The sequence below is a fragment of the Micromonospora sp. NPDC005806 genome, from assembly GCF_042871425.1.
Taxonomy (GTDB): domain Bacteria; phylum Actinomycetota; class Actinomycetes; order Mycobacteriales; family Micromonosporaceae; genus Micromonospora.
In genome coordinates this window covers 55688-110315 of the sequence record NZ_JBIAIL010000023.1, presented here as the reverse complement: position 1 = coordinate 110315, position 54628 = coordinate 55688, and the positions used below count along the sequence as shown (strand labels likewise).

At 73.2% G+C, this 54628-nt stretch carries 55 protein-coding genes and 1 riboswitch (1 of these 56 only partly in view); of the genes, 24 read left to right on the top strand and 31 right to left on the bottom strand.

Features of this window, described 5'->3' with window-relative positions; translation table 11 throughout:
- Window positions 1–229 precede the first annotated feature (229 nt).
- Both ACFYOS_RS22970 and ACFYOS_RS22965 read left to right on the top strand, forming a co-directional pair.
- Window positions 230–1117: a redoxin gene (locus ACFYOS_RS22970; protein ID WP_387145073.1), complete on the top strand. Its 888-nt coding sequence runs from the start codon at window positions 230–232 to the stop codon at window positions 1115–1117.
- A gap of 259 nt (window positions 1118–1376) precedes the next feature.
- Window positions 1377–2552 carry an MFS transporter gene (locus tag ACFYOS_RS22965; protein ID WP_387145071.1) on the top strand — a complete coding sequence of 392 codons (1176 nt, stop codon included), beginning with the start codon at window positions 1377–1379 and terminating at the stop codon, window positions 2550–2552.
- On the opposite strand, the gene corA is transcribed toward ACFYOS_RS22965, so the two are convergent.
- Window positions 2530–3645, bottom strand: coding sequence for a magnesium/cobalt transporter CorA (corA, locus tag ACFYOS_RS22960; RefSeq protein ID WP_387145069.1), 1116 nt, complete (start codon window positions 3643–3645; stop codon window positions 2530–2532). The two genes, ACFYOS_RS22965 and corA, sit on opposite strands and share 23 nt — an antisense overlap.
- 354 nt (window positions 3646–3999) lie before the next feature.
- Between corA and ACFYOS_RS22955 the strand changes: the two genes are divergently transcribed.
- Window positions 4000–5961, top strand: coding sequence for an amino acid transporter (locus ACFYOS_RS22955; RefSeq protein WP_387145066.1), 1962 nt, complete (start codon window positions 4000–4002; stop codon window positions 5959–5961).
- 20 nt (window positions 5962–5981) lie between these two features.
- Here the strand turns inward: ACFYOS_RS22955 and ACFYOS_RS22950 are convergent, their stop codons facing one another.
- From ACFYOS_RS22950 to ACFYOS_RS22905, 10 genes are all read right to left on the bottom strand, one after another.
- Window positions 5982–6680, bottom strand: a complete 699-nt coding sequence (locus ACFYOS_RS22950) for a response regulator (protein WP_387145064.1) — start codon at window positions 6678–6680, stop codon at window positions 5982–5984.
- Window positions 6677–9232, bottom strand: a complete 2556-nt coding sequence (locus tag ACFYOS_RS22945) for a DUF4118 domain-containing protein (RefSeq protein WP_387145061.1) — start codon at window positions 9230–9232, stop codon at window positions 6677–6679. Before ACFYOS_RS22945 ends, ACFYOS_RS22950 begins: the two co-directional genes overlap by 4 nt.
- Window positions 9233–9329: 97 nt before the next feature.
- A complete protein-coding gene (locus ACFYOS_RS22940) occupies window positions 9330–10211 on the bottom strand; it encodes a potassium-transporting ATPase subunit C (RefSeq protein WP_387145058.1) in 882 nt (293 codons plus the stop codon).
- On the bottom strand, window positions 10211–12421 hold the full coding sequence (gene kdpB, locus ACFYOS_RS22935) for a potassium-transporting ATPase subunit KdpB (protein ID WP_387145055.1): 2211 nt from the start codon (window positions 12419–12421) through the stop codon (window positions 10211–10213). Before kdpB ends, ACFYOS_RS22940 begins: the two co-directional genes overlap by 1 nt.
- A 20-nt stretch (window positions 12422–12441) precedes the next feature.
- The gene (gene kdpA / locus ACFYOS_RS22930; RefSeq protein ID WP_387145052.1) at window positions 12442–14097 is read right to left on the bottom strand and encodes a potassium-transporting ATPase subunit KdpA; all 1656 of its coding nucleotides are present in this window, start codon (window positions 14095–14097) and stop codon (window positions 12442–12444) included.
- Window positions 14097–14186 (bottom strand): K(+)-transporting ATPase subunit F, encoded by a 90-nt coding sequence (gene kdpF / locus ACFYOS_RS22925; protein WP_387145049.1) that lies wholly within the window; start codon window positions 14184–14186, stop codon window positions 14097–14099. The genes kdpA and kdpF overlap by 1 nt, the downstream gene beginning before the upstream one ends.
- Before the next feature lie 295 nt (window positions 14187–14481).
- Window positions 14482–14943 (bottom strand): hypothetical protein, encoded by a 462-nt coding sequence (locus ACFYOS_RS22920; RefSeq protein WP_387145046.1) that lies wholly within the window; start codon window positions 14941–14943, stop codon window positions 14482–14484.
- A 99-nt stretch (window positions 14944–15042) separates the two neighbouring features.
- A complete protein-coding gene (locus ACFYOS_RS22915; RefSeq protein ID WP_387145043.1) occupies window positions 15043–15246 on the bottom strand; it encodes a hypothetical protein in 204 nt (67 codons plus the stop codon).
- A gap of 138 nt (window positions 15247–15384) precedes the next feature.
- Entirely contained in the window at window positions 15385–16419 is a 1035-nt protein-coding gene (locus ACFYOS_RS22910; RefSeq protein ID WP_387145040.1) for a poly(3-hydroxybutyrate) depolymerase, read from the bottom strand.
- Between the two features lie 150 nt (window positions 16420–16569).
- Window positions 16570–17169, bottom strand: a complete 600-nt coding sequence (locus ACFYOS_RS22905; RefSeq protein ID WP_387145037.1) for an FIMAH domain-containing protein — start codon at window positions 17167–17169, stop codon at window positions 16570–16572.
- Window positions 17170–17375: 206 nt separating this feature from the next.
- Between ACFYOS_RS22905 and ACFYOS_RS22900 the strand changes: the two genes are divergently transcribed.
- Together ACFYOS_RS22900 and ACFYOS_RS22895 are read left to right on the top strand one after the other, a co-directional pair.
- Window positions 17376–18131 (top strand): SAM-dependent methyltransferase, encoded by a 756-nt coding sequence (locus ACFYOS_RS22900; protein ID WP_387145034.1) that lies wholly within the window; start codon window positions 17376–17378, stop codon window positions 18129–18131.
- A 102-nt stretch (window positions 18132–18233) separates the two neighbouring features.
- Window positions 18234–18698 (top strand): ATP-binding protein, encoded by a 465-nt coding sequence (locus ACFYOS_RS22895; RefSeq protein ID WP_387145031.1) that lies wholly within the window; start codon window positions 18234–18236, stop codon window positions 18696–18698.
- Here ACFYOS_RS22895 and ACFYOS_RS22890 read toward each other — a convergent pair.
- The 4 genes from ACFYOS_RS22890 to ACFYOS_RS22875 form a co-directional block, all read right to left on the bottom strand.
- On the bottom strand, window positions 18695–19672 hold the full coding sequence (locus tag ACFYOS_RS22890) for an aldo/keto reductase (RefSeq protein WP_387145084.1): 978 nt from the start codon (window positions 19670–19672) through the stop codon (window positions 18695–18697). The genes ACFYOS_RS22895 and ACFYOS_RS22890 overlap by 4 nt on opposite strands.
- Before the next feature lie 82 nt (window positions 19673–19754).
- Window positions 19755–20270: a DUF2231 domain-containing protein gene (locus ACFYOS_RS22885; protein WP_387145028.1), complete on the bottom strand. Its 516-nt coding sequence runs from the start codon at window positions 20268–20270 to the stop codon at window positions 19755–19757.
- A 106-nt stretch (window positions 20271–20376) separates the two neighbouring features.
- The gene (locus ACFYOS_RS22880; protein WP_387145025.1) at window positions 20377–21567 is read right to left on the bottom strand and encodes a sensor histidine kinase; all 1191 of its coding nucleotides are present in this window, start codon (window positions 21565–21567) and stop codon (window positions 20377–20379) included.
- 12 nt (window positions 21568–21579) lie between these two features.
- On the bottom strand, window positions 21580–22245 hold the full coding sequence (locus ACFYOS_RS22875; RefSeq protein ID WP_387145022.1) for a response regulator transcription factor: 666 nt from the start codon (window positions 22243–22245) through the stop codon (window positions 21580–21582).
- A gap of 180 nt (window positions 22246–22425) precedes the next feature.
- Between ACFYOS_RS22875 and ACFYOS_RS22870 the strand changes: the two genes are divergently transcribed.
- From ACFYOS_RS22870 to ACFYOS_RS22855, 4 genes are all read left to right on the top strand, one after another.
- Complete coding sequence (locus ACFYOS_RS22870) at window positions 22426–23619, top strand: DUF2786 domain-containing protein (protein ID WP_387145019.1); 1194 nt, start codon at window positions 22426–22428, stop codon at window positions 23617–23619.
- A gap of 102 nt (window positions 23620–23721) precedes the next feature.
- Window positions 23722–24087, top strand: a complete 366-nt coding sequence (locus ACFYOS_RS22865) for a YciI family protein (RefSeq protein ID WP_387145082.1) — start codon at window positions 23722–23724, stop codon at window positions 24085–24087.
- Window positions 24084–25328: an RNA polymerase sigma factor gene (locus tag ACFYOS_RS22860; protein WP_387145017.1), complete on the top strand. Its 1245-nt coding sequence runs from the start codon at window positions 24084–24086 to the stop codon at window positions 25326–25328. Before ACFYOS_RS22865 ends, ACFYOS_RS22860 begins: the two co-directional genes overlap by 4 nt.
- Window positions 25329–25357: 29 nt before the next feature.
- Window positions 25358–26038, top strand: coding sequence for a dihydrofolate reductase family protein (locus tag ACFYOS_RS22855; protein ID WP_387145015.1), 681 nt, complete (start codon window positions 25358–25360; stop codon window positions 26036–26038).
- On the opposite strand, the gene ACFYOS_RS22850 is transcribed toward ACFYOS_RS22855, so the two are convergent.
- From ACFYOS_RS22850 to ACFYOS_RS22830, 5 genes are all read right to left on the bottom strand, one after another.
- A complete protein-coding gene (locus tag ACFYOS_RS22850) occupies window positions 25983–26477 on the bottom strand; it encodes a hypothetical protein (protein WP_387145012.1) in 495 nt (164 codons plus the stop codon). The two genes, ACFYOS_RS22855 and ACFYOS_RS22850, sit on opposite strands and share 56 nt — an antisense overlap.
- Window positions 26478–26666: 189 nt before the next feature.
- Window positions 26667–26840 (bottom strand): CsbD family protein, encoded by a 174-nt coding sequence (locus ACFYOS_RS22845; RefSeq protein ID WP_387145009.1) that lies wholly within the window; start codon window positions 26838–26840, stop codon window positions 26667–26669.
- A 142-nt stretch (window positions 26841–26982) separates the two neighbouring features.
- Window positions 26983–29238 carry a heavy metal translocating P-type ATPase gene (locus tag ACFYOS_RS22840; protein ID WP_387145006.1) on the bottom strand — a complete coding sequence of 752 codons (2256 nt, stop codon included), beginning with the start codon at window positions 29236–29238 and terminating at the stop codon, window positions 26983–26985.
- A 14-nt stretch (window positions 29239–29252) separates the two neighbouring features.
- Window positions 29253–30203: a hypothetical protein gene (locus tag ACFYOS_RS22835; RefSeq protein ID WP_387145003.1), complete on the bottom strand. Its 951-nt coding sequence runs from the start codon at window positions 30201–30203 to the stop codon at window positions 29253–29255.
- A 35-nt stretch (window positions 30204–30238) separates the two neighbouring features.
- A complete protein-coding gene (locus ACFYOS_RS22830; protein WP_387145000.1) occupies window positions 30239–30448 on the bottom strand; it encodes a heavy-metal-associated domain-containing protein in 210 nt (69 codons plus the stop codon).
- A 154-nt stretch (window positions 30449–30602) separates the two neighbouring features.
- Between ACFYOS_RS22830 and ACFYOS_RS22825 the strand changes: the two genes are divergently transcribed.
- Window positions 30603–30902: a metal-sensitive transcriptional regulator gene (locus tag ACFYOS_RS22825; RefSeq protein ID WP_046568942.1), complete on the top strand. Its 300-nt coding sequence runs from the start codon at window positions 30603–30605 to the stop codon at window positions 30900–30902.
- Window positions 30903–30974: 72 nt separating this feature from the next.
- The gene (locus ACFYOS_RS22820; protein ID WP_387144997.1) at window positions 30975–31262 is read left to right on the top strand and encodes an SHOCT domain-containing protein; all 288 of its coding nucleotides are present in this window, start codon (window positions 30975–30977) and stop codon (window positions 31260–31262) included.
- 95 nt (window positions 31263–31357) lie between these two features.
- Here the strand turns inward: ACFYOS_RS22820 and ACFYOS_RS22815 are convergent, their stop codons facing one another.
- Both ACFYOS_RS22815 and ACFYOS_RS22810 read right to left on the bottom strand, forming a co-directional pair.
- The gene (locus ACFYOS_RS22815; RefSeq protein ID WP_387144994.1) at window positions 31358–31987 is read right to left on the bottom strand and encodes a DUF305 domain-containing protein; all 630 of its coding nucleotides are present in this window, start codon (window positions 31985–31987) and stop codon (window positions 31358–31360) included.
- An 83-nt stretch (window positions 31988–32070) separates the two neighbouring features.
- Window positions 32071–32499, bottom strand: coding sequence for a DUF6153 family protein (locus tag ACFYOS_RS22810; RefSeq protein ID WP_387144991.1), 429 nt, complete (start codon window positions 32497–32499; stop codon window positions 32071–32073).
- Between the two features lie 209 nt (window positions 32500–32708).
- On the opposite strand from ACFYOS_RS22810, the gene ACFYOS_RS22805 reads away from it, so the two are divergent.
- Window positions 32709–34016, top strand: a complete 1308-nt coding sequence (locus ACFYOS_RS22805) for a YibE/F family protein (RefSeq protein ID WP_387144988.1) — start codon at window positions 32709–32711, stop codon at window positions 34014–34016.
- Window positions 34017–34170: 154 nt separating this feature from the next.
- Window positions 34171–34301: riboswitch (cyclic di-AMP (ydaO/yuaA leader) on the top strand.
- A gap of 4 nt (window positions 34302–34305) precedes the next feature.
- Window positions 34306–35328 carry a coiled-coil domain-containing protein gene (locus tag ACFYOS_RS22800; RefSeq protein WP_387144986.1) on the top strand — a complete coding sequence of 341 codons (1023 nt, stop codon included), beginning with the start codon at window positions 34306–34308 and terminating at the stop codon, window positions 35326–35328.
- A gap of 67 nt (window positions 35329–35395) precedes the next feature.
- Here ACFYOS_RS22800 and ACFYOS_RS22795 read toward each other — a convergent pair whose 3' ends face one another.
- A complete protein-coding gene (locus ACFYOS_RS22795) occupies window positions 35396–36073 on the bottom strand; it encodes a carbonic anhydrase (protein WP_387144984.1) in 678 nt (225 codons plus the stop codon).
- A gap of 229 nt (window positions 36074–36302) precedes the next feature.
- Here ACFYOS_RS22795 and ACFYOS_RS22790 point away from each other — a divergent pair, with 229 nt between their 5' ends.
- Together ACFYOS_RS22790 and mycP are read left to right on the top strand one after the other, a co-directional pair.
- On the top strand, window positions 36303–36641 hold the full coding sequence (locus ACFYOS_RS22790) for a helix-turn-helix transcriptional regulator (protein WP_387145079.1): 339 nt from the start codon (window positions 36303–36305) through the stop codon (window positions 36639–36641).
- Between the two features lie 53 nt (window positions 36642–36694).
- A complete protein-coding gene (mycP, locus tag ACFYOS_RS22785) occupies window positions 36695–37930 on the top strand; it encodes a type VII secretion-associated serine protease mycosin (RefSeq protein WP_387144981.1) in 1236 nt (411 codons plus the stop codon).
- Window positions 37931–38000: 70 nt separating this feature from the next.
- Here the strand turns inward: mycP and ACFYOS_RS22780 are convergent, their stop codons facing one another.
- The 7 genes from ACFYOS_RS22780 to eccCa form a co-directional block, all read right to left on the bottom strand.
- Window positions 38001–38279 carry a WXG100 family type VII secretion target gene (locus ACFYOS_RS22780; RefSeq protein ID WP_387144978.1) on the bottom strand — a complete coding sequence of 93 codons (279 nt, stop codon included), beginning with the start codon at window positions 38277–38279 and terminating at the stop codon, window positions 38001–38003.
- A gap of 28 nt (window positions 38280–38307) precedes the next feature.
- Window positions 38308–38616 carry a WXG100 family type VII secretion target gene (locus tag ACFYOS_RS22775; RefSeq protein WP_302769191.1) on the bottom strand — a complete coding sequence of 103 codons (309 nt, stop codon included), beginning with the start codon at window positions 38614–38616 and terminating at the stop codon, window positions 38308–38310.
- Between the two features lie 233 nt (window positions 38617–38849).
- The gene (locus tag ACFYOS_RS22770; RefSeq protein WP_387144975.1) at window positions 38850–39119 is read right to left on the bottom strand and encodes a hypothetical protein; all 270 of its coding nucleotides are present in this window, start codon (window positions 39117–39119) and stop codon (window positions 38850–38852) included.
- 16 nt (window positions 39120–39135) lie between these two features.
- Window positions 39136–39861 carry a hypothetical protein gene (locus ACFYOS_RS22765; RefSeq protein WP_387144972.1) on the bottom strand — a complete coding sequence of 242 codons (726 nt, stop codon included), beginning with the start codon at window positions 39859–39861 and terminating at the stop codon, window positions 39136–39138.
- A gap of 31 nt (window positions 39862–39892) precedes the next feature.
- Complete coding sequence (locus ACFYOS_RS22760; protein ID WP_387144969.1) at window positions 39893–40186, bottom strand: hypothetical protein; 294 nt, start codon at window positions 40184–40186, stop codon at window positions 39893–39895.
- Between the two features lie 16 nt (window positions 40187–40202).
- Window positions 40203–40622, bottom strand: coding sequence for a YbaB/EbfC family nucleoid-associated protein (locus ACFYOS_RS22755; RefSeq protein ID WP_387144966.1), 420 nt, complete (start codon window positions 40620–40622; stop codon window positions 40203–40205).
- 67 nt (window positions 40623–40689) lie between these two features.
- Window positions 40690–44655, bottom strand: coding sequence for a type VII secretion protein EccCa (gene eccCa, locus ACFYOS_RS22750; protein WP_387144963.1), 3966 nt, complete (start codon window positions 44653–44655; stop codon window positions 40690–40692).
- 337 nt (window positions 44656–44992) lie between these two features.
- Here eccCa and ACFYOS_RS22745 point away from each other — a divergent pair, with 337 nt between their 5' ends.
- Window positions 44993–46408 carry an RNA-guided endonuclease TnpB family protein gene (locus ACFYOS_RS22745; protein WP_387144960.1) on the top strand — a complete coding sequence of 472 codons (1416 nt, stop codon included), beginning with the start codon at window positions 44993–44995 and terminating at the stop codon, window positions 46406–46408.
- 16 nt (window positions 46409–46424) lie between these two features.
- Complete coding sequence (gene eccD / locus ACFYOS_RS22740; RefSeq protein ID WP_387144957.1) at window positions 46425–47822, top strand: type VII secretion integral membrane protein EccD; 1398 nt, start codon at window positions 46425–46427, stop codon at window positions 47820–47822.
- On the opposite strand, the gene ACFYOS_RS22735 is transcribed toward eccD, so the two are convergent.
- Window positions 47806–48978: a type VII secretion protein EccE gene (locus ACFYOS_RS22735; RefSeq protein WP_387144954.1), complete on the bottom strand. Its 1173-nt coding sequence runs from the start codon at window positions 48976–48978 to the stop codon at window positions 47806–47808. The genes eccD and ACFYOS_RS22735 overlap by 17 nt on opposite strands.
- A gap of 163 nt (window positions 48979–49141) precedes the next feature.
- Here ACFYOS_RS22735 and eccB point away from each other — a divergent pair, with 163 nt between their 5' ends.
- The 7 genes from eccB to ACFYOS_RS22700 form a co-directional block, all read left to right on the top strand.
- Complete coding sequence (eccB, locus tag ACFYOS_RS22730; protein ID WP_387144951.1) at window positions 49142–50629, top strand: type VII secretion protein EccB; 1488 nt, start codon at window positions 49142–49144, stop codon at window positions 50627–50629.
- A 116-nt stretch (window positions 50630–50745) separates the two neighbouring features.
- The gene (locus ACFYOS_RS22725) at window positions 50746–51120 is read left to right on the top strand and encodes a hypothetical protein (protein WP_387144948.1); all 375 of its coding nucleotides are present in this window, start codon (window positions 50746–50748) and stop codon (window positions 51118–51120) included.
- Entirely contained in the window at window positions 51113–52282 is a 1170-nt protein-coding gene (locus ACFYOS_RS22720; protein ID WP_387144945.1) for a WXG100 family type VII secretion target, read from the top strand. The genes ACFYOS_RS22725 and ACFYOS_RS22720 overlap by 8 nt, the downstream gene beginning before the upstream one ends.
- Before the next feature lie 191 nt (window positions 52283–52473).
- Window positions 52474–52941 carry a hypothetical protein gene (locus tag ACFYOS_RS22715; RefSeq protein ID WP_387144942.1) on the top strand — a complete coding sequence of 156 codons (468 nt, stop codon included), beginning with the start codon at window positions 52474–52476 and terminating at the stop codon, window positions 52939–52941.
- 131 nt (window positions 52942–53072) lie between these two features.
- A complete protein-coding gene (locus ACFYOS_RS22710) occupies window positions 53073–53879 on the top strand; it encodes a hypothetical protein (protein WP_387144939.1) in 807 nt (268 codons plus the stop codon).
- 41 nt (window positions 53880–53920) lie between these two features.
- The gene (locus tag ACFYOS_RS22705) at window positions 53921–54262 is read left to right on the top strand and encodes a hypothetical protein (RefSeq protein ID WP_387144936.1); all 342 of its coding nucleotides are present in this window, start codon (window positions 53921–53923) and stop codon (window positions 54260–54262) included.
- Window positions 54263–54312: 50 nt separating this feature from the next.
- On the top strand, window positions 54313–54628 hold the 5' portion of the coding sequence (locus ACFYOS_RS22700) for a pyridoxamine 5'-phosphate oxidase family protein (RefSeq protein ID WP_387144933.1). It continues 104 nt past the right edge of the window; 316 of the gene's 420 nt are visible here — the first part of the coding sequence; it begins with the start codon at window positions 54313–54315; its stop codon lies off the right edge, out of view.

Here is a 54628-nt window from a genome sequence, read left to right as displayed (position 1 = left end):
GATCGACCAACTCCACCAACTCGGCTACCAAGTCACGGTCCAACGCACACAAACAGCCTGACCTGATCACCACGACCGCCCGATTTTCGTATCAGGCGGTTTCGGCGCTCACGGCTGGCGAGCCGTGTCAGGCTGGCGGCATGGCTCGTGACGTCCCGCCGAATCCGACCGAGGGAATCCTGCTCCTGTCCGGCGGAGCACGACGGGGCGTGACCAGGACTCGGAAGCGATGACCATGCGGCTTCCCGATATCACCGTCGAGCGGTGGGTGAACTCGCCGCCGCTGACCGCGGATGCGCTGCACGGCAAGGTGGTCCTGGTCGACATCTGGGAATACACCTGCATCAACTGGATCCGTACGTCGCCCTACGTGAAGGCCTGGCACCGCGACTACGCCGACCTGGGCCTGGTCGTCGTCGGCGTGCACGCGCCCGAGTTCGAGTTCGGCAAGCGCCCGGAGAACATCGACCGGGGAATCCGCGACCACGGACTCACCTATCCCGTCGCGCTCGACAACGACTTCACCTTCTGGCGAGCCCTCCGCAACAACGCCTGGCCGGCGAAGTATCTCTTCGACGCGGAAGGAAGACTCGTCGATCAATGGATCGGCGAAGGCAGCTACGAGCGGGTGGAGTCGGAGATCCGCCGACTTCTCGTCGCCGGGGCGCCCGGAACCCAGTTGCCGCCGGTCAGCCCGGAAGCGATGGCGTTCGCCACGGCCGGCCAGCCCTCCTACCTCGACGTCACGCCGGAGACGTACGTCGGCGCCGACCGGGGAGAACCGGGCAGTTTCGCCCTGACCGGCGACTGGCGAAGCAGCGGTGAGTACGTCGAACTCGCCAGCGGCACCGGCGAACTCGCCCTTCCCTTCAACGCCGGCGAGGTGAACCTCGTCGTGGACCCCGGATCGTCCGGCGCGGCTGCGGTCCGGGTCCTGCTCGACGGGCAACCCATCGGCGACGAGCGCGGCGCCGACGTCGGCCCGGACGCGGTGGCGCACCTCGACCGGGCGGCAATGTTCCGGCTGGTCAACGGTGCGTCACGGGACGACCATCTGCTGACCCTCGTCGCCGACCAACCCGGCCTACGCGCCTACGTCTTCACCTTCGGCCAGTAGGTCGCGAAGGTCATCCCCGGCGGCATCTCGTCGGCCTCGAGCCCGCTGCCTCCACCGGCACGGGCGACACCAGCGCCGGCCGGTGGGTTACCGTCGACCCGTGATCCCGGTGGAGGCCGTGGCGGCCGCGTACGCCCAGTGGATCCCGCCCGCCCTGCCGCTCTACGGCAACGACCACGAGCGGGCCGACTTCGCTCCCTGAGCCGCTCCCGGCACCCGACGCCTCCTTCCTTCCACGTCGCACCGGGAGCGATGCCTCATGTCCGGGGACAGTTCCGGAATCCGGTCGGTGCTGCGCGCACCGCAGGTCCGCCGAGTCCTCCTCAGCAGCCAGGTCGGTCGGCTGCCCACCGCCAGCGGCCCGCTGGCCCTGCTGCTCTTCGCCCGGCAGTCGCTGAGTCTGGCCACCGCCGGCCTGCTGGTCGCCGCGTACACCGCCGGGATGGCGGCGGGGACACCGATGCTCGCCCGCGCGGTGGACCGCTGGCGGCAGCCGCCGGTGCTGTGGGGCGCGGCGGTGCTCTCCGGCCTCGGGTTCGGCGTGGTGGCGCTGACCGGCGGTGAGGTGACCGGCGCCGTGCTCGGCGCGGCGGTGGCCGGGTTCGGCACACCGCCGCTGGAGGCGTGCCTGCGTACCCTCTGGCCCAGCCTGCTGCCACCGACCGCCGTGCCGACGGCGTACGCGCTGGACATCGCCGTCCAGGAGGTGATCTTCGTGGTGGGGCCGCTGGTCACGCTCCTCGCGGTGACGCTGGCCGGCCCGCCCGCCGGGCTGGTCGCCGCCGGGGTGCTGCAGCTCGCCGGCACCGCGGCCTACGCCTCGGCCCCTGCCGTCCGCACGTGGCGAGGGGTGGCGGCGGTACGGCACTGGGCGGGCCCGCTGCGCGTACCCCGCTTCACGGCGATGCTGGCCGGGGTGGTCGGCGTCGGCGCGGCGGTCGGGAGCATCGCGGTGGCGGTCACCGGCTACGCGGAGACGGTCGGCGACCGGCGGCTCACCGGCTGGCTGCTCGCGGCGCAGGCGGCCGGCGCGCTCGCCGGCGGCCTGCTCTACACCCGGGCCCGGCCGGGCGGCCCGGGTCGCCTGCCGCTGCTGGCCGCCGGTCTCGCCGCCGGCTACCTGCCGTTGCTGCTCGCTCCCGGGCCGGTCCCGATGGCCGGCCTGCTCGTGGTCAGCGGCCTGGCGCTGCCGCCGGTACTGACCGCGATCTTCCTGGCCGCAGAGCGGCTGGCGGAGCCGGGGACGGTGGCCGAGGCGTTCGCCTGGGTGAGCACGGCGTTCGTGGTGGGCAGCGCCGCCGGCTCGGCGCTCGCCGGCCCGCTGGTGTCGACCGGCCTCCGGTACGGGCTGGCCCTCGCGCCGGCCGCGGCGCTGTTCGGCACGCTGGTGCTCGGCGCGGTGAGATGGCCGGTCACAGCCAGCCGCGGCGCTTGAAGAGCAGGTAGAGCGCGCCGCAGACCAGGCCCATCAGGGCGAGAGCGAACAGGTATCCGTAGCGCCAGCCGAGCTCCGGCATGTGGGTGAAGTTCATCCCGTAGACGGTGCCGATGAGGGTGGGCGCGAACAGGATCGCCGCCCACCCGGACACCCTCTTGATCTCCTCGTTCTGCTCGAAACTGGCCGCGGTGAGACTGCGCATCTCCTCGTTCTGGGCCTGCGAGACGAGGGTGGCGTTGACGGTGAGGATGTTCTGCAGCAGGTGCCGGAACCCGTCGACCCGCTCCACGACCTGGGTGAGGTGGTCGGCGACGTCCCGCAACCGGCGGCGCAGTTCCTCGTCCGTGCCGTACCGCTCGAAGCCGGCGGAGAGGGCGTCCACCACCTTCAACAACGGGCGGGCGGCGCGTTGGAACTGGATGACCTCCCGGCTGAGTTCGTAGATGCGGCGGCTGGCCCTCGGGTCGCCGCCGAACACTTCGGTCTCGATCTCGTCGATGTCGTTCTCCAGACCGGCCACGACCGGGGCGTAGCCGTCGACGACCTGGTCGAGCACCGCGTACAGGACGGCCTCGGCACCGCGGGCGAGGGCCTGGGGATCGGCCTCCATCCTGCGCCGCACGGCGGCCAGGTCGGGCGTCTCACCGCGCCGGACGGTGATCACGAACCCCGGCCCGAGGAACAGATGCAGCTCCGCGAACTCGACCTCCTCGCGGTCGTCGAGGTAGCGGGCGGCGCGCAGCACCACGAACAGGGTGTCACCGTAGCGGTCCAGCTTGGGCCGCTGGTGGGCGTTGATGGCGTCCTCGACGGCGAGTTCGTGGAGCTGGAACTCGTCGGCGAGGGAATGGATCTGCTCCTGATTCGGCCGGTACAGCCCGATCCAGGCGATGGCCTGGTCGAGTTCCTGCAGGCATCGGTAGGTGTCGGCGAGGGTGGCCGGGGAGGCGCGCCGGCGGCCGTCGACGTAGACGGCGCTGTCGACCAGCCCACCGGCCCGCGGTGTCTCCTCCGCGTCGTGTTCGTGCCCGTGCTCGTCGAGGCGCCGGCCGAACCCGCCGGACGGCGATGTCAACCGGTGGTCACCCATCAGCCTCCCCCGCTCGTCGGCCGGGCACGGCGGCGTCCGCCGAGTCCCCGGCGCGGCGGCGGTGAAACCCGGACTTGACGGCCGCGCGCCGGCTCCGGCGCCCCGGGCACCCCCATGCGTCAAAAGGGCGTTAAAAATCCGACCGTACGCGTTAAATCCGCGTAGCGAGGGGCGTGCCGACCCGAGTGCGAGGCGATCATGGCCGACGGGACGTCGAGGTCGACCGGGTCGGCGGCTCCGGGCGCGTGCGCCCGGGTGGGACCGGCCGGAACCCCCGCTCGACAGATGGCGTCGGCAGGTGCCCGCCGTCACGTCCGTACGCCCGGCGACCGTGTGGAGAGCCGGGGAGGCACGATGAGCGTGGACATGCGGGAGCGGGTACGGGAACGCCGGAAACGCCCGCTACGCGACTGGCTGCTGGCGGACACGGCGGCGCGGCCGGCCCAGACGGAGGGCCCGTACGGCCGCCCGCCGGAGCGGCACCACCACAGCTGGTGGAAGGTCATGTGCCTCACCGGAGTGGACTACTTCTCCACCCTCGGCTACCAGCCGGGCATCGCCGCGCTCGCTGCCGGCGTGCTGTCCCCGATCGCCACCCTGGTGCTGGTGCTGGTGACCTTGCTGGGCGCGCTGCCGGTCTACCGGCGGGTCGCGCAGGACAGCCCGCACGGCGAGGGTTCCATTGCCATGCTGGTGAAGCTGCTGACGTACTGGCAGGGCAAGCTCTTCGTGCTCGTGCTGCTCGGCTTCGCGGCCACCGACTTCATCATCACGATCACCCTCTCCGCGGCCGACGCCACGGCCCACATCGACGAGAACCCGTTCTGGCCAGCCGGCCTGCGCGGCCACGAGGTGATCATCACCCTGCTGCTGGTCGCGCTGCTGGGGGCGGTGTTCCTGAAGGGTTTCACCGAGGCGATCGGCATCGCCGTCGGCCTGGTCGGGGTCTACCTGGCGCTCAACGCCGTGGTGGTGGTCGACGCGCTCTGGCGGGTGGTCACCCATCCCGCCCGGGTGACGGACTGGACCGCCGCCCTGACCGCCCAGCACGGCGACCCGCTCCTGATGATCGGCATCGCCCTGCTGGTCTTCCCCAAGCTCGCGCTGGGCCTCTCCGGCTTCGAGACCGGGGTGGCGGTGATGCCGCACATCCAGGGCGACTCCGCCGACACCGAGGAGAAGCCGGCCGGCCGGATCCGGGGCGCGCGCCGGTTGCTCACCACCGCCGCCGTGATCATGAGCATCTTCCTGGTCACCAGCAGCATCGTCACCACCGTGCTCATTCCGGCGGAGGCGTACAAGCCGGGTGGCGCGGCGAACGGGCGGGCGCTGGCGTACCTGGCGCACCAGCACCTCGGCGAGGTGTTCGGCACGGTCTACGACCTGTCGACCATCGCCATCCTGTGGTTCGCGGGCGCCTCGGCGATGGCCGGCCTGCTCAACCTGGTTCCCCGCTACCTGCCCCGCTACGGCATGGCCCCCACCTGGGCCCGGGCCGTCCGGCCGCTGGTGCTGGTGTTCACCGTGGTGGCGTTCGTCATCACGATCGCCTTCGAGGCCAGCGTCGACGCCCAGGGCGGCGCGTACGCCACCGGCGTGCTGGTGCTGATCACCTCGGCGGCCACCGCGGTGACGCTCTCTGCCCGGCACCGCCGGCAGCACGGCCGTACGGTGGCCTTCGGGATCATCGCGGTGATCTTCGTGTACACCACCATCGCGAACATCGTCGAGCGCCCGGACGGCGTGAAGATCGCCGCCTGCTTCATCGCCGGGATCATCGCCGTATCGCTGCTGTCCCGGCTGTTCCGCGCGTTCGAGCTTCGGGTCAACCGGGTCGAGTTGGACCCGGTGGCCCGGCAGTTCATCACCGAGGGTGCCCGCCGGCGGATCCGGCTGATCGCCCACGAGTCGGCCAGCCGGGACGCCGCCGAGTACCGTGACAAGCTGGCGCAGATCGTCGCCGACAACGACTTCCCCGCCGACGCCGACGTCGTCTTCGTCGAGGTGACCGTGACCGACCCGTCGGACTTCGAGACCGAGTTGCACGTCACCGGCGCGGTGGTGCACGGGAAGTACCGGGTGCTGCGGCTGGCCAGCTCGTCGGTGCCGAACGCGCTCGCCGCGCTGCTGCTGCACGTCCGCGACCTCACCCACCGCCGGCCGCACATCTACTTCGAGTGGACCGAAGGCAATCCCGCCGGCAACTTCCTGCGCTACCTGATCTTCGGCCAGGGCGAGATCGCCCCGGTCACCCGGGAGATCCTGCGGCAGCAGGAGCCGGACCGGTCCCGGCGGCCGCACGTACACGCCGGCTGACCCGGCGGCCGGCGACGGCGTCAGGGGCGGTAGCGGTAGCCCATCCCCGGCTCGGTGATCAGGTGCCGGGGTCGGGCCGGGTCGTCCTCCAACTTGCGGCGTAACTGGGCCATGTACTGCCGCAGGTAGTTGGTCTCGTTGTGGTACTCCGGGCCCCACACCTCGTGCAGGAGCTGGCGCTGGCTGACCAGCTTGCCCGGGTGGCGCAGCAGCTTCTCCAGCATGGCCCACTGGGTGGGGGTGAGTTTGACCTCGACGCCGTCGTCGCGGGTGACCACGCGATCGGCGAGGTCGACGGTGTGCCGCCCGATCCGCTGGATGGCGGTGGCCGCTGACGTCGTCGCGTCGGCTGGGGTAGCCGCGAGGCGGCGGGTGACCGCGCGGATGCGGGCGAGCAGCTCGTCCACCCCGAACGGCTTGGTCACGTAGTCGTCGGCGCCCGCGTCGAGGGCGGCCACCTTGTCCTCGCTGCCGGCCCGGCCGGAGAGCACGATGATCGGCACGCCGGTCCAGCCGCGCAGGCCGCGGATGACGTCCGCGCCGTCCAGGTCGGGCAGGCCGAGGTCCAGCACCACCAGGTCGGGCGGGTGGCTGGCGGCGGCCTTGAGCGCAGCCGCGCCGCTGTCGGCGACGTCGACGTCGTACCCCCGCGCCCGCAGGTTGATGCGGAGGGCCCGCAGGATCTGCGGTTCGTCGTCGACGACCAGGATCCGGGTCATTCCTGCGGCCCTTCCGACTCGATCCCTCCGGGGGCCGCCGGCAGGCGTACCACCATGGTGAGACCACCCCCCGGGGTGGTCTCGGGGATGATGCTGCCACCCATCGCCTCGGCGAGCCCCCGGGACAGCGCGAGGCCGAGCCCCACCCCGGTCTGGTTGTCCCGGTCGCCGAGCCGCTGGAACGGCAGGAAGACGTGCTCCCACTGGTCCTCGGGAATCCCCGGGCCGGTGTCGATCACCCGCAGCTCCACCTGGCCCGCGTGCGCGCTGGCGGTGATCGTCGGCGGCTGCAAGGGCGGGCTGTAGCGCAGGGCGTTGGCGACGATGTTGACCAGCACCCGCTCCAGCAGGCCGGGGTCGGCGAGCGCCGCCGGCAGGTCGGCGGGGATGTCCGTGGCGACGTCCAGGGCGGCCGGCCCGAGCTCGTCCAGGGCCAGGGGTACGGCATCCTCCAGCCCGATCGCGGTGGCGCTGACGCCCAGCACCCCGGCCTGAAGCCGGCTCATGTCGAGCAGGTTCGCCACCAGCCGGCCAAGCCGGTCGAGTGACTCGTCCGCCGTGGCCAGCAGTTCCTCCCGGTCGTCGGCGTCAAACTCGACGTCGTGGCTGCGCAGGCTGGACACGGCGGCCTTGGCCGAGGCGAGCGGCGTACGCAGGTCGTGGCTGACCGCGGCGAGCAACGCGGTGCGCATCCGGTCGGCCTCGGCGAGGGGCCGGACGGCGGCGGCCTCCTCGGCGAGCCGCTCCTGGCGCAGCGCGACGGCGGCCTGGGCGGCGAACGCCTCAACCACCCGCCGGTCGGCGGCCTCCAGCCGCCGTCCGGAGAGCACGACGCTGAGCCGCTCGTCGACCGGGACCACCGTCTCCCCGGCGCTCGGGCTGCACGCCGGCGCCTCGCCGACGCTGGCCACCACCCGCCAGGCGTCTTCCTCGCGGGCCCGGCCCGGCCGGCCCTCCGCCTCGGCGGCGAGTTCCAGCACGCTGACTGCGCGCAGCGCGAAGGTCTCGCGGAGCCGGTCCAGCAGGGCGGGCAGCGGACGCTCGCCGCGCAGCACGCTGCCCGCGACGGTGGCGAGGGTCTGGGCGTCGGCGGAGGCCCGCGCCGCTTCCCGGGTACGCCGGGCGGCGACGTCGACCACCCAGCTCACCGCGATGGCGACGCCGACGAAGACGCCGAGCGCGAGGAGGTTGTCCGCCTCAGCGATGGTCAGGGTGTGGAAAGGCGGGGTGAAGAACCAGTTCAGCAGCAGTGAGCCGCCGAGCGCCGCGACCAGCGCCGGCCACAGCCCGCCGACCAGCGCCACCCCGACCACGCCGGCGAGGAAGAGCAGGATGTCATTGGTGAGGCTGAGGTCGGGCAGCGTCGACAGCACGAAGGTCAGCAGCGGCATGCCGAGCAGCGCGAGGGCGAAGCCGAGCAGCCGGCGCCGTCGGGACAGCGCCGCCGGCACCTCGCCCGCCCGCCGGCCCCGCCCGGCCTGCGGGTGGGTGACGAGGTGTACGTCGATCGGGCCGGACAGCGAGGTGGTGGTGACCCCGACCCCCCGCGACAGGACCTGCGCGAACCGTCCCCGCCGGCTCGCGCCCAGCACGAGCTGGGTGGCGTTGACGCCACGGGCGAAGTCCAGCAGCGCGGCCGCGATGTCGGTGCCGAGCACCTGGTGGTACGTGCCGCCGAGGCTCTCCACCAGGACCCGCTGCCGGGCCAGCTGGGCCGGGTCGGCGCCGGCCAGTCCGTCGCTGCGGGCCACGTGCACCGCCAGCAGGTCGGCACCCTTGCTCCGGGCGGCGATCCGAGCCGCCCGCCGGATCAGCGTCTCGCCCTCCGGCCCACCGGTCAGGGCGACGACGACCCGTTCCCGCGCTTCCCAGGTCTCGGAGATGCCCTGCTGAGCCCGGTACGCGTCGAGCTGGTCGTCGACCTTGTCGGCCAGCCAGAGCAGGGCCAGTTCGCGCAGCGCGGTGAGGTTGCCGACCCGGAAGTAGTTGCCCAGTGCGGCGTCGATCTTGTCGGGCCGGTAGATGTTGCCGTGCGCCATCCGGCGGCGCAGCGCCTCGGGCGTCATGTCGACCAGCTCGACCTGCTCGGCGGCGCGGACCACCTGGTCGGGGAGGGTCTCCCGTTGGGTGGTGCCGGTGATCTGCGCGACGACGTCGTTGAGCGACTCCAGGTGCTGGATGTTGACCGTGGACAGCACGCTGATCCCGGCGTCGAGCAGCTCCTGGACGTCCTGCCAGCGCTTCTCGTGGCTGGAGCCGGGCACGTTGGTGTGTGCCAGCTCGTCCACCACGACGACCTCGGGGCGGCGGGCCAGCACGGCGTCGAGATCCATCTCGGTGAACTCGACGCCCCGGTAGGTCATGGCGCGGCGTGGCACCTGCTCCAGATCACCGAGCATCGCCGCCGTGTGCGGCCGGCCGTGGGTCTCCACCAGGCCAATGACCACGTCGGTGCCCCGCTCGGCGCGCCGCTGGGCCTCTTCGAGCAAGGCGTACGTCTTGCCGACGCCGGGTGCGGCCCCGAGATAGATGCGCAGTTCGCCCCTGGGCACGGGAACATCCTCTCTGATTTCCGGAGCCCCGGTCATCAGACGGTAGGCGCTGGCGGGGCCACCCCGTCGGTGGCCCCGCCAGCTCTGGTCGGTCGGATCAGCGCGCGGGGAACTTCGCGTCCAGCGCGAGGTTGAGTTCGAGCACGTTCACCGCGGGCTCGCCCATGAAGCCGAGCGACCGGCCGGTGGTGTGCTCCTCGACCAGCTTCCGGACCGCCGCCGGGTCCGCGCCGCGCTCGCGCGCGACCCGGGCCACCTGGATCTCGGCGTACGCCGGGGAGATGTGCGGGTCGAGGCCGCTGCCGCTGGCGGTGACCGCGTCGGCGGGCACGGCGGGCTTGGCCGGCGCATCGCCGCGGATCGGGGTGATGACCCCGCCCTCGGCGACGTAGTCGTGGTCCGGCTGGGCCAGCTCCACCGGTACGCCCTGCCAACTGCCGACGAACGGCGTCGCCGGGGCGACCTGGTTGACGCTCACCACCCGGGTGACCGGGCCGGTGAGCCCGTCGCGGTGGAACACGGCCAGCACCGCGCCCACCCCGTCGGCCGTGCAGTACGGCCGGCGGCCGTCGACGCCGTCGAGTTCGCCGATCGCCTTGCTCCGCGAGCAGACCTGGGTGAGCAGGCTCTGCGTGGAGTCGTCAGGGTTGGCGGCGATGGTGTCGACCACGCTCTCCGGGCCCAGGTTGCTGGCTGCGGTGGAGGTGGGGTCGTAGCCGTCGCCGGCTGCCGATGGCCGGGACTGGAAGTAGCGCGCGATGGGGTTGCCGTCCTTGTCGGTGAAGGACTGGCCGATCAGCGAGCTGCCGACGGTCGTGCCGTGCACGCTCACCAGCGAGCCGTCGGCCTTGCCGTCGAGGCCGGGGAGCCGGCCGACGGCCACCAGGGCCAGCGGGTACGCGAGGCCGAGCAGGACGGTGAAGACAAGCAGCGCGCGCAGCGCGGCCAGATGTTGGGCGAGCCAGGTTGGGAGGCGCATCACGAGATCCCCGGGATGAACTGGATGAGCAGGTCGATGAGCTTGATGCCGATGAACGGCACGATGATGCCGCCGAGGCCGTAGAGCCACAGGTTGCGGCTGAGCAGCTTCGACGCGCTCGCCGGCCGGTACCGCACGCCTCGCAGGGCGAGCGGGATCAGCACGACGATGATGATCGCGTTGAAGATGACCGCGGACAGGATCGCCGACTCCGGACTGGCCAGCCGCATGATGTTCAGCGCGTCCAGCGACGGGATCATCCCGGCGAACATCGCCGGGATGATCGCGAAGTACTTGGCGATGTCGTTGGCGATCGAGAAGGTGGTCAGGGCACCGCGGGTGATCAGCAACTGCTTGCCGATCTCGACGATCTCGATCAGCTTGGTCGGGTCGGAGTCGAGGTCGATCATGTTGCCGGCCTCCTTGGCGGCCGACGTGCCGGTGTTCATCGCCACGCCGACGTCGGCCTGGGCCAGCGCCGGCGCGTCGTTCGTGCCGTCGCCGGTCATCGCGACCAGCCGGCCGCCCTCCTGCTCCTTCTTGATCAGGGCGAGCTTGTCCTCCGGCGTGGCCTCCGCGAGGAAGTCGTCCACACCCGCTTCCTCGGCGATCGCCCGCGCTGTACGCGGGTTGTCACCGGTGATCATCACGGTCCGGATGCCCATCCGGCGCATCTCGTCGAACCGCTCCTTCATCCCCGTCTTGATGATGTCCTTCAGGTGGATGACGCCGAGCGTGCGGGCCGGCTGGCCCTCGATGTGCTCGGCGACGACGAGCGGGGTGCCACCGATGCCGCTGATCTCATCGACCAGCTGCCCGACCTGCTCGGTGGGGTGGCCGCCGTTCTCCCGGACCCACTTCATCACCGCTGCGGCGGCGCCCTTGCGGATGCGTCGAGCCGGCCCGATGGCACCGCCGTCGACGGTGCTGTCGGGGCTGAGGTCGACGCCGCTCATCCGGGTCTGTGCGGTGAACGGCACGAAGGTGGCGTGCGGGATAAGGCCGGGCTCGCGCTCACGCAGCCCGAACTCGTTCTTCGCGAGCACCACGATGGACCGGCCCTCGGGGGTCTCGTCGGCCAGGCTCGACAGCTGGGCCGCGTCGGCCACCGTGGCGGCGTCCACCCCCTCGACCGGAAGGAACTCGTCCGCCTGCCGGTTGCCGAGGGTGATCGTGCCGGTCTTGTCCAGCAGCAGCGTGTTCACGTCGCCGGCCGCCTCGACCGCCCGGCCGCTCATGGCCAGGACGTTGCGCTGGACCAGGCGGTCCATGCCGGCGATGCCGATCGCCGAGAGCAACGCCCCGATGGTGGTGGGGATCAGGCAGACCAGCAGCGATACCAGTACCACGCCGGTGACGCCGGCATTGGTGATCGCGCCCGTGTCGGGGGCGGCCGCCTGGTAGCCCTTGGAGAAAATCGCCAACGGCTGGAGGGTGACCACGGCCAGCAGGAAGATGATCGTGAGCGCGGCGAGCAGGATGTTCAGCGCGATCTCGTTCGGGGTCTTCTGCCGGTTCGCCCCTTCGACCAGGGCGATCATCCGGTCGATGAAGCTCTCGCCCGGCTTCTGGGTGATCTTGACAACGATCCGGTCGGAGAGCACCTTCGTGCCGCCGGTGACCGCGCTGCGGTCGCCGCCGGACTCCCGGATGACCGGCGCGGACTCGCCGGTGATCGCCGACTCGTCGACGCTGGCGATGCCCTCCACCACGTCCCCGTCGCCGGGGATGATCTGGCCGGCCTCGACCAGGACGATGTCGCCCTGCTTGAGCTGGGGCGCCGGCACCGCCTCGTCGCGGTAGGCGTTCGCCGCCGCGCCGGGCGTCCAGCCGATGAGGCGGGTGGCGATGGTGTCCTGCTTCGCCTGCCGCAGGGCGGCGGCCTGGGCCTTGCCCCGGCCCTCGGCGACCGCCTCGGCCAGGTTCGCGAAGACCACGGTGAGCCAGAGCCAGACCGTGATTGCCCAGGCGAAGACCGACGGGTCGGCCACCGCCAGCACGGTGGTGAAGATGGCGCCGATCTCCACGATGAACATCACCGGGTTGCGCCAGAGCGTGCGGGGGTCGAGCTTGCGCAGCGCGTCCGGCAGGGACCGGATGAGCTGCTTCGGGTCGAGCAGACCGGCACCGACCCGGTCGCCGTGGATGGCGGGGGTGCCGGCGACCCGCTGTTCGCCGGTGCCGCCGGATGTCACGGGTGTGACGGACATGTCCTCGTTCCTCATGATGGTCACAGCCCCTCAGCGAGGGGGCCGAGCGCGAGCGCGGGCAGGAAGGTCAGCGCGACCAGGATCACCGTGACGCCGACGACCATGCCGATGAAGAGCGGCCGGTGGGTCGGCAGCGTGCCCTCGGACGCGGGGGTGGGTTTCTGGCGGGCCAGCGAGCCGGCCAGGGCGAGCACGAAGATGATCGGCAGAAAGCGGCCGAGCAGCATGCAGAGGCCCAGGGCGGTGTTCCACCACTGCGTGTTCACCGTGATGCCGGCGAACGCGGAGCCGTTGTTGTTGGCCGCCGAGGTGAACGCGTAGAGCACCTCGGACAGGCCGTGCGGGCCGACGTTCAACGCGGTGGAGTTGTTGCCGGTGGCGAAGGCCGCCGCCGTACCGGCCAGCACCAGGGCCGGCGTGACCAGGAAGTACAGCGACGCGAGCTTGATCTCGCGGGCGCCGATCTTCTTGCCCAGGTACTCCGGGGTGCGGCCGACCATCAAACCGGCGACGAAGACCGTGATCACCGCGAGGATCAGCAGGCCGTAGAGGCCGGAGCCGGTACCGCCGGGCGCGACCTCGCCGAGCATCATGTTGAACATGGTCATCATGCCGCCGAGCGAGGTGAACGAGTCGTGGAACGAGTTCACCGCGCCGGTCGACGTCAACGTCGTGGCCGCGGCGAAGGTCGCCGAGTTCGACACGTCGAACCGGACGTCCTTGCCCTCCATCGCGGCGGCGACCGCCTGCGGGACCGTGCCGTGCCCGGTCAGCTCGAAGACGTTGGTCAGGGTGATGCTGGCCAGGGCGAGGATCGCCATGACCGCGGCGATGGCGTAGCCCTGCCGGTTCTGGCCGACCATCCGGCCGAAGACCCGGGGCAGGCTGAACGGGATGAGCAGGATCAGGAAGATCTGCAGCCAGTTCGTCCAGGTCGTGGGGTTCTCGAACGGGTGGGCGCTGTTGGTGTTGTAGAAGCCACCCCCGTTCGTGCCCAGCTCCTTGATCACTTCCTGGCTGGCCACCGGCCCGCCGGTGATGTGCTGGGTGCCGCCGGTCAGCGTGGTGACGTCGGTGCCGCCGGAGAGGTTCTGCACGGCGCCGCCGATCATCAGCGCAAGCGCGCCGAGCACCGCGATCGGCAGCAGGATCCGCAGCGTGATCCGGGTCAGGTCGACCCAGAAGTTGCCCAGTTCACCGGTCCGGCTACGGGCGAACCCGCGCACCAGCGCGACCACCACCGCGACACCGACGGCGGCGGAGACGAAGTTCTGCACCGCCAGGCCAGCCATCTGCACCAGGTGGCCCATGGTCGACTCACCCGAGTACCACTGCCAGTTCGTGTTGGTCACGAACGAGACGGCGGTGTTCCACGCGCCGTGGGTCATCACCGGGTCGAAGCCCAGGCTCAGCCACAGGTGGTTCTGCAGCCGCATGAACGCGTACAGGAACAGGATCGACACCACGGAGAAGGCCAGCACGCTGCGGGCGTACACGCCCCAGGACTGCTCGGCCGCCGGGTTGACGCCCATCACGCGGTAAAGCCCGCGCTCCGCGCGGGAGTGCCGGGTGCCGGACACCACCCGGTACATGTAGTCGCCGAACGGCTTGTAGACGGCGACCAGCGCCGCCACCAGCGACAGAATGAAGATGACGCCGGCTGTTGTCATGCTCATCAGAAACGCTCCGGGAACAGCAGGGCGAGGACCAGGAACACACCCAGGCCGATCGCCAGCACCAGGCCGACGGCGTTGACGGCGTTCACAGCTTCTCCACGCCCCTCACCACGAGGGCGAGAGCCGCGAACAGCCCCACCGTTATCAACACGAACAGCACGTCAGACACGGCTGACTCCTCTTACCGGACTCGTTCGTCGCGACCGCCTCCCGGTCGCGCCGGGCAATCAAAACGCCGGACCCGTCCGACGGACAGGGGCTATAACGCGACCATGACGGCGGATTGCCTTTTCTTGACGCGCTTTTCACGGCGTCCCCGTTGCAAGTGAAGGGGGTCACAGCGGGGCCGGTATGCCTGAAACCGCCCTGCCGGTGACGACCGGGTCAGGCCGCACGGGGCCCCCTCGGCGCGTCGTCCGGGGCGACGACGGAGGAGCCGGGGACAGGCTGCCGGACCAGCGGAACGGCTTCGTCGTGGTCCGCGTTGATCGACCTGACGTACCGGTAGCCCCTGCCGAGGGCTGCCGCCAGACCGATCAGCACCGCGTACGACCAGGCGTTCCCGCCGCCGGTCAGGTCGCCGTACCGATAGGCGAGGAAGCCGACGAAGGTCGCTGCCGCCAGCGCGGCCACCGCCGCGACCGCCCGCAGGTCGACCACGACCGCCGCGTACGCGCCGACGACGACGGCCATCAGCAGGATCCGGCCGGCCAGTTCGGTCGGGGCGAAGGCCGCCGCCGCCAGCAGCGCCGCCCCGACCACCAGTGCCGCGCCACGCGCGACGCTGAATCCGATGGGGGTCGGCTCCGCGACCGCCGGAATTCCCTGATCTCGATCGACAACCACAGCACGCCTCCGGGCGACAGCGGGGCCGCACGCTCAGGCCCGCCTTGAGGCCATACCAGTCACACCGGCCGTGCACCGTCGACAGCTTTCACAGATCTGCTACGCGGGCCTGCCGATTTTTGACGCCGCTTTCACGTGCCGAACCGGCGGTGCGACCTCGTGGAAACGTCGCCGAGGGCGAGGTCGAATCCGACGAACGGCCTGCCGGATCAGCGCGCCGATGTCGTCGAACATCCGCACCATCGCCGGCTCGCCGGCCAGCTTCGCCGCTCCGGCGCCGAACATGGCCAGCGCCAGCGCCACCTGTGGTAGCCACCACAAGTGGCGGAGGCGGTGTGTCGTACGGTTGGACGGGCTGCCGGTCATCGGGCTCCCCTTTCGCCGAGGTTGGCACTTTCCCGGAACGTCGGAGCCGGGGCGGGAAACCGGACCGGCGGTCCGTCAGCCGTCCAGGCGGCGGACCATGTTCATGATCGTCTCGACCTGGTAGCCACCCTTGATCGGATAGTTGGTGGCGCCGAGGTAGCCCCACCAGTCCCAGCAGCCGTTCGGGTTCACCCCGGTCGCGATCGCCTGCGGGTAGAGCACGATGAGCCGGTTGGTGTCGGCGTACTGGTTGAGGTTGGCCTGGTCGACGAAGGCGGTGCCGATCCTGGCGTACCCCTGGGCGCAGCCGTGCAGGGCGACCAGCAGGCGGCAGGTCTGCCCGGCGGCGCAGGCGCTCGGCACGTACGCGAAGCCGTTGGCGTCCATGCTCAGCCCGTTGGCCCAGCCGTTGGTGGCGAACGTGTCCTGGCTGAATCGGATCAGCGTGCCGCCGAGCGGGCCGGTGTTCGGCGCGGAGACCGAGCCGAGCAGCTTGCCGAGGAAACTGCCCTCCGGGTCGGTGCCGCAGTCGTTGAGGTACGGCGAGGCGGTCGCCGTGCAGCCCACCGTGCCGTACGGGGTGACCCAGGAGTGGCCGGCGGCGCTGCCGGAGTCGTAGCGGACGCTGGCCCCGAAGTCCTGGTAGTAGCGGACCAGGTCGTCGGTGACCGACTTCTTCACGGTGTTGTCGTTGCCGCCGTGGTAGACGTACACCAGCTGGCCGGCGAGGTTGCCGGTGCCGTCGATCCAGCCGTAGGACGCCCAACTGCGGGTGTAGCTCTCCAGCGTGGACACGTACGTCGGGTAGATGTTGTCGCCGCAGCCGTAGAGCGCCTGGGAGACGTTGTTCTGGGCGCAGTAGTACGGGCCGGCGGCGAAGACGGCCGCGCCCCGGATCCGCGCCGAGTACGCGACCTGGAGTTGGGTGGCCAGGTAGCCCCCGGAGGAGACTCCGGCGACGTACACGGCGGAGATCGGGTAGGTGCCGAGCGAGCCGGAGACCGGGGTCTTGGTGTACGGCGTGCCGGCGGCCCGGGCGGCGGCGCCGCCGGGCAGGACCAGGAGGAGGGCCGCGGCGAGGGTGGTGGCGGCTTTCCACGGTGTCTTCATGGCGTTCTCCCGTCGGAGCGCCGGCGGGACGACCGGCGTGCGGGAACGCTAACGTGACATAGACCACAGCAGATATCCGTCCGGCCGACACCTCGGTGGCGTCGGTGGTGTGGGCGGCCCACCCGAACCGTTCCGTCGGCCGCCGCCGCGCTAACGCAGGGCCTGGGCGAGCCGGGACGTCCCGGCGACGAGGGTCTCGTACCCGCTGGCGCTGATCCGGCCGGACGAGCGCAGGTTGACCAGCACTTCGGTGAAGTCGCTCAGCTTCGCCCGCGCCCGCCCGGTGTCACCGGCGGCGAGCGCCCGCCCCGCGTCGCGCAGGCGCCGGTGCAGGTCCTGACCGTCCTTGCGGCGCAGCTGCCCCTGCTGCACCAGCCCGTCCACCTTGCTCCCCAGTTCGGCCAGGAGTTTCGCCGCATCGGCGCCGGCCCGTGGCGCGGGGGACGACGGTGACGGCACGGCGCTCGGCGTGGGCGAGGCTTCCTCGGTCACCCAGGGGTCATCGGGTGCCCCGGACTCGTCGGGCAGGGCGGTGGCCGCCACCTCGGGGCGGGCGCCGTCAGTGTCCCCGCCCCCGGCCAGCACCACCGTCAGCGTGGCGATCAGCAGCACCACGGCCGCTCCCGCCACCGCCAGCCACATCAGCCGGTAACCGTCCTCGGTCGCCCGGTGCCGGCCCCTGGTCGCGCCGAACAGCGGCAACATGCTGGTGGGCGGCTCGGCGTGCGGCCGGTCGGGGGTGGCGGACATGCCGGACATCATGCCAAGCAGAGGCGCCCCGCTGCTGCCCGGCCACGCCGCACGGGATATTCAGTGGGCGTTCCGACGGATGACCGATAGCCTCGCCGCGACGTCACTCCGACTGCCTGAAGAGGGTGTTTTGGTGCCCGTGTCGCGCGTGCTGAGCCGAGCCGGCCAGCGTGAATGCCACCCGACACCCACAGCCTTCTTCTGGAGTGACCACATTGGATCTGCCACGTAGCTTCACCATCCGCGAGGGCGACCTCCGGATCCTCAACCCGTTCGACGCCGGCAAGCTGGCCACGCTGGGCCGGGCGATCAAGCTCGAGCCTCGCACGTCGATCCTCGACCTGTGCAGCGGCAAGGGCGAGCTGCTCTGCACCTGGGCCCGGGACCACGGCGTCACCGGCACCGGGGTGGACATCAGCACCCACAACACCGCCGCCGCCCGGGAGCGCGCCGCCGAACTGGGCGTCGCCGACCGGGTCCGGTTCGTGCACGGCGACGCCGCGACGTACGTCGCGGCGGAGCCCGTCGACCTGGCCGCCTGCGTCGGCGCCACCTGGATCGGCGACGGGGTGCCCGGCACCCTGGAGATCCTGGAGCGCAGCCTGCGTCCCGGCGGGATGCTCCTGGTCGGGGAGCCGTACTGGCGGCTCGACCCGCCCGACGAGGAGACGGTGACCGGCTCCCACGCCCGGTCCCGGGACGAGTTCCGGGACCTGCCGGGGCTGGTCCGGCTCTTCGGCGCGTGCGGCTGGGATCTGGTTGAGATGGTCCTCGCCGACCAGGACAGCTGGGACCGGTACGCGGCCGCGCACTGGCTCAACCTGCGCCGCTGGCTGGACGCCAACCCGGACGACGAGCTGGCCGGGGAACTGCGGCGGGAGCTGACCGAGGACCCGCTGCGGTACGTCCGCTACCAGCGGGAGTACCTGGGCTGGGGCGTCTTCGCCCTGCTCCGCCGGTGACCGCTCGGGTGGGCTCCGCCACGGTGTGAGGGAGCCCACCCGGACCGGCGGCCGGACAATCCCGGGCGCTTAGCGGACGGCTACGCAGGGTATTGCGAGATCATGGGACAGCTGCGCACGTCGCCGCCACCGCCGCAGGCCACCGAGCTGGAGCGGTGGGTCCTCGACACCCCCGGCGAGCTGCGCGACCTGCGCGCCTCGCTGCGGGACGCGCTGACCCGCCACGGCCTGGTGCAGGGCGAGGAACTCGACGAGGTGCCACACCTCGTCGTGCTCGTGGCCACCGAGTTGTCGACCAACGCCCTGCGGCACGGCCGTCCGCCGACCGTCATCACCCTGCTCGGCGCAGACGACTGCTTCCTCCTCGACGTGGCCGACCACGACCTGAGCAGCGTGCCGGACCCGGCCGACATCAGCCCGCTCGACTCGGGTGGTCGCGGCCTGTTCCTGGCCGAGTCGGTCTCGCTGGCCGTCGGCTGGTACGCCACCGACGAGACCAAGAACATCTGGGCCTCGTTCCCCCGCCAGGCCCCGGCCGAGGTGGCCGCCGGGCCGACGCCGGCCTAGAAACCCGCGACCGGGTGCGGGACGTACGGCCCCTCCAGGGCCGCGACCTCGTCGTCGGTCAGCTCCAACTCCAGCGCCGCCACCGCGTCGGTCAGGTGGTGCGCCTTCGTCGCGCCGACGATCGGCGCGGTCACCGCCGGGTTGCCGGCGACCCAGGCCAGCGCCACCTGCGCCCGGGGTACGCCCCGCGCCTCGGCGATCCGGGTCACCGCATCGACCACTGCGCGGTCCGCCTCCTCGGTCCGCGCGTACAGGGTCCGGCCGAACTCGTCGGTGTCGGCCCGCGCGGTGTGCTCGCCCCACTCCCGGGTCAGCCGCCCCCGGGCCAGCGGGCTCCACGGGATCACCGCGATCCCCTGGTCCAGGCAGAGCGGCAGCATCTCCCGCTCCTCCTCCCGGTAGAGCAGGTTGTAGTGGTTCTGCATGGAGACGAACCGGGTCCAGCCGTGCCGCTCGGCGGCCCAGAGGGCCTTGGCGAACTGCCACGCGTACATCGAGGAGGCGCCGAGGTAGCGGACCTTGCCGGCGCGGACCAGGTCGTGCAGCGCCTCCAGGGTCTCCTCGATCGGGGTGGCCGGGTCGAGGCGGTGGATCTGGTAGAGGTCCACGTAGTCGGTGCCCAGCCGGCGCAGGCTCGCGTCGATCTCGCTCATGATGTGCTTGCGGGACAGCCCACCCCGGTTCGGCCCGGGCCCCATCCGGCCGTGCACCTTGGTGGCGATGACCACGTCGTCGCGGCGGGCGAAGTCCTTCAGCGCCCGGCCGACGATCTCCTCGCTGGTCCCGTCGGAGTAGACGTTGGCGGTGTCGAAGAAGTTGACCCCCAGCTCCAGCGCCTGCTGGATGAACGGCCGGGCCGCCTCCTCGGGCAGCGACCACGGGTGCGGGCCGCGGCTCGGCTCGCCGTAGCTCATGCAGCCCAGGCAGAGCCGGGACACCTCAAGGCCGGTGGCCCCGAACTTCACGTACTCCATGCGGTAGTCCTCCTCCGCCCGTGGCACCGCGCGTCCGCCGTCCATCTCACCACCGGCGGCCGCGCGGCGCAGGGCGGGTGGGTCAGTCGCCGTCGTCGCCGCCGGGTCGGGCGGTCGCCGCCGGGGTGTCGCCCCAGACCGCCTTGGCCCCGGAGTCACCGACCCGGTAGACCTGCACCAGGTTCGCGGCGGCGACAACCACGGCCAGCACCCCGACCACCACGCCGACCACGCCCGGACCGGAGGTACGCCGGGTCCCGGTCGGGTCCTCGACGCGGCGGGCGGCCCGGCGGTGCAGCCAGACCAGCGCGACCGCGGCGACCAGCAGCGGCAGCGCGAACCAGATCAGCTGGTCCCCCAATTCGGCGTGCCGGCCCGGGTCGCCGACCCGGCGCTCCAGGTTCTCCCCGCTGTCCGTGGCGAGCGGGATGGCGGCGGTGGCCAGCGCGGCGATCAGCACGACGAGCACGCCGAAGCGGCCCCGCCAGGACGGCCGGACGGCCAGCGCGACCACGCCGAGCGCGGCCAGCGGCAGGAGGACCACGACGGCGTGCACCACGAGCGGGTGCACCGGCAGTCCGTTGACGGTGTCGGGCACGATCTCTCCTCGACGATCGGGGACGTTACTTCCCGGCCCACAGTGCCCAGCGATTCTTGGGAAGTTCTTGCGCCGCCGGCCGCGGCGAGGCGCCCGCCGCCCGCGCTCAGGCCAGGGGCAGGAGCAGGGTGAAGGTGGCGCCCCGGCCCGGCGCGCCGGCCACCTCGACCGAGCCCCGGTGGGCCCGCGCCACGTGCTGCACCAGCGCCAGACCCAACCCGAACCGCCGCCCGGTCCCCGACGTGCCGTGCGCGAAGCGGTCGAAGAGCCGGTCCGCCTCGCCCGGGTCCAGCCCCACCCCGTCGTCGGCGACCTCGGCGGCCACCCGCCCGTCGCGCCGGTCGACGGTCACCGTGACGTGTCCGCCCCGGTCCACGTGCCCGACGGCGTTGTCCACCAGCGCGGTCAGCGCCCGGCGCAGGGCCGTACGGCCGCCCCGGACCGGTGCCGGCCCCGGCGCCTCGACACGCAGCTCGACCGCCCGACCCTCGGCGTACGCGGACATGCTCGCCACCACCTCCCGGGCCACCTCGGCGAGGTCGACCTCGGTGTCCGGCAGTGGCTGGTGCTCGGCGGCGGCCGACACCAGCAGGTCCTCGACCACCTCGCCGAGCGCCCGGGTGTCCGCCACGAGCTGGTCGAGCTGGTCGGTGAGCCGGTCCGCCGGCCGGGTCCGGGCCCGCCGGGCCAGCACCTGGGCCCGGGTGTGCAACACGGTGAGCGGGGTCCGCAGCTCGTGCGAGGCGTCGGCGACGAAGCGGCGTTGCAGGGTGAGCGCGGCGGCCAGCGGGGCGACCGCCCGCCGGGCCAGCAACGCGGCGGCGACCAGCGCGCCGGCCAGGCCGGCCAGCTCGGCCACCAGCAGCGCGAGGGCGAGCTGCCCCTGCTGCCGGCGCAGCGGCGCCAGGTCGGCGGCGACGGCCCAGCGGCTGCCGTCCGCCCGCCGGGCGACCAGCACCCGGAACGGCCGGTTGTCGCCGACGCTGGTGTCGTACCGGCCGGGGCGCCGGCCGACCGCGCCGTCGAGGACGCGGACCAGCTCGGGGGACGCGCTCGCGGTCACTTCGGCGGCCGTAGCCGCCGGGCGCTGCCGGGCGAGGACCTGACCGGGCGGCGGGTCGTCCACGTCCTCGGCCGTCGCCAGCACCGCGGTCAGCTCCGCGTCCAGCGCCCGCGAGTGCTGTCGGCTGGTCAGCACGAACATCAGCGCCCCGACCAGCAGCAGGACCAGCCCGATAGCGCCGGCGGTCTGGACCACGCTGCGCCGGCGGGCACGGGTCAGCCGGGCCTCGTCCACGCCGAGCCCGCCTCAGCCCGGGCCGAGCCGGTAGCCCAGCCCGTGCACCGTACGGACGGTGTCCCGGCCCAGCTTGCGGCGCAGGTGATGGACGCAGGCGTCGACCGTGCCCGGGGCGTCGGCGTGGTCGAACGCGGCACTGAGCAGCTCGGCCCGGGTGAAGACCTTCGTCGGCCGGCCGGCGAGGGCGTGCAGTACGGCGAACTCGCGGGCGGAGAGCGGGATCTCCGCGGCGCCGTCGAGCACCCGGCGGTTCCCCACGTCCAGCCGGCGGCGCCCGAGCGGCAGCCAGCCGGCCGCCTCCGAGTGCCGGCGGCGCAGCGCCCGGAGCCGGGCCAGCAGCTCGGCCACTTCGAACGGCTTGACCAGGTAGTCCTCGGCGCCGGCGTCCAGCCCCGCCACGCGGTCGTCGACCGAGCCCCGGGCGGTGAGCAGCAGGACCGGGCAGGTCACGCCGCAGGCCCGCAGCCGGGTGACCAGCGCCAGCCCGTCGAGCGCGGGCAGCCCCCGGTCGACCACCATGAGCTGGTAGTCGTGGGTGAGCGCGTGGTGCAGCCCGCTGTGCCCGTCGCCGGTCACGTCGACCGCGTACCCCTCCTCGGTGAGCAGGTCGGCGAGCAGGCCGGTCAGGGCGCGGTCGTCCTCGACCAGCAGCAGACGGGGGCGGGCGCTCTCCACCCGCCCAGTATTCCCCCCGTCGCCCGGACGCCCCGAGCTGGCAGTTCTCGGCCGGGCTCGGGTAGTCGTACTGGCCGGACGGTGGTGGTGAGCGCGCTCACGGGCGGCCGGGCGGGGCGCGCCGGTACCGTTCCGGACAGGTGCGCGATCCCGCCACCCGGGGGACAGGAGGACGCACCCGTGTCGGACGCCGAGCGGCTGCTCGCCGACGCCGTGGCGGCGGCGCGCGGCACCGACGTACGGGTGGCCGAGCGGGCACTGGACCGGCTGGTGGTCGGCGACGGCGCGGCGGTGGACGCCGCGCTGCTGGCCCGGCTGGTCCGCGCCGTGGGGCGGCTCTGGCCGCGCGGCTGGCAGCCGGTCGACGTGGCGCGGATGGCCACCCGGCGGCTGGCGCCCCGGGGCGCGCGGCTGCTCCGGGACGTGCTCGCCGCCCAGCGGCGGGAGCAGTCCGGCCCGGTCCCGCAATGGTTCGACGACCAGCTCGCCGAGCTGGGCGCGGGGTGGGACGCCGACGCGGGCTGGCTGGACCGCCGGGCCGAGGGCGACCGGATCACCGCGCTGCGGGACGCGGTGGACGCGGTCGCGCTGGTCGAGGGGCTGCCGCCGATCGCGACGCTCCGCCCGCCACCGGGCGCCGCGGCCGCCGCCCCATCCGCGATCACGCCGGCCACCGGGTCGCGGATGCTGGACCGGGTACGCGCCCTGCTCGCCAAGGCCGAGTCGACCACCTTCCCGGCGGAGGCCGAGGCGCTGACCGGGAAGGCGCAGGAGCTGATGGCCCGGCACAGCATCGACGCGGCCCTGCTCGACGCGACCGCCGAGCGACCCGACCGGCCCGGCGGGGTCCGGCTGGGCACCGACGCCCCGTACGCGGCGGCGAAGGCACTGCTGATCCAGGAGGTGGCGGCGGCGAACCGGTGCGAGTCGGTCTGGTCCGACGACCTGGGCTTCGCCACCGTCCTCGGCTTCCCGGCCGATCTGGCGGCGGTCGAGCTGCTGCACACCTCGCTGCTGGTGCAGGCGACCGCGGCGATGCTGCGTGGGCGGGGCGAGCGCCGCAAGGGCAGTGGCCGGCGCACCAAGGGCTACGACGAGTCCTTCCTCAACGCGTTCGCGCTGCGGATCGGCGAGCGGCTGCGGGCGGCCACCGAGGCGGCGGCCGAGGAGCGGGCCGACGAGCGCCTGCTGCCGGTGCTCGCCGCCCGCTCGGACGCCGTGCGGGATCGCGTCGACCAGCTCTTTCCCGGGACCACCCGGCACCGGCTCCAGGTCCGGGACGCCGAGGGCTGGACCTCGGGCACCTCGGCCGCCGACCGGGCCTCGCTCGACGTCGGCGCCCCGGCGCGCCGTGCGGTACGCGGCGGTCGCTGACTTTTCTCGGGGAGGATGTCGGATCGGAGGCCCCGGCTCCGACCCGTCACCGAGAGGCGCCACCGCCGGTGGCCCGTACCCGAGGAGTGGACCGTGAAGTACATGCTGCTGATCTGGAACCGGCCGGGCTTCGTCGAGGAGCTGTCCGAGGAGGACCGGAACGCGATCTTCGGCAAGGTCGACGAGATCATGAAGGAGCTGACCGCGTCCGGGGAGCTGGTCGGCGGCGAGGCCCTGGCCCACCCGTCGCAGACCCGTACGGTCCGGCCGGCCGCCGGCGGCGGCGGCGCCGAGATCACCGACGGGCCGTTCGTGGAGAGCAAGGAGCAGTTCGCCGGCTACCTGATGGTCGACTGCGAGACCCCGGAGCGCGCCGCCGAGATCGCCGCGAGCTGGCCGGACGTCACGCACGGCGTCGGCGTGCTGGAGGTGCGGCCGGTGATGGACCAGGCCGGGACGGAGATGTGACGGACCGGGTGGTCGAGGACCTGCTGCGCACCCTCGCGCCGCAGGTCCTCGGCGTGCTCGTCCGGCGGCACGGCCAGTTCTATGCCTGCGAGGACGCCGTGCAGGAGGCGCTGCTCGCCGCCGCCACCCAGTGGCCGGCGCAGGGTGTGCCGGACCATCCCCGCTCGTGGCTGGTCACCGTGGCCACCCGTCGGCTCACCGACGAGTGGCGCAGCGAGCGCGCCCGCCGGGACCGCGAGGTGGCGGTGGCGGTCCGCGAGCCGGCGTACGGGACCGTCGCCTCGCCCGCCGACGAGGAGCCGCCCACCGGGGACGACACGCTGAAGCTGCTCTTCCTCTGCTGCCATCCGGCGCTGACCGGGTCCGCCCAGGTGGCGCTCACGCTGCGCGCGGTGGGCGGCCTGAGCACGGCGGAGATCGCCCGGGCGTACCTGGTGCCGGAGGCGACGATGAGCCAGCGGATCCGGCGGGCCAAGCAGCGGATCGAGGCGGCCGGGGCGCGGTTCGTCATGCCCTCGGCGGCCGACCGCGACGCGCGGCTGCGGGCCGTGCTGCGCGTGCTCTACCTGATCTTCAACGAGGGGTACACCGCCTCCAGCGGCGGCGAGCTGCGCCGGGCGGAGCTGACCGGGGAGGCGATCCGGCTGGCTCGGGAGCTGCACCGGCTGCTCCCCGACGACGGCGAGGTGGCCGGGCTGCTGGCGTTGATGCTGCTCACCGACGCACACCGGGCGGCCCGGACCGGACCGGGCGGGGAGCTGATCCCGCTGGCCGAGCAGGACCGCGCCCGCTGGGACCGGACGGAGATCGAGGAGGGCGTCGCCCTGGTGACCGACGCGCTGACCTGGTCGCCACCGGGCCCGTACCAGGTGCAGGCGGCGATCGCGGCGGTGCACGCCGAGGCGCCGTCGGCGGCGGAGACGGACTGGCCGCAGATCGTCGCGCTGTACCGGGTGCTGGCCCGGATCGCGCCGAACCCGATGGTCTCCCTGAACCAGGCCGCCGCGGTGGCCATGGTGGACGGCCCCCGGGCCGGGCTCGCCCTGCTGGCGCCGCTCGACTCCGACGAGCGCACCGCCGGGCACCACCGGCTCGCCGCCGTCCGCGCCCACCTGCTGGAGTTGGCCGGCGAGCGGGACGGCGCGCGGGCGGCGTACCTGGCCGCCGCCCGGGCCACCACCAGCCGGCCCGAGCAGCGTTATCTGGAGGCACGCGCCGCCTGGCTGGCCGGCGACCGATGAGTTCCACCGCCCCGGGGAGTCCACTGGACATGACACAGGTGACCAGTCAGATCTCGGTGTCGCTGGACGGGTACGTCGCGGCGCCGGGGCAGAGTCGGGAGGATCCGCTGGGCCGGGGCGGCCTGCGGCTGCACGAGTGGTTCTTCGCCACGCAGAGTTGGCGCGCGCGGCACGGGCTGGCCGGCGGCGAGCGCAACGTCGACGCCGACGTGGTCGACGAGATGACCGCCGGCATCGGCGCGTACGTGATGGGGCGCCGGATGTTCGGCGGCGGGGAGGACGCCTGGGACCTCGACTGGACCGGTTGGTGGGGTGAGGAACCGCCGTTCCACGTGCCGGTCTTCGTGCTGACCCACCACCCGCGCGAAGCGCTGGCGATGAAGGGCGGAACGGTGTTCCACTTCGTCACCGACGGCGTCGAGGCGGCGCTCGCGGCGGCCCGGGCGGCGGCTGGTGACCGGGACGTCGCGGTGGCGGGCGGGGCGAGCGCCATCCGGCAGTATCTCGCCGCCGGGCTGCTCGACACGCTCTGGCTGCACGTCGTACCAATGGTCCTCGGCGGTGGCACCCCCCTGTTCGCCGGCCCGCTCGACGTCACCCTTGAGCCGGTGCGGGTGGTGCCCGCGCCGGCCGTCACCCACGTGAAGTACCGGATCAGGCCCGGCAGTCCCGGGTCAGCCGCGGCGGGATCGCCACGAACGTCGAGCTGAGCCACTTCACCGGCGTGGCCGACTTCGCGCCGGCGTCGATCCGCCGCGCGGTGTCGGTGATCAGCGCCTTGATCTCCGGGTCCTCGGCCCGGGCCGCCTGCCCGCGTACGTCGTCGGCCAGGTCGGCGAGGTGGCCCTTGACCTGTTCGTTGACCTGCTCGGGGGTGAGGTCCCGGCGGGTGGCCGCCGCGGAGTCGGTGGCGATCTTCCGGCTCTTCGCGACGATGAGCTTGTCCACGGCGGCGCAGACGGCGGCGGTGTTCGCCGCGGTCAGCGGCGACGCGGTGACCGACGGGTCGCGTCCGGCGGAGGAGGCGGTCGGCGGCGCCGACCAGTTGCCGGCCGGGGCCGCGCTGTCCTCTCCGGACGGCTGGCAGGCCGCGGCGAGCGCGGTCATCGTCACGAGAGTGGCGGCGCGGATCGCGGTGGTACCGGACATCGTTCTCTCCGTACGTCGGCAGTCGGTCACGGCCCCGGGCGTGTTCGCGGCGCCGCCGCCCGCGCCCCGGACGATCGGGCGGCGACGGATCGAGTGTGCCAAGGATGCGGCGCGACCGCCGGACCGGCGGTCCGCGCGCAGCACGCCGGGCCGGCGAGGTGCCGGCCCGGCGACGCGGACGAACGTACGTCAGCTCTTGAAGGCGTCCTTGATCTTCTCACCGGCCTGCTTGACCTTGGCGCTGGCCTGTTCGTTGCGGCCCTCGGCCTCGAGGCGCTCGTCGTCGGTGGCCCGACCGACGCCCTCCTTGATCTTGCCGGCGGTGTTCTCGCTCGCGTTGTCGATCTTGTCGTCGATGCCCATCGGAACCTCCACTCAGCAGTTCTCGTGACGATGTGGAGGTACCCCACGCTCCAGCCAGTCAACCCACCGACCTCACCGCGGGTGAACGGAACCCGCCGCCGGTCCCGGATGGACCGGAACCGGCGGCGGGGTCTCGGGGTGGTCAGCCGACCGGGCGGAAGCGCCTCAGCCGGAGGCTGTTCGCCACCACGAAGACCGAGGAGAAGGCCATCGCGGCGCCGGCGATCATCGGGTTGAGCAGGCCGGCGGCGGCCAGCGGCAGGGCGGCCACGTTGTAGGCGAAGGCCCAGAACAGGTTGCCCTTGATGATGCGCAGGGTCCGCCGGGAGAGCCGGATGGCGTCCACCGCCGCGGTCAGGTCGCCCCGGACCAGGGTCAGGTCGGACGCCTCGATCGCCACGTCGGTGCCGGTGCCCATGGCCAGCCCCAGGTCGGCCTGGGCCAGCGCGGCGGCGTCGTTGATCCCGTCGCCGACCATCGCCACGGTCCGCCCCTCGTCCTGGAGCCGCTTCACCGCGTCGACCTTGTCCGCCGGCAGCACCTCGGCGACCACCTGGTCGATGCCGACCTCGGCGGCCACCGCCCGGGCCACCGTGGCGTTGTCGCCGGTGAGCAGCACCGGGGTGAGGCCGAGCTCGCGCAGCCGGGCGACCGCCGCCCGGCTGGTCGGCTTCACCACGTCGGCCACCGCGAGCACACCCCGGGCCCGGCCGTCCCAGCCGGCCAGGACTGCCGTGCGCCCGGCGGCCTCCGCGTCGGTCGCCGCCCGCCCGACCTCCTCGGGTACGTCGAGACCCTGCTCCCGCAGCAGCCGGAGTCGCCCGACGATCACCTCGCGGCCGTCCACCGTGCCGCTGACGCCGAGCCCTTCGGCGTTGGCGAACCCGCTGACGGCCGGCAGGGTGCCCGCCTCGGCCGCGCCGTCGGCGATGGCCCGGGCGATCGGGTGCTCGGAGGCGGCCTCCAGCGCGCCGGCCAGCCGCAGCAGCTCGCCGGCGTCCTCACCGGCGGCGGGGAGCACGTCGACCAGGGTCATCCGGCCGGTGGTGACGGTGCCGGTCTTGTCCAGCAGCACGGTGTCGACCTGGCGGGTGGACTCCAGCACCTCCGGGCCCTTGATCAGGATGCCGAGCTGGGCGCCCCGCCCGGTCCCGACCAGCAGCGCGGTCGGGGTGGCCAGGCCGAGGGCGCACGGGCAGGCGATGATCAGCACGGCCACCGCGGCGGTGAACGCGGCGGTCGTCCCGGCCCCGGTGCCGAGCCACCAGCCCAGCGTGCCGACGGCCAGGGCGATGACGATGGGTACGAACACGCCGGAGATCCGGTCGGCGAGCCGCTGCACCGCCGCCTTGCCGGTCTGCGCCTGCTCCACCAGCTTCGCCATCTGGGCGAGCTGGGTGTCCCCGCCGACCCGGGTGGCCCGGACGACCAGCCGGCCCCCGGCGTTGACGGTGGCGCCGACAACGGTGTCCCCCGGCCCCACCTCGACCGGCACGGACTCACCGGTGAGCATGCTGGCGTCGACCGCCGAGGTGCCGTCCTCGACGACGCCGTCGGTGGCGACCTTCTCGCCGGGGCGGACCACGAACCGGTCCCCGACGACGAGCTGGTCCACCGGGATCCGGGTCTCCCGGTCGCCGCGCAGCACCGCGACGTCCTTGGCGCCCAGCTCCAGCAGCGCCCGCAGGGCGGCCCCGGCGGTCCGCTTGGACCGGGCCTCGAAGTAGCGGCCGGCGAGGATGAACACGGTCACCCCGGCCGCCGCCTCCAGGTAGATGTTGCCGGCGCCGTCGGTCCGGGTGATGTCGAGACGGAACGGGTGGGTCATCCCGGGCATCCCGGCGTCGCCGAGGAAAAGCGCCCAGAGCGACCAGCCGAACGCGGCGAGGGTGCCGAGCGAGACCAGGGTGTCCATGGTCGCCGCGCCGTGCCGCAGGTTGATCCAGGCGGCCCGGTGGAACGGCAGCCCGCCGTAGACCACGACCGGGGCCGCCAGGGTCAGCGACAGCCACTGCCAGTAGTCGAACTGCCAGGCCGGCACCATGGCCAGCAGGATCACCGGCACGGCCAGCGCCACCGACACCCACAGCCGGGTACGCAGCCCGCGCAGCTCGTCCACCGGCTCGCCGACCGGCTCGGTCGCGGCCTGCGCGGGCGGCAGCGGTACCACGGCCGTGTAGCCGGTCTTCTCCACGGTGGCGATCAGGTCGGCCGGGGTGACGTCGTCGACGTACCGGACGGTGGCCTTCTCGGTGGCGTAGTTGACCGTGGCCTCGACGCCGTCCATCCGGTTGAGCTTCTTCTCGACGCGGGCGGCGCAGGAGGCGCAGGTCATGCCGCCGATCGCGAGTTCGATCATGTTCGGCGCGACCGGCAGGGACCTCGCAGTCGATGTCATCGCGGCACCTCCTGTCAACTGTGCCCGTGACCGGGGGCGCCGTGGCCGGCGTCCGGGGTCGGTGCGGTGGTGGTGGTCGGCGGGGCGGGCGGCGGGACGTCGCCGGCCACGACGGTGAACTCGGCGGTGTGCACGGCGTCGCCGTGGCGGAAGTCCAGGTAGAGGCGGTACGTGCCGGCCGAGGGCACCTCGGCGGCGAAGGCTACCGCGGGGCCGGCCGGGGTCCGCCCGTCGCCGGGTGCGCCCTCCGGGTGCACGTGCAGGTACGCCAGGTCGCCCTGGCGCAGCGCCACCAGGTGCCCGTACGCCCCGAGGTAGGGCTGGAGGTCGGTGACCGGCCGGCCGTCCCGGCTCACGGTCAGGGTGAGCCGGCTGGTGCGGCCGGGCTGCGGCGCACCGGTCAGGGTGACGGTGTAGCCGTCGACGGTGCTGCTGGTCGCCGGGGGGGGCAGCGGGTGTTCCGTCAGCGGGCCGGGGACGGTGACGTCGACCCCGAGCGTCAGCGGCTCACCACCGGTCGGGGTGAAGTCGGCGAACGCCCGCCAGACGCCGGGCCCGGCGAGCGGCGAGGCGACCCGCCAGGTGCCGTCGGCGGCCAGCTCCGGGTGGACGTGCCGGAAGCCGGAGAGGTCGCGGCGGGCGACGATCAGGTGCATGCGCTTGTCGTGTGCCACGTCGTAGCGGGTGACGGGCCGGCCGTCCGGGCCGGTGATCCGGAAGGCGAACTCGCCGGCGGGGGCGGTCACCGAGTGCAGGGTGTAGCCGCGGTCGGAGACGAGCAGCCCGCCGGGCAGGTGGTCGGTGGGGGTGGCCGCGTGGTCGTCGCGGTGGCCGGGGTCGGTGGTGTCGTGGCGGGTCTCGGCGGCGGGGGCGACGGGGTCGGTCAGGTGACCGGCCCCGTACGCCGCGCCGAACACCGCCGCGAGGCCGAGGGCGAAGCCGCTCAGCTTCATTGCCGTGTTCATCGTGGTACCTCGGTTCCTTCGGGTCCGCGGACCCGTCACGCCCCGACGAGGTCGTAGCCGGCCTCGTCCACGGCGGCGCGGACGGTGTCCGTGTCCAACGGGCTCTCACTGCTGACGGTGACCCGGCCGGAGGCCAGGTCGACCTGGACGTCGTTGACGCCCGGAATCGCGCCCACCTCGGCGCTGACCGAGTTGACGCAGTGCCCGCAGGTCATGCCCTGCACCTGGTACGTGGTGGTGACCATCGCCAATCTCCCTTCCGCCGCCCTCATCCTATACCCCCCTGGGGTAGCTGGAGGAGAGACGGCTGCCACTCGTCTTCGTACCAATACCCGGTGGGGGTATCGGCCACGAAAAGGACCGTACCATACCCCCGAGGGGTACGCTATCCTCGATCTCATGACCGCACCGACGACCCCGACCCGGGGCTACACCGCCAGCAAGGACCAGCTGCTCGCGCGGCTCCGCCGTATCGAGGGCCAGGTCCGCGGCATCGAGAAGATGGTCGAGGACGACCGCTACTGCATCGACGTGCTGACCCAGATCTCCGCCATCCAGGCCGCCCTGGACAAGGTCGGCCTCGGCCTGCTCGACGGGCACGCCCGGCACTGCATGCACGAGGGCGCCGCCGAGGGCCGCGCCGACGAGATGGCGACCGAGATGATGGCCGCCGTCGGACGGCTGATGAAGCGCGGCTGAGCCGGGACTTCCGGCCCGTGGGTCGGGCCGCCCGACCCGTCCCGGCGGGGCCGACGCCGACGTACGTTCGAGGTGGCGACCGGGACCGGCACCACCCTCGCGCCGGACCGGCCGACCCTCGGGTACGGACGGGAGGGCGGCCAGATGATGTGGCACGGCCCGATGATGGGCTGGATGTGGATCTGGTCCCTGCTGGGACTGGTGGTGCTGGTCGGGCTGGTCTGGCTGGTGTTCCGGCTGACCGAGCGCGACCGCGCCGGGAACGCCCCCGGCACCGCCCGGCGCATCCTCGACGAGCGGTACGCCCGGGGCGAGATCGACGAGGAGGAGTACCGCCGCCGTCGCGCCGGCCTCGCCTGAACCCGACCGGGAGGGGCCGGACTCTGACATGTCACCGGACCGGCCGGCGCCGGGTGCCCGGACCGCGCACGATCTCGGCACCCGGCAGCCGCCGCTCAGAGGCGGCCGAGCATCTTCGTCATGGTGTCGATCTCGCCCTGCTGGGCGGTGACGATCCGCCGGGCGAGCGCCTTGGCGTCCGGGTTGGCGCCCCGGGCCTGCTCGTCCTTCGCCATGGTGATCGCGCCCTCGTGGTGGTCGATCATCATGGTCAGGAACTGCTTGTCGAAGTCCGTGCCGGACGCCGTCGCCAGCGTCGCCATGTCGGCCGCGGACATCATCCCGGGCATGCCGTGGTCCATGCCCGGCATGCCGTGACCGGCGCTCGCCGAGGCGACCGGCCGGCCCCAGGCGGTGAGCCAGCCGGTCATGGTGGCGATCTCCGGTGCCTGGGCCGCCTTGATCTGCCCGGCCAGCTTCCTCAGTTCGGGGTCGGCGGCCCGGGTCTCGGCCAGCTCCGCCATCGCCACGGCCTGCTGGTGGTGCGGGATCATCATTTGCGCGAACATCGCGTCCGCGTCGCCGAACGAGGCCGAGGCCCCGGCGGCGGGCGTGCCGGTGTTGGACATGTCGTGGCCGGAGCCGGCCGTCGAGTGGTCGCCGCCGCCGCAGGCGGCCAGGGCGAGCGCGGCGGTGACGGTCGCGCCGGCCAGGGCGGCTCGGCGCGCGAAGGTACGGGTGTACACGGTGAAAGCCTTTCGGTGTCGGAACGTACGCAGCAGGCGGGGACGCGGGGCACCGGTTCTCGGTCCACCCGCGTCGGGGCCTCCTATCTGCGCAGCACCGACACCGTGGCCAGGCGCAGCCCGTACCGCCGGGGCGGCGGGGCGCGCGGGCCGGAGGCGGACCGCAGCGGCCCGCCGGCGGCCGCGCCGACGGCTCGTGACGTGAGCCGCAGCAGGACGACGACCAGCAGCGCGACGGCGAACGCGCCGAGCACCGCGAGGCAGACGCTCCAGCCGGACGGGTCGTCCCCGCGGTCCGTCAGCGGCAGCGCGCGGACGTGGCAGCCGGCGCCCGGGCAGTCCCGCGCCACGTCGACGGCGACCGCGGCCGTGGCGGCGTGGCCGGCGGAGGCGTGCCCGGCGGAAGCGTGCGTCCCGTGGCCGAGGGTGTGCATCGCGGTCAGCCCGACCAGGGTGCAGAGCAGCAACAGGAGCCGGACCCACCGTCCGGTCACCGCCGCCCTCGTCGCCACGTCCCTCACGGTAGCGGGCGCGCCGGGCCGCCCCGGGAGAACCGCCGAGGCGGTCGGGCGACCCCTCGTCCGCTTCGACGCCGGGGCCGGCTGGCTACCATTCCGGGCGACGACCCCGGCCCGCGCCTTCCTGCGGCCAGCCCGGCCGGCCCGGTGAACCGACCGGCCCGGTGACACGTATCCCGCTGTGCATCGTTGGGAGACACGCCATGGGCGCCGACCACACCCGTCCCGCTCCGTCCGCCCCACCGGGCGTACGACGACTCCTCGTCGCGACGGTGGTGCCGCTCTTCGTGATCACGGTGATCGCCACGTTGGTGCTCTGGCCCCGGGACACCCGCGAGTCGGCGGGCGGCGGGGACGTGCCGCGCTACCACGGCACGGTGACCCGGGTGGTGACCGAACCCTGCCCGCCGACACCGGAGACGCCGGCGGGTCCGGGCGGGTCCACGGGGCCCTGCGGGACGGTCACCGTCGCCGCCGAGCAGGGCCCGGACGCCGGCCGCCAGGTGGCGACGCCCGTCCCCTCGGGCCCCGGAGCACCCCGGGTCGAGGTCGGCGACAAAGTCATCCTGGTCGAGCTGATGGACCCGGCCGACCCGGCGGCGAAGAGCTACCAGATCGCCGAGCACCAACGGGGTACGCCGTTGGTCTGGCTGGCCGTGCTGTTCGCCGTCGCCATCGTGGCCTTCGGTCGGTGGCGCGGGCTGGCCGCGCTGGGCGGCCTGGTCGCCAGCTTCGCCGTCCTGCTCGGCTTCGTGCTGCCCGGGATCGGCGCGGGCCAGCCGCCGCTGCTGGTGGCGATCGTCGGCGCCGCGCTGATCATGTTCGTGGTGCTCTACCTGACCCACGGAATCACCGCGCAGACCTCGGTGGCGGTGCTCGGCACCCTGGGCAGCCTGGTGCTCACCGGGGTCCTCGGCACGCTGGCCACCGCCGCCACCCACCTGACCGGCTTCGGCAGCGAGGACGCCACCACGCTGTCCATGTTCCAGCGCGAGGTCGACCTGCACGGGCTGCTGCTGGCCGGCATCATCATCGGCTCGCTGGGAGTGCTGGACGACGTCACGGTCACCCAGGCCGCCACCGTCACCGAGCTGGCCCACGCCAACCCGGGGCTGTCCCGGACCCAGCTCTACCGGGCGGCCACCCGGGTGGGCCGGGCGCACATCGCCTCCACGGTCAACACCATCGTGCTGGCGTACGCGGGCGCGTCGCTGCCGCTGCTGCTCCTGCTCGTCGCCGACTCCCGGCCGGTCAGCCAGATCCTCACCAGCGAGTTCATGGCCCAGGAGATCGTCCGTAGCGCGGTGGCCACGCTGGGCCTGATCGCCGCCGTGCCGTTGACCACCGGACTGGCCGCGGTGGTGACCACCGCCGGGCGGCGTGGCGCCGCGCCGGACGGCGAACCGCCGGCGACGCCCCGGCCGGCGACGCGGGACGACGCTCTCGAGGCCCTCGGCGGGGCGCCGGTCGGGTGGCGCGGACCACAGAGGAGCACGGAGAGCGGATGGTGACACTCCGCTGCGTGACGGCCGATTGCCAACGCGATGCTGGTCACGCAGCGCCACGGCAAAATGGGGCTTGTGGTCGGCTTCCGGACGTAGATCCCCGCCCGGACTCTCAGGTAACCTCGCTGCCGGTCACCGCCGAAGGCGCGCAGCGGCGCCAGCGGTGCCACCGCCCAATCGCCCGAGGGCGAGCCGGGGAACCAGGTACCTGGGGTGAATCCGCGCCAGCGGTAGGGGCCACTTCCGTCCCGAACCCGTCAGCTAACCCGGTCGGCGGTCGACGGAAGGGAACACTGTGACGGCACCTCTGCGCCGCTGGTTGACACCCGTGGTGGCCGTGCTCGCCGCGTTCGCCATCGTCGCCGGCCCCGCCCCGGCGACGGCTGCGCCCAGCAGCCCCACCCCCTCGGGGCACTCCCCCGAGGACGAGGATGATCCGCTGATCACCGAGGCCATCGCCGACGCGAACCGGGGCTATATCCAGGCCAAGGCGAAGCTGGAGAAGTCGCGGAAGCGGCAGGTCCAGCTGGCCCTCGAGGTGCGCAACGCGCAGGCCCAGCTCGACGCCCTGAGCCCGCAGGTCAGCGCCATCGCGGCGCAGTCCTACCGGACCGGCCGGCTGGGTGCGATGACGATGCTGCTGGAGAGCAACTCGCCCGACTCGTTCGTCCGGCGGGCCGCTCTGCTGGACGAGCTGAACATGGTGAACGCGCAGAAGCTCGCCGAAGTCAACGCGGCGAAGAACCGGGCCGAGGAGGCCAAGATCGCCCTCGACGCCGAGGTACGCGAGCAGCAGAAGCAGGCCAACACGATGGCCCGGGAAAAGGCCGAGACGGAGAAGGCGCTGAAGCTGGTCGGCGGGCTCGGCTTCACCGGCGGCCTGGTCTCGGCCACCTCCCCGGTGGCCCGGATCGGCCCCGGCCGGACCGCCGACGGCGACTGGAAGCCCGAGTCGTGCAGCGAGGACGACCCGACCACCTCGGGCTGCGTCACGCCGCGCACGCTGCACGCCTACAAGGAGGTCAAGCGGGCCGGCTTCAACCGCTTCGTGGGCTGCTACCGGTCCGGCGGGCCGTGGGAGCACCCGAAGGGCCGGGCCTGCGACTGGTCGTTGCAGAAGAGCGGCTTCTCCCCCTGGCACAACAACGACATGCGGATGTACGGCAACAACGTCGCCGCCTTCCTCATCCGCAACGCCGACCGGCTGGGCATCTACTACGTGATCTGGAACCGGCAGATCTGGTTCCCGGCCACCGGCTGGAAGTCCTACAGCGGGCCCTCCAACCACACCGACCACGTGCACATGTCGCTGCTCTGACCGACGTACGCCGAGAGGGGCCGTTCCGCGACCAGGCGGGACGGCCGCTCTCGCACGTCGGGGACGGTCAGCCGGAGACGGCCGCGGTCGCCGGGTCCACGGGCCCGGCCTGGGCGGGCGTCGTCGGGGTCCGGGTGCCCGCCGGCACCTCGGCCACCGTCCGCACCTCACCCGCGCTGAGCCGGTACGACATGCCGACCACCGCGCACCGCCCGGCGGCCACCCGCTCGGCGAGCACGGCGGACCGGGCCAGCAGGGCCTCCACGGTCTGCGCGATGTGGATGTCGACGATCCCGTCGACGTCCTCGACGCCCTTCCGGGCGGCCCGGAGCAGGCTGGGCGCGACGGCGTCCACCAGCGCGCCGAGGTGCCCGGCCGGGGAGGTGCCGGTGGTGACCGACTCGCGGGCGGCCTGCACCGCGCCGCAGGAGTCGTGCCCGAGCACCACGACCAGCGGGGTGCCGAGCACGGTGACGGCGTACTCGACGCTGCCGAGCACCTCGGGGCCGGCGGTGTGGCCCGCGGTCCGCACCACGAAGAGGTCACCGAGCCCGCGGTCGAAGATGATCTCGGCAGCGAGCCGGGAATCGGAGCAGCCGACCAGCACCGCGAAGGGCTGCTGGCCCTCGGCGACGGCGGTCCGGTGCCCGGCGTCCTGGTTGGGATGGCGCGGGACGCCGGTGACAAAGCGGTTGTTTCCGGCGTACAACTCGGCGAGCGCCTGCTCGGGAGTGGTCGGCGTCAATGCAGTCACCTCGTGCTCGGCCTGGAACGACCTGGTCAACCCGGCCGGCGGCAGAGGCGGCCTCGCCGACCACCGTCACACGCAGCAGAAGGTACGTCAAGGTTTACGTGATACAGAATTCATGCGTCGCGCGACACTTGACCAGCGGCCGGTCCCCGACCTGCGTGGACCCGCCGCCGGCGCCACCGGGCCGGGCCAGGGCCGCCAGGGCACGCGGGCGGGCCATACCATGGCCACCATGGCGACGACAGCACGCGAGAACGGGAGCGCCCGGAACTGGACGTTCCTCACCAACCACGGGCACGTGCTGCTGGCCATCGCCCGCAACCCCACCGCACGGCTGCGCGACGTGGCCGGCGAGGTGGGCGTGACCGAGCGGGCCGCTCAGGCGATCGTCGCCGACCTGGAAGCCGGCGGTTACCTCCGGCGCACCCGGGTGGGCCGGCGCAACGAGTACACGATCAACCCGAGCGGCCACTTCCGCCACCCGGCGGAGGCCGACCAGCAGGTCGGCGCCCTGCTCGCGCTCTTCACCGCCGAACCGGCCACCGAGCCCGCCGAGAACTGAGCGGGCCCACTCCCGTCACCGCGCGAGCGGCGCGACGACGGTAGTCTCACCGCGTGCGCGACAGCTTGCGGCCGGACGGGACGACGGTGAACGCCCGTACCGGGCACCGGATCCGGTCCCTCCTCAGTGGAGCGCTCGCGGCGCTGCTCGGCGGTGTCCTGGTGGCACCCGCCCCCGCCGCGGCGGCACCGAGGTGCGGCCCGCCCGGCAACCCCGCCCCGACCGAACCGACCTGGGCGCTGGACCGGCTCACCCCCTCCTCGGCCTGGGGGGTCACCAAGGGCGAGGGGGTCACCGTCGCGGTGATCGACTCCGGCGTCTCGCCCAACCATCCGCTGCTGCGCGGCCGGGTGCTCCCCGGCGAGGACTTCAACCGCCTGGTGAAGCTGCGGGGACAGTGCGACCTGGTCGGCCACGGCACCCTGGTGGCCGGCATCATCGCCGGCCGGGAGGGCACCGGCGTGCCGTACAGCGGGATCGCGCCCGAGGCGAGAATCCTCCCGGTCCGCGTGCTCGCCGAGAACAAGGAGAACTTCGACCCGGCGGTACCCGCCGAGATCGGGCACGCCATCCGCTGGGCCGTCGACCACAAAGCAGACGTGATCAACCTGTCCCTGGTGACGCTCGACGACCCGGTGCTGAAGGAGTCCGTCGACTACGCCCTCGACAAGGGGGTGGTCCTGGTGGCCGCCGCCGGCAACCGGCAGGAGAACCAGCAGGACCGGCCGGGCTACCCGGCCGCGTACCCGGGGGTCATCGCCGTGGCCGGCGTCGACGAGCAGGGCAAACACGTCGGCAGCTCGGTCAGCGGCCACTACGTGGACATCGCCGCGCCCGGCCTGAACATCATCGGCCCGGCGCCGCAGGGATCGGGATACCTCGGCGAGCCGCAGGGCGGGACCAGCTTCGCCGCCGCGTACGTCTCCGGGGTGGCCGCCCTGGTCCGCGCCGCGCACCCGGACCTCACGCCCGAGGAGGTCGCCTACCGGCTGACCCGCACGGCGGACAACCCGCCCGACGGGCACAACGCCGAGGTCGGCTACGGCACGGTCGACCCGTACCGGGCGGTGACCAGCCTGCTGGGGACCCGGCAGGACGCGCCGCTGGGCGCGATGCCGAAGCCGGCCCCGCCGGCCGACCCGCTGGCCTGGCAGCGGACCGTGGCGGTCTGGGTGGCCGTGGTCGGCGCGCTGCTGGCCGGCGCCCTGCTGACGCTTCGACCGATCCTGACCCTCGGCCGCCGGCGCGGCTGGCGCCCCGGTCGCCGTCCGGCGCAACTGGACGGCTGACCGGCCCGGAAACGCACCACGGCCCCGACCCCGGCAGAGCCGGAGCGGAGCCGCAGCGGAATCGGTGGGGTCAGCTCCAGACCTTCGAGTTGCTCATCTCGGTGGTCATGTAGTTCTCGCGGGCGATGCCGACCGCGTGGCCGATGTCGTTCAGGACCTTGTTGATGTCCCGCACGGCGGCGTCCCACTGGGCCTGGTGCTGCTGGTACGCGACGCGGTCCTGGCCCTCCCACTCGAGCTTGGTCAGCATCGAGCGCAGCGTGTCCAGCTTCTCGTCGATGGTCCGCGAGATGGCCTGCATCTGCTGGTTGCTGCTCTCGAGGACGGCGTAGTCAACCTTGATGCTCATCAGTTCCTCCTCTGCCTGTCTTCGCGGATCACGGGTTGAGAGCAGCGTGGAACTTGTCCAGCATCTGCTGCTGCTCTTCGTCATTGACCTGGTGCGTCGTGCCCGACTTGTCGAGCAGGTCCGCGATGTTGTCCATGGCCTGCAGCAGCTTGGCCGTGTCCTCGTTCCAACGCGTCATCAGGCTCTGGAAGCCAGTGGATGCCTGGCCCTTCCAGGCCATCGCCAGGTCGTCGACCACGTTCCACAGCTTCTTGAGCTCACCGTCGACGTCGCTGCGCGTGGACCGCACGTCACTCGCGGCGGTGTGCAGAGTCGCTGCACTGACCTCGAACGCCATGCTTCACACCCTTCCGTCATCTTCGTGGCGGCGGATCCGCCGCGCCCCTCCCCCGCGGCAAGGCATACACACCCCACCGACGGACACTTCCCTCCGAACCGTAGCGGACGACGTCCAGCCCGCGCAGCCCTGCTTTCGTACCGTCCTGGTGCCGCAGCCCGGCACCACAAGGCATTTCGGCGGCGACGGTACGACGTGGACGGTCGGCTCACCCGGTTCCCTGCCGGCCGCCCTCAGGACGACCGGCGGTACGACTTCACGTGCATCGTCAGCCCGAACACCAGCACGACCGCCAGCAGCGCCACGACCAGCCAGAGCACCGGCTTCTCGAAGGCCCGCTCGAGCACCACCGGGATCAGCGCGGCGCCTCCCGTGATCAGCACCACCTCGGCGGCCCGCCTGGCCCACACCGCCCGGGTCAACTGGGCGACCAGGGCCAGCCCGATGAGGACCGGCACGGTCACCAGGAAGTACACGAAGAGCACGTAGGCCACATCGGCCATCGGCGGACCCCTTCCGTCACTGGTAGAACTTCGAGTCCTGCACCCAGTCGATCTTGATGTCCTTGATGTCCGGGTCCGAGCCGGTGGCCGCCCAGCCCGGACGCGAGTCCGACACGAAGGCGAACCGGTTGTTGCCCTGGAAACCGGCCGCGATGGTGGTGAAGAGCGCGCTGATGTCGCCGAAGACCAGCGCGAGGATCGCCACGCTGGCGGCCATGCCGGCCACGCCGATCGCCTCCGCGATGGGCGCGGTGGGCGGGAACGCCTGCAGGGCGACCGACGCGATCACCGCGATCAGGATCGGGATCAGCGCCTCGACCAACGCGTCCACCGCGTCGTTGAAGGCGTCCCGCGCCGAGGTGAGGGTGTCCTTGTTGGCGTTGAACGCCTCGGCCAGCGAGTTGATCTCCGCGCCCAGCTTCCGCAGGAACAGGTCGAACGCGTCCCGGTCGTCGAAGTCCCACTCGTTGTCCGAGGGCGGGATCTGCTCCAGCGCCGCGCCGAACTGGTCCCCACCGAGCAGCCGGGCAGCGTCGCCCCACTCCTTGATGGACTTGTTGACCTCGTCGTTGTCGAACGTCTCCAGGTAGGCGACCGCCGCCACCAGCACCCCGGCGAAGGCCAGCCACATCCAGTTGGCCCGGGCCGCGGCGGCGAGCCCGCGTACCGGTGCCGTCGTCGCGGCGACCGTGTGCGTCCCGGTCACCGCCCCGGACGCGTTGGCGAGAAAGATCTCCGGCATCAGTTGTCCTCCCCGTCGCCCGCACCGGCCATCACTTGACCACCCACGGCTGGTCCGACTTCTCCCAGTTCTTGGCGGTCTGCTCGAGCTGCTCGGCCGCCTTGTGCAGGTGCTCGATGCCGGTCTTGACGTTGTTGAGGTGACCGTCCACCGAGGCGTTGTGCGCCTGCACGGTCGCGCCGCCGAAGAGGGTCAGCGCGTCGCCCGGCAGTTTCACGCTCTCCAGCAACGTCTGCACGTTGCGCAGGTACTGGATCGGGCCGTCCGGGGCGTCGAGATTCCTGCTCGCCTTGCGGATCGCGTCGACGTCGACCTTGTTCGCCACCGCTCCTCCTCCCAGCTCAGCGGCGCAGGCCGCGGGTCGGGTCGGTCAGGTCCACCCCGAACTGTCGGAACCAGTCCTCCGGGGTCAGGGTGCCCGCCTGCGCCCGGCGGACCAGGTCCGAGCCGCCGAGCATCTCGGTCATCAGTTCCTGCTGGCGCTCGGCGAAGGCCGCGTACGCCGCGTCGATCGCGGCCTGGAGCGACTCGGCCAGCGAATAGCTGTCCAGCCGCATCGCCCGGGCGTTGAGGTCGATGTCGCCGACCTTCATCTCGCCGTCCACCGTCACCCGGACCAGGCCGTCCGGGCTCTCCCCGGTCACCCGCAGGTCGGCGCGTCGCTGCTGGTACTCGGCCAGCCGGCGCTGCTGCTCCTGCGCCTGGCGCAACATGTTCTCCACGGCGTCACCGGCACCGCCGTCACCCCACGACGTGCTCACCACGGTCCTCCCCTACCGAGCGACGGTCGTCCCGCACGCTACCCGAATCGATCGATGTGACCCGGCCTCAGGCCGGCTCCGTCCACGCCGTCTGGATCAGCTGCTGCCCGTCCCGGCGGCGGACCAGGGTGCCCCGGCCCGGCGGCTGCGGGCTCGGCCGCAGGTTGCCGAAGACCGCGCCCTCCTCCCGGCTGCCGGACATCAGCAGGCCCGGCGAGTCCAGCTCCCGCAGCCGTTGCAGCACCGGCTCGTAGAGCGCCCGGGCCACGCCGCCCACCCGACGCGTGATGATCAGGTGCAGGCCGATGTCCCGGGCCTGCGGCAGCAGCTCGTGCAGCGCGCTGAGCGGGTTGTTGCCGCCGGAGGCGACCAGGTCGTAGTCGTCGACCACGATGTAGAGGTCGGGGCCCTTCCACCAGCTCCGGTCGCGCAGCTGGGCGGTGGTGACGTCCGGGCCGGGCAGGCGGTTCTGCAGGGCGCTGCGGATCGAGCCGAGGCCCTGGCTGAACACCTGGTTGGACGGCGCGTAGTCGAGCAGGTGGTCACCCTCGACCGCGCCGAGCAGGCCGCGCCGGTAGTCGGCGATGACCAGCCGGGCCTGGGCCGGGGTGTACCGCTCGGCGATGCCCCGGGCGATCAGCCGCAGCAGGTTGGTCTTGCCGCACTCCGCGTCGCCGAACACGGTCAGGTGCGCCTCGCTCGCCAGGTCCAGGTAGACCGGGGCCAGCGCCGACTCGTTGACCCCGATCGGGATGCCCGGCGCCGACCGGTCGATGACCTTCGCCAGCTCGGCGACCGGCAGCTTGCGCGGCAGCAGCCGGACCTTCGGCGCCGGGCGGCCCGGCCAGTTCGACGCCACGTGCCCGGCCAGGGCGACCGACGCCTCGGTCAGGTCCTCGATGTCGCGCTTGCCGTCGATCCGCGACACCCCCGCGAGGAAGTGCAGCTTGTCGCGGGTCAGACCGCGGCCGGGCGTGCCGACCGGCACGTTCTGCGCGGCCCGCCGGTCGATCTCCGACTCGGCCGGGTCGCCGAGCCGCAGCTCCAGCTTCGTGCCGAGCAGGTCGCGCATGTTGATCCGGATCTCCGCCCACCGCACGGCGGTGACCACCACGTGCACGCCGAAACCCAGGCCCCGGTTGGCCAGGTTGGTGATGGTCTGCTCCAGCTCCTCGTACTCCTGGCGCAGCGTGTTCCAGCCGTCCACCACCAGGAAGATGTCGCCGAACGGGTCGTCGGCGAACTCCCCGGCGGCCCGGCGGCGCCGGTAGCTGGCCACCGAGTCGATGCCGTGCTGGGTGAAGCGGACCTCCCGCTCGTCGATGATCGCGACCACCTCGGCCACGGTCCGGCGGACCGCCTCGGTGTCCCGCCGGCCGGCCACCCCGGACGTCTGCGGCAGCCCCTCCACGCTGCGCAGCGCGCCACCGCCGAAGTCGAGGCAGAAGAACTGCACCTCGCGCGGGGTGTGGGTGAGCGCCAGCGAGGCGAGCATTGAACGCAGCATGGTGCTCTTGCCGCTCAGCGAGGCGCCGACGATGACCACGTTGCCGCCCGCGCCGGACAGGTCGACCATCATCGGGTCGCGCCACTGCTCGTACGGACGGTCCACGATGCCGACCGGCACGGTGAGCCGACCGCGCCCCGGCCAGTCCGCGGTGGTCAGGCCGAACGTCGGGTGCACGCTCAGCGGCGGCAGCAGCTCGGCCAGGCCCGGCGGCTCGGCCAGCGGCGGCAGCCAGACCTGGTGCGCCGGGCGGCCCCGCCCCTGGAGCCGGTCGATCAGCACGTCCAGCATCGCCACGGCCTTGCCGTCGCCGCCCTGCTCCGGCTCCGGGGCGGTCTCCACCGGGGTCGGCGCGGCCGGCGCCGGGACGTAGTCGATGCCGTACGGGACGATCCGGCGCTGCACCTGCGCCCGGGCCGACCGCTGCGCCTGCCCCGGCGCCTGGTACGGGCCGGAGACGTACGCGGCGCGGAACCGGAGCATCGTGCTGGTGTCGGTCTTGAGGTAGCCGTGGCCCGGCGCGTTCGGCAGCTCGTACGCGTCCGGCACGCCGAGCACGATCCGGCTCTCCACCGCCGAGAAGGTCCGCAGACCGATCCGGTACGACAGGTGGGTGTCGAGCCCCCGGAGCTTCCCCTCCTCCAGTCGCTGGCTCGCCAGGAGCAGGTGTACGCCGAGCGATCGGCCGAGCCGGCCGATCATCACGAAGAGGTCGATGAAGTCCGGCTTGGCGGCCAGCAGCTCGCTGAACTCGTCACAGATGATGAGCAGGCTGGGCATCGGCTCCAGCGGCTCGCCGGCCGCCCGGGCCTTCTCGTAGTCGTACCGGGAGACGTAGTTGCCGGCCGCCCGCAGCACCTCCTGACGGCGGTTCATCTCGCCGGCCAGGGCGTCGCGCATCCGGTCGACCAGCGGCAGCTCGTCGGAGAGGTTGGTGATCACCGCGCTGGTGTGCGGCAACGCGTCCAGCGAGGCGAAGGTGGCACCACCCTTGAAGTCGACCAGGACGAAGTTGAGCTCCTCGGACGAGTGGGTCACGGCCAGCGCCCCCACGACCGTACGCAGCAGCTCGCTCTTGCCGGAACCGGTCGCACCGATGACCAGGCCGTGCGGGCCCATGCCCTCGTGCGCGGACTCCTTGAAGTCCAGCTCGACCACGTTGCCGTCCGGCCCGAGGCCGAGCGGGATGCGCAGCCGGTCCCGGTGGATGCGCGGCCGCCAGGTCTGCTGGGTGTCCACGGTGGCCGCGTCGCCGACGCCGAGCAGGTCGGGCAGCTCCATGCTGCGGGCCAGCGGCTCCTCGGTGCTGGCGCCCTGCTGCTGGGAGAGCCGGAAGGGGGCGATCTGCCGGGCCAGCCCCTCGGCGCCGGCCATGGTGAGCCGGTCCGGCCGGCCCAGCCGGGACGTCGTCGTGCCCCGCACCAGGTCCAGCCCGGTGCCGTCCCCGGCGTCGAGGCAGAGCAGCCAGCGGCCCGCGTCCCGGGGGACCGCGCCGGAGAGGTCGATGACCGTGGCGCCGAGCAGGCCCGGACCCATCAGCGCGCAGGTCGGCGAGACCTCGCCGCCGTCGAGCACCACCACGAGGTGCGGGGCGGTGGTGAGCGGCTTCGCCTCCGGCGCGAACCGGGGGCGGCCACCGAGCTCGTTGGCGAGCGCCAGCTCCGCCTCGGCGAGGCTGGCGAAGACCATCCGGCGGGCGCCCGCCGCGTCCGTACGCCCCGGGTGCTGGGCGTGCGGCAGCCACTTCACCCAGTCCCACACCGGCTGCCGGTCGGGGGCGGCCACCACCGCGACGATCAGATCGTCCGGGGCGTGGAAGGTGACGAGCTGACCCAGGGCGGCCCGGGCCAGGTCGAGCACCGCCTCCCGCTCGCCGCGCAGCGCGACCCGGCTGAACGCGCGCAGGGACAGCGCGGTGGGCAGGTCCGGCACGCTGGCGTGGGCCCGGACGAACCGGCGCAGCGCGATCGCGCTCATCGGCTCCAGGTCCTCCACCGGCTTGGTCTCCGGCGGCACGATCTCCACGGCCAGTCGCTGCGGGCCGAGCGCGATCCGGGCCTCGCCGAAGTCGTCCTCGGTGATCCGCCGCTCCCAGAGCCGACGGGACGCGGCGACCGACCAGAGCGCGTCCGGCTCCGGGTGCCGCCAGGTCATCGCGGCACGCTGCTGCTCGGCGGCCCGCCGGGTGCGCTTGCGCATCTGGGCCAGGTAGCGCATGTAGTCGCGCCGCTGGGCGTTCAGCTCGGCCTTGTCGTTGCCGCCGTTGCCCAGGGTGCCGACCGCCATGCCCAGCATCGACACGCCGAACAGGCCGCCGGCGACGTACGTCATCATGCCGCCGCCACGGCCCGCGTAGAGGAAGGCCATCGCGCCGACGCCGCAGAGCATCGGCAGGATCATCAACACCTGACCCATGCCCCGAGGCTGCTGCTCGGGCAGTTCCGGTGGGGACTCCAGCAGCACCTCGCCGCGCGGCAGCGCGGGCCCCGGTTGACGCGGAAGCCGGCGGAACACCACCGTGCTCACGGCTGTACCTCCCCAGAAGCGGCCCTGATCGTGGTCTGCCAACGGCCCGAAGCGTCGGGTGGGCGACCTGTGCGACCGCCATCGTAGGTAATCTCCCGGAGGCGTCGTGGACCCACGGGGGCGACGTCAGCGGCCGAGGTGGATCGTAGGCGAGCACGAGGAGGGGTGACCGATTGTCGACTTTCTCCGCAGATCCATCCAAGTTCGCCTTCTGCTCCGAGGGCTTGTCGGGACGGGTTTCGACGACTCTGACGTGCGTGGGATGCTGCTGCCGGGCGATGTCAGCGACGCTACGAGACGGAGCTCAAAGGGTGGACCTGACCGTGGAGGGCGACCGGTGAAGGTGACCCGGATCGCTTACTCCATGGGCCTGAACCCGAGTAAGCACGCAGCATTGCTGGAGCAAGCCCGCCGGTTGGGTCGGGTTCGTAGTGAGGTGTGGCAGCGCTACGGGTCGGTCAGCGGTGTGGGGTCCGGGCAGACGGACCGGCAGGTGCGGGACCGGTGGTTGGCCGACGGTACGCATCTGCAGTTCGGTGTGTTGGCGAATGCGTGGAAGGAAACCGTCCGCGACGCCATGGCCGATATCGCGGCGAACCTGGAGGCGGCCAAGGTCGAGGTGCGTCGGGCGGTCGTCCGGCGCGCGAGCGATCCAAGCGAGCGAAAGCGGATGCTGGCCGCGTTGAAGGCTGACCGGTGGGCTGGTGACCCGTTCTTGGCTCGGCAGATGCGCGCGCGCTGGAGGCGTGGCCGCAACCGCACGCACGATCAGATCGTGGTGCGTGCCGACAAGCACAACACGATCGTCGACGGGCGCGGCCGGTTGTGGCTGGCCGTTCCCGGCCTCGAACGCCGCAAGATGGTCAAGATCCAACTGTCTACGACCGTGGCCCCGACGGGCACCCTGCGGCTGATCCTGCGGGGCGGCCGGGTCGAGGTGCACTACCAGATCGACGCCTCGCATATGCGGTCGTCGCAGCGGCCCTGCGGGCAGCGGACGATCGGTGTCGACAAGGGCTACACCGAGGCCCTGACCGACTCCGACGGCGGCCGCCACGGCAGGGGCCTCGGCGAGTTGCTGACCGCCGAGTCGGACCGGTTGAAGGACCGTAACCGGCGGCGGGCGAAGCTGCGCTCGATCGCCAACAACGCCGCCCTTCGTGGCGACCACGCGAAAGCACACCGGATCACGGTCAACAACCTCGGGACGGTGAAACGGGATCGGCAAGCCGCCCGCCACCGAGCGCGGGTGCGCACGGAGATCTTCACCGCCGTACATCGGGTCGTCGACAAGGCCGCCACCGTCATCGCCGAAGACCTCACCCGAAGGTTCGCCGGGCGCAAGACGCTCGGCAAGAACGTCAACCGGCGCCTGGCCGCGTGGACCAAAGGGGTCACCGCCGAGGCCCTCAGAAACGTGTCGGAGCGCAGAGGTTCTGCGCTCGTTCCCGTCAACGCCGCCTACACCTCACAAACCTGTCACCGCTGCGGCCGACTCGGCCGACGCAGCGGGGACCGGTTTCACTGCACCTGGTGCGGGGTGGTGTGGCAGGCAGACGTGAACGCCGCGATCAACATCCTGCAGCGAGCAGGCGACCCCGACATCGCCCTGCACACCCCACACCACAAGGTGAAGCAGATCCTGCAGGATAGGACCGATCGCCACCGGACCAGACTGCCGGTCCAGGACTCCAGCCCGGCAACCGCCGGACGGAGAGCGAATTATCCGAACCGCTCAGCAATGAGCAACTAGCAGGAAGCAGGCCACAGTGGCGACGAAGACCGCGACCGGCGGACTGAGCCGGATCACCATCGTGGCGCCGCGGACCAGGATGGATCTGGCGCTGCCGTCGGACGTTCCGCTGGCCGACCTGCTGCCCACACTGCTGCGGTACGCCGGCGAGGACCTGGCCGACGAGGGCGTGCGGCACGGCGGCTGGAGCCTGTCCCGGCTCGGCGGGCCGGCGCTGGACGGTGGCCGTACCGCCGCGCAGCTCGGCGTCCGCGACGGCGAGGTGCTCTACTTCAACCCGCGCGCCGCGGCCGCACCGGAGATCGTCTTCGACGACGTGGTGGACGCCGTCGCCACCGCGACCAACCAGCGTCCCGGGACCTGGCAGGTCGGCACGACCCGCTCGTTCGCCGTCCTCTTCGCCGGGGCGACCCTCGCGGCGGGCGCGGTGGCGGCGCTCTTCGCCGGCCCGCCGCAGCTACCCGGCGCGCTGGCCGCGCTGGTGGTCGCGCTCGCCCTGCTGGTGACCGCCGCGGTGCTGTCCCGGGCGGCCGGCGACAGCCGTACCGGGGCCGTGCTGGCCATGGCCGGCCTGGGCTACGCGGCCATCGGCGGCCTGCTGGTGCTCGCCGGTGACCGCAAGCTGACCGACCTGGCCAGCCCGCACGTGCTGATGGCCGCGACCGCGGTGGTGCTCTTCGGCGCGGTGGCCGCGCTGGCCGTCGGGGACCGGCTGCCGCTGTTCCTCGGTGCGGTCGCGGTCGGCGTGGCGGTGGCGGTCGGCGCGGCGCTCAGCCTGGCCTTCGGCATCGGCGCGGCGGCCGCCGCGGCGGTGATCGCGACCGTCGCGTTCGCCGCCCTGCCGGCGCTGCCGATGATCGCCTTCCGGCTGGCCCGGCTGCCGGTGCCGTCGATCCCGACCGGGCCGGACGACCTGAAGTCCGACACCGAGTCCGTCGACGGCCCGCAGGTGCTGCGCAACAGCGAGCGCGCCGACGCCTTCCTCACCGGTCTGCTGTGGACGGTGTCGCTGCTGGTCCTGGGCGGTCAGCTCGTGCTGGCCGGTAACGGCCGGCTGCCGGCGGTGCTGCTCTGCCTCGTCCTGGCCCTGCTCTCGCTGCTGCGGGCCCGCCCGTTCAGCGGCCGCGCCCAGCGCACGCCGGTGCTGCTCGCCGGCACTCTCGGCCTCGGCCTGTCCGCCGCGGCGACCTTCGGCGCCGGCTCGCTGCCGGTCCGGCTCGGGCTGATCCTGGGCGGGCTGCTGCTCGCCGCGGTGATCAGCCTGATCTACGGGCTGAGCGTGGCGGGCAAGCCGATCTCGCCGGTCTGGGGGCGGACCCTGGACCTCGTCGAGATCCTGCTGATCGTCGCCGTGGTACCGCTGGCCGTCTGGGTCTGCGGCCTCTACGGCTGGATCGTCAACCTTCGACCGTGACCGTGCCCATCGCGGTGGCCACCGGCGCGGTGGCGTAGACGCCCGGACCGTGCTGCCCGTCCAGCGGGCGGGCCGGTACGCCGGACCGCTTGGCCACGTCCCGGACGACCTTCACCAGCGCCCCGGCGTGGCCGTCCATCGCGGCGACCCGCAGCAGCGGCGGCACCCGGCGCCCGCCGGGGAGCACCACCGCCGCGACCGTGTGCGACGGCGCGGACGTGGCGGTCACCGCGTCCACCAGCGCCCCCAGCGAGCCGTTGGGGCGTACCCGCAGGGCCAGGCAGCGCTGGGTCCAGCCGCCGCCGCGCAGGTTGGTCCAGCTCTCCACCGGCGACTCCGGCGCCAGGTCGAGCCCGGCCCCGGAGACCACCGCCGCGTGCAGCTCGTCGCGACCGAGGACCCGGTGGCCGAGGCCGGCGGCGTTCAGCGCCTTGCCCAGCCGGCCCATGGCGGCGGCGACGGTACGGTGCACGCCGCGCATGCCGCCGCCCCGGCTCACCGCCTCGGCCCGGGCGTCGGCGACGGAGAGCCGCAGCGCCACCCAGACCGTCCGGTGCGCGGCCGGCGGAGCCCCCGGCGCCGGGTACCAGACCAGGGTGTGCGAGACGGCCTGGGTCTGGGTGATCGGCCCGGTGAAGTCGGCGAGCACCGCGACCGCGCGGTCCACCACCGCCGCCTCGACCGAGCCGGCGGGGGCACCGGGTCGGCCGGTCAGCGCGACCGCGGCGAACCAGCCCCGCTCGTCCTGCCCGATGCCGAGCCGGGTGCCGCGCTCGGTCAGCTCGACCACGGTCAGCTCCGGGGCGAGCGCGGCCAGCCGCGGGTCGCCGGCGGGCACCGCGCCCCGGGCCCGCTCCCGGCGACGGCGCAGCCGGCGGCGGAGCATCAGGTCCTCGTACCACCAGCGGCCACCCCGCCGGGCGAAGGCGGCGACGACCGCCAGCAGGGCCAGCCCGCCGACGGCCGGCAGCAGCCAGGCGGGACCGCCGGTGGCGAACCACACGCCCAGCGCGGCGCACTCCAGCACCACCAGCTGGCCGACGACGACCGGGCCGAGGCGGCCGCGCCGACGCCGGTCGGCCGGGGTGACCGGGCGGTCGTCCCCCACGGCGGGGGCGGTGGCCGTGCGACCGGGTGGCGCCTGGACCTGCGTCATCGGTGAGCGTCCCTTCTGGACATCCTGGGCATCCGCCGGATCGGTGCGTCGCCGGGAGGGCGGGCGGGGTCCCGGTGAAGCCCCGACGGACCCTTATCGTAGGGAAGCCCGCGGCGGAGTTCGGACCTGATCGTCGCGGACCCACCCCCGCCGGAGGTTAGTCATGCGGACCCGCCGCGATCAGGTGCAGGCGTACCGCTTCGTCACCCGCCGCATCGTCTCCGCACTGCTCTCCGGCGACCCGGAGACCAACGACCTGCCGATGCGCCGGCTCGGCATGGCCGTGTTCGGCAGCGTCATCGTCGCCGCCATCGTGCTCGGCGGCGCCGGCGCGTACGGGCAGTTCACCGGCAACGCCGCGCCGCTGGAGCCGAACACGCTGGTGATCGAGCGGGAGACCGGCGCCACGTACGTCTTCACCGACGGGAAGCTCCACCCGACGCTCAACTACGCCTCCGCCCGGCTCATCCTCGACGAGGCCGACCCGCCGGTGCGGACCATGTCGCAGGCCTCCATCAAGGACCGGGCGCGCGGCCGGGCCGTCGGCATCGTGGGCGCCCCGGACGACGTGCCGGACCGGAAGTCGCTGGTCGGCCTCCCCTGGTCGGTCTGCGACGTGCCGGACCCGGTCGATCCGCAGCGCTCGACCACCCGGCTGGTGATCGACCGACAGCTGCCGGGCGGCACGCCGCTCACCGACCAGGCGGTGCTGGTCCGGGTGAACGACGCGCGCTACCTGCTCACCGGCGGCTCCCAGCTGCGGGTGGTCGGCGACGAACAGGCGCTGGTGGCGTTGAAGATGGCCGGCGCGCCGAACCTCACGGTGGGCCAGCAGCTGCTCAACGCGGTGCCGGTCGGGCCGCCGCTGCGGAAGCCGAGCATCGACGGGTTCGGCAGCTCCAGCGGCCTGGCGGTGGCCGACCGCCCGGCCAGGGTGGGCCAGGTCTTCCGGGCCGCCGACCAGTACTACGTACTGACCCGGCAGGGGCTGGTGGCGATCAAGGAGGTGACCGCGCTGCTGCTGCTCGGCGACGGCGGCCAGATCACCGACATCACGCCGGACCAGGCCGGCCGGCTCCTGACCGACCAGCGGCTGGACGCCGAGGGACTGCCGCAGCGGCTGCCCACGCTGCACGACGTCCGGACCGGACGGACTGTGCTCTGCGTCACGTATCGGGCGACGGGGGCGGGCCAGCCGCCGACCACCACGCTGGAGGTCTTCGACCAGCCCCCGGTCGAGCTGACCGCGGAGACCGGCGTCGCCGCGCGGCAGGGCTCCCGGGACGCCGTGCGTACCGCGGAGGGCGTGCTGCTGCCGGGCGGCAAGGGCGTGCTGGCGCAGGCCGCGGCCGGGGAGACCGGGAAGGCGGCGGCCGGCTCCACCGTCTACCTGATCACCGCGCAGGGCGTCCGCTACCCGCTCGGCACCGCCTCCGGGGACGCGAAGGCGGCCCTCGGCTACGGCGACGTGCCGCCGTTGGCCGTGCCCGCGTCGCTGCTGGCGCTGGTGCCGACCGGGCCGACGCTGGAGCGGCAGGACGCCCTGGCGTACTTCGATCCGGGGGCCCGGCCGGACGGCACGGCGAAGGACGATCCGGACGGGCCGGACGGATCGGGCCCCTCGGAGTCGGCCCCGGCCCAGGGCGGCTGACCGACCACGCCGTCCGATGTGGAGGCTTGGAGCCGGAACGGGTCGCCTCCATTGGCCCGGGTCGACTAACCTGAGCCTGGCCAACGGTTCTCGACGATGACTACGGGGATGCAGCCATGAGCGGGCGCACGACAGTAGACGTACTGTCCCTGGAGGACTTTCACCAGCGGCTCGAGGGACGGCTGAGCGAGGCCGAGTCGGTGCTGAAGAAGCTCAACACCGAGATGCAGTGCCGGCCGCCGGCCCTGGGCTCGTTCACCGACGCGACCGACAACGCCCGCCGCTATGCCACGACGCACCAGAGCTTCGTCGACCACGCCGAGCGGCTGCACCGGGCGATCGTGGCCGCCCGGAAGGCGACCAAGACGATCATGACCAACTACCGGACCACCGAGGCGCGCAACGCGGCCGCCGCGGCCGACATCATCGCCGCGCTCTCCGGGCTGTCCGAGGCGATGAAGCCGGCGAAGGGGGAGGATCCGCGTGTCTGAGTACACCCAGCGCTACGAGCACGTCAGCCACAAGGAGCTCTACCACGGCGTCACCTCGGGTGACCCGAAGCAGGTCGACTCGCTCAGCGCCCAGTGGAGCTCGCTGAAGGACACCCTCGAGGGCCTCGGCCGGGACCTCACCGGCGACCTGGAGGCGCTGGCCAAGACCTGGACGGGCGACGCGTCGCGGGAGTTCCAGCAGCGGTTGAACCTGGTCGTCGACTACTCGGGCAACCTCGCCGAGGGCATGGCCGGCATCCGGCAGGCGCTCGACATGATGGCCTCCGAGCTGCGCACCGCCCAGTCCAAAACGGAGAGCCCGGAGGAGACCGACGACAACGACAAGCTGCTGTCCGGGGCGGCCAAGGGCTTCCTCGTAGGTGGCCTGCCCGGCGCGGTCATCGGCGGGGTCGTCGGCCACGAGCAGGACCAGGCCGAGCAGGAGAAGGCGCACCAGCGGATGGTGAAGGTCGTCGCCGACCTGGCCGAGGGCTACGACTTCTCCGCGTACGGCCGGATCGTCGTGCCGGAGGAGCCCGACAACCGCCTGCCGGGGCACTCCGACCCGCCCGGCTCCTCGCTGAAGAACGGGCCGTCGGTGGGCACACCCTCCGGCGGGCCGAACTCCGGAACGTTCGGCCCGGGCGCCGGCACCGGGCAGCCCGGCGCGGGACAGCCGGGCAGCGTCGGCTCGATCGGCACCGTCGACCCGACCGGCACCTCGCTCGCCGGTGCCGCCCCGCCGCTGACCAGCACCGGCCCGATGGCGGGCCTCCCCACCAACATCGCCGGCGGACCCTCGACCGTGCCGACCGCTGGCGGGAACTCGCTCCTCGGGCTGCCCGGGGTGGGGACCGGCTCGCTGGCCGGTTCCAACACGCCGACCTCCGGCCGGATCGGCGGGATGGAGAACCGGGCGGCGGCCGGCACCGGGCGGCTCGCCGGTGGGCGTGGCCTCGTGGTCGAGGCCGAGGGCCGGTCCAACGGCGGCCGGGGCACCAGCGGGCGTCCCGCCATGGCCGGGCGCAACGGCGTGCTGGGCAAGCACGGCGAGCACGACGAGGACGAGTCGGACGAGCGGTTCACCTGGCTGACCGAGGACGAGATGGTCTGGGGCGACGGCCGGTCGGCTCCGCCCCCGGTCCTCGGCGGCACCGACTGACCGCACCCTGACCTGACGGCGTGGCGTCCCTCTCCGAAGGGGCGCCGCGCCGTTTCGTTGCGGCCGTCCGGGTAATACCTAGGGCCGTCGACGGCCGGCACCGTCTGTCCACAGCGCATCGTGGGGCGGGTCACGTCAATCGGAGTGATCGTCGAGCTGCACGAGGCGGATCTGACCGATAGGTTGAAACGGTGCAGTCCGTAGCGTTGACCCCGCCCCTGTGGGCGGCGACGCTGCGCTCGCTGCGTCGATTCACCCGGATGGCGGCGACCGCCCTGGTGCTCGCCGTCGGGCTCAACGGTCTGGCCGTCCCCGCCCCCGGCGAATCCCTCCGTCCAGCCGCGACGGTCCGACCGCCGGCCGGCGTCGAGATCGCCCAAGGGGCGATCGACGCTCTCGCGGGCCCGCCCCTGACCGGCTCCGTGGCCGCCGGGCACGGCCTGGGTGCCACCATCACCTGGGCCCCCGACGCCGGGGTGACCACCGTGGATTCCCCCACCCGGCAGCTGCGCGCCGCGTCGACCGCGCCGGCCACCGGCGTACCGTCGCGCCACCTCGACCGCGACGCCGTGTCGCCGCGGGTGGACGCCGCCCCGGTCCTGCCCCCCGCCGATCCCGGCCGGGAGTCGGTCGCCCGCCGCGGCCCGCCGCGCGCCTGATCGCGCCGGCCGCCCGCGCGGCCCTGGTGTTCCCGCGCCGCCCATCGGGTACAGCCCCACCACGCGACCCGCCGCCCGTCGACCGGGCCCCAGACCGCAACTCCCGAACGACCCACCACGAGGTGCTGGTGATGCAGACCGTCTTCTCCGCCGTCCTGATCGACGTCCCCCAGGCCGCCGCGATCTGGCTGGCCCTGATCGCCGTGGCCGCGATCGTGATCGCCGCCCTGATCGTCCGCCCGGGCCGGTTCCGCCCGGTGTTCGGCGACCGGATCAGCGAGGCGGCCAGGCCGAGCAGCCTGGAGCTGGCCAAGGCGGCCCGCGAGCATTCCCGCGAGCAGGCCCGGTACGCGCAGGAGCTGGAGGTGGCCGCGGCCCGCGCGGCGACAACCGCCGAGCGGCGGCGGGCAGCGTGGCTGGCGGCCCAGGATGAGGTCGAGGAGGCGTGGCAGGCGTACCAGGCGGCGGAGGAGCACGTCCGCCGGCTGGCGGCCGCTGCGGCGCTGCCCCTGCCCCGGACGGCCCGGACACCCGCCGAGTACGCGGACCGGGAGCGCTGGCTGCACCGGGCGGCAACGGACGCGCAGGACCGCGCGGAGATCACCGTCGAGCAGCTCAGCGACATCCTCGGGCGCCGTGGCTGGGACCCGCGCCGGCACCCGGTGGAGCAGGAGCTGCTGCTGCGCCGGCTGGTCCGGCACAACCTCCGCACCCGGCAGGACGCCGCCCGGGAGCGGGAGCAGGCCGCCTGGCGGGCCGCCGAGCTGGCCGCCGCCGCCGCGCGGAGCCTGCGCGAGGAGGCGTACGCGGCGACCCGTCCGGCCCCGGAGCCGCAGTCGGCGCTCTCCATCGTGGACCTGGCCGGCCCGGAGACCACCCGGGAGCTGCCCGCCCGAGAGGCGGTGGCCCGGGGCCGGGCGGCCGTGCCGGCGTACTGACTCCTCGGGCGGAGGTGGCCCGGCTCGGTTAGCGTGACCTCGTGTCCCGTGAGACCTGGCTCCTGGTGGCGCTCGCCGGCGTCGTCATCCTGGCGACGCTGGTCGGCGCGGTGTGGCTCGCCGTCCGGGTGGTGCGCACCCGCCGGCTGCTCGGCGCGCTGGGCGTCGGCGGCAAGGTCGCCTTCTACGGCGCGCTGATCTACGCGATCCTCCCGGTCGACCTGCTCCCCGACCCGATCTACCTGGACGACATGGGCGTGCTGGCCGGTGCCCTGTTCTACCTGGGCCGGCTGGTCGCCCGGCACCGCGCGGCGCAGCAAGGGCTGCCCGACCGGTCGGAGTCCCCGGCAGCGCCGGGCCGCCCGCACCGTCCCGTGTCATGATCGAGCCGGGGCCGGCGGCCGGCCCCGGATCGACGTACCGAGGACGGGGCATGGCGGGCGACCACCGGTTGGACCCACACGACGCGCGGGTCAGGGCTTTCTTCCGGGACCGGCACCTCGCCACGCTGGCCACGCTGCGGCCCGACGGCACCCCGCACATCGTCCCGGTAGGCGTCACCTTCGACCCGGACGCCGGGCTGGCCCGCGTGATCACCTCGGGCACCTCGGCCAAGGCGCGGCACGTCGCGGCGGCCGGCCCGGCGGGCACCCCGGTGGCGGTCTGCCAGGTGGCCGGCCGATGGTGGCTGACCGTCGAGGGGCGGGCCGTGCTGCGCAGCGACCCCGAGGCGGTGGCGGAGGCCGAGC

Coding starts and splice junctions, on each gene's coding strand:
- ACFYOS_RS22965 (WP_387145071.1), top strand. CDS start 1,377: ATGTCCGGGGACAGTTCCGGAATCCGGTCGGTGCTGCGCGCACCGCAG.
- ACFYOS_RS22710 (WP_387144939.1), top strand. CDS start 53,073: ATGCAGACCGTCTTCTCCGCCGTCCTGATCGACGTCCCCCAGGCCGCC.
- ACFYOS_RS22835 (WP_387145003.1), bottom strand. CDS start 30,203: ATGAACACGGCAATGAAGCTGAGCGGCTTCGCCCTCGGCCTCGCGGCG.
- ACFYOS_RS22775 (WP_302769191.1), bottom strand. CDS start 38,616: ATGGCGTTCGAGGTCAGTGCAGCGACTCTGCACACCGCCGCGAGTGAC.
- ACFYOS_RS22825 (WP_046568942.1), top strand. CDS start 30,603: ATGACCGCACCGACGACCCCGACCCGGGGCTACACCGCCAGCAAGGAC.
- ACFYOS_RS22830 (WP_387145000.1), bottom strand. CDS start 30,448: ATGGTCACCACCACGTACCAGGTGCAGGGCATGACCTGCGGGCACTGC.
- corA (WP_387145069.1), bottom strand. CDS start 3,645: ATGGGTGACCACCGGTTGACATCGCCGTCCGGCGGGTTCGGCCGGCGC.
- kdpB (WP_387145055.1), bottom strand. CDS start 12,421: ATGTCCGTCACACCCGTGACATCCGGCGGCACCGGCGAACAGCGGGTC.
- ACFYOS_RS22805 (WP_387144988.1), top strand. CDS start 32,709: ATGGGCGCCGACCACACCCGTCCCGCTCCGTCCGCCCCACCGGGCGTA.
- ACFYOS_RS22905 (WP_387145037.1), bottom strand. CDS start 17,169: ATGTCCGCCACCCCCGACCGGCCGCACGCCGAGCCGCCCACCAGCATG.
- ACFYOS_RS22950 (WP_387145064.1), bottom strand. CDS start 6,680: ATGACCCGGATCCTGGTCGTCGACGACGAACCGCAGATCCTGCGGGCC.
- ACFYOS_RS22735 (WP_387144954.1), bottom strand. CDS start 48,978: ATGACGCAGGTCCAGGCGCCACCCGGTCGCACGGCCACCGCCCCCGCC.
- ACFYOS_RS22765 (WP_387144972.1), bottom strand. CDS start 39,861: ATGCCGGAGATCTTTCTCGCCAACGCGTCCGGGGCGGTGACCGGGACG.
- ACFYOS_RS22910 (WP_387145040.1), bottom strand. CDS start 16,419: ATGAAGACACCGTGGAAAGCCGCCACCACCCTCGCCGCGGCCCTCCTC.
- ACFYOS_RS22940 (WP_387145058.1), bottom strand. CDS start 10,211: ATGCGCCTCCCAACCTGGCTCGCCCAACATCTGGCCGCGCTGCGCGCG.
- ACFYOS_RS22970 (WP_387145073.1), top strand. CDS start 230: ATGACCATGCGGCTTCCCGATATCACCGTCGAGCGGTGGGTGAACTCG.
- ACFYOS_RS22955 (WP_387145066.1), top strand. CDS start 4,000: ATGAGCGTGGACATGCGGGAGCGGGTACGGGAACGCCGGAAACGCCCG.
- ACFYOS_RS22850 (WP_387145012.1), bottom strand. CDS start 26,477: ATGTCCGGTACCACCGCGATCCGCGCCGCCACTCTCGTGACGATGACC.
- ACFYOS_RS22865 (WP_387145082.1), top strand. CDS start 23,722: ATGCTGCTGATCTGGAACCGGCCGGGCTTCGTCGAGGAGCTGTCCGAG.
- ACFYOS_RS22790 (WP_387145079.1), top strand. CDS start 36,303: ATGGCCACCATGGCGACGACAGCACGCGAGAACGGGAGCGCCCGGAAC.
- kdpA (WP_387145052.1), bottom strand. CDS start 14,097: ATGAGCATGACAACAGCCGGCGTCATCTTCATTCTGTCGCTGGTGGCG.
- ACFYOS_RS22845 (WP_387145009.1), bottom strand. CDS start 26,840: ATGGGCATCGACGACAAGATCGACAACGCGAGCGAGAACACCGCCGGC.
- ACFYOS_RS22780 (WP_387144978.1), bottom strand. CDS start 38,279: ATGAGCATCAAGGTTGACTACGCCGTCCTCGAGAGCAGCAACCAGCAG.
- ACFYOS_RS22855 (WP_387145015.1), top strand. CDS start 25,358: ATGACACAGGTGACCAGTCAGATCTCGGTGTCGCTGGACGGGTACGTC.
- ACFYOS_RS22840 (WP_387145006.1), bottom strand. CDS start 29,238: ATGACATCGACTGCGAGGTCCCTGCCGGTCGCGCCGAACATGATCGAA.
- eccB (WP_387144951.1), top strand. CDS start 49,142: ATGCGGACCCGCCGCGATCAGGTGCAGGCGTACCGCTTCGTCACCCGC.
- ACFYOS_RS22890 (WP_387145084.1), bottom strand. CDS start 19,672: ATGGAGTACGTGAAGTTCGGGGCCACCGGCCTTGAGGTGTCCCGGCTC.
- ACFYOS_RS22895 (WP_387145031.1), top strand. CDS start 18,234: ATGGGACAGCTGCGCACGTCGCCGCCACCGCCGCAGGCCACCGAGCTG.
- ACFYOS_RS22770 (WP_387144975.1), bottom strand. CDS start 39,119: ATGGCCGATGTGGCCTACGTGCTCTTCGTGTACTTCCTGGTGACCGTG.
- ACFYOS_RS22725 (WP_387144948.1), top strand. CDS start 50,746: ATGAGCGGGCGCACGACAGTAGACGTACTGTCCCTGGAGGACTTTCAC.